This window comes from Dactylosporangium sp. NPDC049525 (assembly GCF_040676755.1).
Classification (GTDB): domain Bacteria; phylum Actinomycetota; class Actinomycetes; order Mycobacteriales; family Micromonosporaceae; genus Dactylosporangium.
In genome coordinates, this window is the sequence record NZ_JBFAPO010000024.1 from 1 (window position 1) to 55,027 (window position 55,027).

General features: G+C 73.2%; 60 protein-coding genes and 1 pseudogene (1 of these 61 cut by a window edge). 30 read left to right on the forward strand and 31 right to left on the reverse strand.

Going from position 1 to position 55,027, the window contains the following annotated elements:
- The 5 genes from AB0K00_RS29820 to AB0K00_RS29840 form a co-directional block, all read right to left on the reverse strand.
- A partial coding sequence (locus tag AB0K00_RS29820) for a hypothetical protein (RefSeq protein ID WP_363526684.1) occupies positions 1–417 on the reverse strand: 417 nt, incomplete at its 3' end.
- A gap of 27 nt (positions 418–444) precedes the next feature.
- Positions 445–831 (reverse strand): hypothetical protein, encoded by a 387-nt coding sequence (locus tag AB0K00_RS29825; RefSeq protein WP_363526687.1) that lies wholly within the window; start codon positions 829–831, stop codon positions 445–447.
- 220 nt (positions 832–1,051) lie between these two features.
- Positions 1,052–1,792, reverse strand: coding sequence for a hypothetical protein (locus tag AB0K00_RS29830; protein ID WP_363526690.1), 741 nt, complete (start codon positions 1,790–1,792; stop codon positions 1,052–1,054).
- Positions 1,789–2,295 (reverse strand): sigma-70 family RNA polymerase sigma factor, encoded by a 507-nt coding sequence (locus tag AB0K00_RS29835; protein ID WP_363526693.1) that lies wholly within the window; start codon positions 2,293–2,295, stop codon positions 1,789–1,791. The genes AB0K00_RS29830 and AB0K00_RS29835 overlap by 4 nt, the downstream gene beginning before the upstream one ends.
- A 108-nt stretch (positions 2,296–2,403) precedes the next feature.
- A complete protein-coding gene (locus AB0K00_RS29840; RefSeq protein WP_363526696.1) occupies positions 2,404–3,324 on the reverse strand; it encodes a M56 family metallopeptidase in 921 nt (306 codons plus the stop codon).
- Positions 3,325–3,401: 77 nt separating this feature from the next.
- On the opposite strand from AB0K00_RS29840, the gene AB0K00_RS29845 reads away from it, so the two are divergent.
- From AB0K00_RS29845 to AB0K00_RS29860, 4 genes are all read left to right on the forward strand, one after another.
- Entirely contained in the window at positions 3,402–3,791 is a 390-nt protein-coding gene (locus AB0K00_RS29845) for a BlaI/MecI/CopY family transcriptional regulator (RefSeq protein ID WP_363526699.1), read from the forward strand.
- Between the two features lie 52 nt (positions 3,792–3,843).
- Positions 3,844–4,368: a hypothetical protein gene (locus tag AB0K00_RS29850; RefSeq protein ID WP_363526702.1), complete on the forward strand. Its 525-nt coding sequence runs from the start codon at positions 3,844–3,846 to the stop codon at positions 4,366–4,368.
- A 63-nt stretch (positions 4,369–4,431) separates the two neighbouring features.
- A complete protein-coding gene (locus tag AB0K00_RS29855) occupies positions 4,432–5,670 on the forward strand; it encodes a glycoside hydrolase family 3 N-terminal domain-containing protein (RefSeq protein ID WP_363526705.1) in 1,239 nt (412 codons plus the stop codon).
- 35 nt (positions 5,671–5,705) lie between these two features.
- Positions 5,706–6,509: a DUF4184 family protein gene (locus AB0K00_RS29860; RefSeq protein WP_363526708.1), complete on the forward strand. Its 804-nt coding sequence runs from the start codon at positions 5,706–5,708 to the stop codon at positions 6,507–6,509.
- Here AB0K00_RS29860 and AB0K00_RS29865 read toward each other — a convergent pair.
- Positions 6,472–7,221, reverse strand: a complete 750-nt coding sequence (locus tag AB0K00_RS29865) for a methyltransferase domain-containing protein (RefSeq protein ID WP_363526711.1) — start codon at positions 7,219–7,221, stop codon at positions 6,472–6,474. The genes AB0K00_RS29860 and AB0K00_RS29865 overlap by 38 nt on opposite strands.
- A gap of 135 nt (positions 7,222–7,356) precedes the next feature.
- Between AB0K00_RS29865 and AB0K00_RS29870 the strand changes: the two genes are divergently transcribed.
- The 3 genes from AB0K00_RS29870 (at position 7,357) to AB0K00_RS29880 (ending at position 9,964) form a co-directional block, all read left to right on the forward strand.
- Entirely contained in the window at positions 7,357–7,866 is a 510-nt protein-coding gene (locus tag AB0K00_RS29870) for a hypothetical protein (protein ID WP_363526714.1), read from the forward strand.
- 141 nt (positions 7,867–8,007) lie between these two features.
- Positions 8,008–9,213, forward strand: coding sequence for an alpha-L-rhamnosidase C-terminal domain-containing protein (locus AB0K00_RS29875; protein WP_363527103.1), 1,206 nt, complete (start codon positions 8,008–8,010; stop codon positions 9,211–9,213).
- A gap of 241 nt (positions 9,214–9,454) precedes the next feature.
- Complete coding sequence (locus AB0K00_RS29880; protein WP_363526717.1) at positions 9,455–9,964, forward strand: hypothetical protein; 510 nt, start codon at positions 9,455–9,457, stop codon at positions 9,962–9,964.
- A 436-nt stretch (positions 9,965–10,400) separates the two neighbouring features.
- On the opposite strand, the gene AB0K00_RS29885 is transcribed toward AB0K00_RS29880, so the two are convergent.
- From AB0K00_RS29885 to AB0K00_RS29910, 6 genes and pseudogenes are all read right to left on the reverse strand, one after another.
- On the reverse strand, positions 10,401–11,426 hold the full coding sequence (locus tag AB0K00_RS29885; protein ID WP_363526720.1) for a hypothetical protein: 1,026 nt from the start codon (positions 11,424–11,426) through the stop codon (positions 10,401–10,403).
- On the reverse strand, positions 11,426–11,911 hold the full coding sequence (locus AB0K00_RS29890) for a SigE family RNA polymerase sigma factor (RefSeq protein ID WP_363526723.1): 486 nt from the start codon (positions 11,909–11,911) through the stop codon (positions 11,426–11,428). Before AB0K00_RS29890 ends, AB0K00_RS29885 begins: the two co-directional genes overlap by 1 nt.
- A gap of 67 nt (positions 11,912–11,978) precedes the next feature.
- Positions 11,979–12,260, reverse strand: coding sequence for a hypothetical protein (locus tag AB0K00_RS29895; protein WP_363526726.1), 282 nt, complete (start codon positions 12,258–12,260; stop codon positions 11,979–11,981).
- 599 nt (positions 12,261–12,859) lie between these two features.
- Positions 12,860–13,003, reverse strand: a complete 144-nt coding sequence (locus tag AB0K00_RS29900) for a hypothetical protein (protein ID WP_363527115.1) — start codon at positions 13,001–13,003, stop codon at positions 12,860–12,862.
- A gap of 54 nt (positions 13,004–13,057) precedes the next feature.
- Positions 13,058–13,390, reverse strand: a complete 333-nt coding sequence (locus AB0K00_RS29905; RefSeq protein ID WP_363527118.1) for a hypothetical protein — start codon at positions 13,388–13,390, stop codon at positions 13,058–13,060.
- Between the two features lie 46 nt (positions 13,391–13,436).
- A pseudogene (locus AB0K00_RS29910) lies at positions 13,437–13,598 on the reverse strand (toll/interleukin-1 receptor domain-containing protein); the annotation flags it as partial.
- Positions 13,599–13,696: 98 nt separating this feature from the next.
- Here AB0K00_RS29910 and AB0K00_RS29915 point away from each other — a divergent pair.
- The 3 genes from AB0K00_RS29915 to AB0K00_RS29925 are packed head-to-tail and all read left to right on the forward strand — an operon-like array spanning position 13,697 to position 17,054.
- Positions 13,697–14,221: a PadR family transcriptional regulator gene (locus AB0K00_RS29915; protein WP_363526729.1), complete on the forward strand. Its 525-nt coding sequence runs from the start codon at positions 13,697–13,699 to the stop codon at positions 14,219–14,221.
- On the forward strand, positions 14,218–14,904 hold the full coding sequence (locus AB0K00_RS29920; protein ID WP_363526732.1) for an ABC transporter ATP-binding protein: 687 nt from the start codon (positions 14,218–14,220) through the stop codon (positions 14,902–14,904). Before AB0K00_RS29915 ends, AB0K00_RS29920 begins: the two co-directional genes overlap by 4 nt.
- Entirely contained in the window at positions 14,901–17,054 is a 2,154-nt protein-coding gene (locus AB0K00_RS29925; protein ID WP_363526735.1) for an FtsX-like permease family protein, read from the forward strand. Before AB0K00_RS29920 ends, AB0K00_RS29925 begins: the two co-directional genes overlap by 4 nt.
- Before the next feature lie 48 nt (positions 17,055–17,102).
- On the opposite strand, the gene AB0K00_RS29930 is transcribed toward AB0K00_RS29925, so the two are convergent.
- Positions 17,103–17,648, reverse strand: coding sequence for an NUDIX domain-containing protein (locus AB0K00_RS29930; RefSeq protein WP_363526738.1), 546 nt, complete (start codon positions 17,646–17,648; stop codon positions 17,103–17,105).
- A gap of 40 nt (positions 17,649–17,688) precedes the next feature.
- Between AB0K00_RS29930 and AB0K00_RS29935 the strand changes: the two genes are divergently transcribed.
- Together AB0K00_RS29935 and lexA are read left to right on the forward strand one after the other, a co-directional pair.
- The gene (locus AB0K00_RS29935; RefSeq protein WP_363526741.1) at positions 17,689–18,447 is read left to right on the forward strand and encodes a thioesterase family protein; all 759 of its coding nucleotides are present in this window, start codon (positions 17,689–17,691) and stop codon (positions 18,445–18,447) included.
- Between the two features lie 124 nt (positions 18,448–18,571).
- Positions 18,572–19,207 carry a transcriptional repressor LexA gene (lexA, locus tag AB0K00_RS29940; protein ID WP_363526744.1) on the forward strand — a complete coding sequence of 212 codons (636 nt, stop codon included), beginning with the start codon at positions 18,572–18,574 and terminating at the stop codon, positions 19,205–19,207.
- A gap of 67 nt (positions 19,208–19,274) precedes the next feature.
- On the opposite strand, the gene AB0K00_RS29945 is transcribed toward lexA, so the two are convergent.
- The gene (locus tag AB0K00_RS29945; protein ID WP_363526747.1) at positions 19,275–19,958 is read right to left on the reverse strand and encodes a Crp/Fnr family transcriptional regulator; all 684 of its coding nucleotides are present in this window, start codon (positions 19,956–19,958) and stop codon (positions 19,275–19,277) included.
- A gap of 181 nt (positions 19,959–20,139) precedes the next feature.
- On the opposite strand from AB0K00_RS29945, the gene AB0K00_RS29950 reads away from it, so the two are divergent.
- Genes AB0K00_RS29950 through AB0K00_RS29965 form a run of 4 tightly spaced genes read left to right on the forward strand, consistent with a single transcriptional unit; the run spans position 20,140 to position 24,257 of the window.
- Positions 20,140–20,640 carry a SigE family RNA polymerase sigma factor gene (locus AB0K00_RS29950; protein WP_363526750.1) on the forward strand — a complete coding sequence of 167 codons (501 nt, stop codon included), beginning with the start codon at positions 20,140–20,142 and terminating at the stop codon, positions 20,638–20,640.
- Positions 20,637–21,746: a hypothetical protein gene (locus tag AB0K00_RS29955; RefSeq protein ID WP_363526753.1), complete on the forward strand. Its 1,110-nt coding sequence runs from the start codon at positions 20,637–20,639 to the stop codon at positions 21,744–21,746. Before AB0K00_RS29950 ends, AB0K00_RS29955 begins: the two co-directional genes overlap by 4 nt.
- 52 nt (positions 21,747–21,798) lie before the next feature.
- Positions 21,799–22,737, forward strand: coding sequence for a GIY-YIG nuclease family protein (locus AB0K00_RS29960; protein ID WP_363526756.1), 939 nt, complete (start codon positions 21,799–21,801; stop codon positions 22,735–22,737).
- 14 nt (positions 22,738–22,751) lie between these two features.
- The gene (locus AB0K00_RS29965) at positions 22,752–24,257 is read left to right on the forward strand and encodes a phenylacetate--CoA ligase family protein (protein ID WP_363526759.1); all 1,506 of its coding nucleotides are present in this window, start codon (positions 22,752–22,754) and stop codon (positions 24,255–24,257) included.
- Between the two features lies 1 nt (position 24,258).
- Here AB0K00_RS29965 and AB0K00_RS29970 read toward each other — a convergent pair whose 3' ends face one another.
- From AB0K00_RS29970 to AB0K00_RS30005, 8 genes are all read right to left on the reverse strand, one after another.
- Positions 24,259–24,771 (reverse strand): hypothetical protein, encoded by a 513-nt coding sequence (locus AB0K00_RS29970; RefSeq protein ID WP_363526762.1) that lies wholly within the window; start codon positions 24,769–24,771, stop codon positions 24,259–24,261.
- Positions 24,772–24,828: 57 nt separating this feature from the next.
- Positions 24,829–25,086 (reverse strand): PspC domain-containing protein, encoded by a 258-nt coding sequence (locus tag AB0K00_RS29975; RefSeq protein WP_363526765.1) that lies wholly within the window; start codon positions 25,084–25,086, stop codon positions 24,829–24,831.
- 64 nt (positions 25,087–25,150) lie between these two features.
- On the reverse strand, positions 25,151–26,287 hold the full coding sequence (locus tag AB0K00_RS29980; RefSeq protein ID WP_363526768.1) for a HAMP domain-containing sensor histidine kinase: 1,137 nt from the start codon (positions 26,285–26,287) through the stop codon (positions 25,151–25,153).
- A 10-nt stretch (positions 26,288–26,297) separates the two neighbouring features.
- A complete protein-coding gene (locus tag AB0K00_RS29985; RefSeq protein WP_363526771.1) occupies positions 26,298–26,978 on the reverse strand; it encodes a response regulator transcription factor in 681 nt (226 codons plus the stop codon).
- Positions 26,979–26,987: 9 nt separating this feature from the next.
- Positions 26,988–27,650 (reverse strand): VanZ family protein, encoded by a 663-nt coding sequence (locus AB0K00_RS29990; RefSeq protein WP_363526774.1) that lies wholly within the window; start codon positions 27,648–27,650, stop codon positions 26,988–26,990.
- 75 nt (positions 27,651–27,725) lie between these two features.
- Positions 27,726–29,342, reverse strand: coding sequence for a methyl-accepting chemotaxis protein (locus AB0K00_RS29995; protein WP_363526777.1), 1,617 nt, complete (start codon positions 29,340–29,342; stop codon positions 27,726–27,728).
- A 22-nt stretch (positions 29,343–29,364) separates the two neighbouring features.
- Complete coding sequence (locus AB0K00_RS30000; RefSeq protein ID WP_363526780.1) at positions 29,365–29,844, reverse strand: NUDIX hydrolase; 480 nt, start codon at positions 29,842–29,844, stop codon at positions 29,365–29,367.
- A 61-nt stretch (positions 29,845–29,905) separates the two neighbouring features.
- The gene (locus AB0K00_RS30005) at positions 29,906–30,730 is read right to left on the reverse strand and encodes an aldo/keto reductase (RefSeq protein WP_363526783.1); all 825 of its coding nucleotides are present in this window, start codon (positions 30,728–30,730) and stop codon (positions 29,906–29,908) included.
- Between the two features lie 74 nt (positions 30,731–30,804).
- Between AB0K00_RS30005 and AB0K00_RS30010 the strand changes: the two genes are divergently transcribed.
- Entirely contained in the window at positions 30,805–31,719 is a 915-nt protein-coding gene (locus tag AB0K00_RS30010) for a LysR family transcriptional regulator (RefSeq protein WP_363526786.1), read from the forward strand.
- 93 nt (positions 31,720–31,812) lie between these two features.
- Here the strand turns inward: AB0K00_RS30010 and AB0K00_RS30015 are convergent, their stop codons facing one another.
- The gene (locus tag AB0K00_RS30015; RefSeq protein WP_363526789.1) at positions 31,813–32,466 is read right to left on the reverse strand and encodes a hypothetical protein; all 654 of its coding nucleotides are present in this window, start codon (positions 32,464–32,466) and stop codon (positions 31,813–31,815) included.
- A 79-nt stretch (positions 32,467–32,545) separates the two neighbouring features.
- On the opposite strand from AB0K00_RS30015, the gene AB0K00_RS30020 reads away from it, so the two are divergent.
- The 3 genes from AB0K00_RS30020 to AB0K00_RS30030 are packed head-to-tail and all read left to right on the forward strand — an operon-like array spanning position 32,546 to position 35,544.
- A complete protein-coding gene (locus tag AB0K00_RS30020) occupies positions 32,546–33,751 on the forward strand; it encodes a D-alanyl-D-alanine carboxypeptidase family protein (protein ID WP_363526792.1) in 1,206 nt (401 codons plus the stop codon).
- A gap of 15 nt (positions 33,752–33,766) precedes the next feature.
- The gene (locus AB0K00_RS30025; RefSeq protein WP_363526795.1) at positions 33,767–34,627 is read left to right on the forward strand and encodes a DUF4262 domain-containing protein; all 861 of its coding nucleotides are present in this window, start codon (positions 33,767–33,769) and stop codon (positions 34,625–34,627) included.
- 23 nt (positions 34,628–34,650) lie between these two features.
- Positions 34,651–35,544 (forward strand): aldo/keto reductase, encoded by an 894-nt coding sequence (locus AB0K00_RS30030; protein ID WP_363526797.1) that lies wholly within the window; start codon positions 34,651–34,653, stop codon positions 35,542–35,544.
- On the opposite strand, the gene AB0K00_RS30035 is transcribed toward AB0K00_RS30030, so the two are convergent.
- Positions 35,539–36,213: a GNAT family N-acetyltransferase gene (locus AB0K00_RS30035; protein ID WP_363526800.1), complete on the reverse strand. Its 675-nt coding sequence runs from the start codon at positions 36,211–36,213 to the stop codon at positions 35,539–35,541. The two genes, AB0K00_RS30030 and AB0K00_RS30035, sit on opposite strands and share 6 nt — an antisense overlap.
- Before the next feature lie 26 nt (positions 36,214–36,239).
- On the opposite strand from AB0K00_RS30035, the gene AB0K00_RS30040 reads away from it, so the two are divergent.
- Positions 36,240–37,346, forward strand: coding sequence for an AAA family ATPase (locus AB0K00_RS30040; RefSeq protein WP_363526803.1), 1,107 nt, complete (start codon positions 36,240–36,242; stop codon positions 37,344–37,346).
- Positions 37,343–38,506 (forward strand): cytochrome P450, encoded by a 1,164-nt coding sequence (locus AB0K00_RS30045; RefSeq protein WP_363526806.1) that lies wholly within the window; start codon positions 37,343–37,345, stop codon positions 38,504–38,506. The genes AB0K00_RS30040 and AB0K00_RS30045 overlap by 4 nt, the downstream gene beginning before the upstream one ends.
- Positions 38,507–38,536: 30 nt before the next feature.
- Here the strand turns inward: AB0K00_RS30045 and AB0K00_RS30050 are convergent, their stop codons facing one another.
- Together AB0K00_RS30050 and AB0K00_RS30055 are read right to left on the reverse strand one after the other, a co-directional pair.
- On the reverse strand, positions 38,537–39,430 hold the full coding sequence (locus AB0K00_RS30050) for a pentapeptide repeat-containing protein (protein WP_363526809.1): 894 nt from the start codon (positions 39,428–39,430) through the stop codon (positions 38,537–38,539).
- A gap of 174 nt (positions 39,431–39,604) precedes the next feature.
- Positions 39,605–40,189, reverse strand: coding sequence for a TetR/AcrR family transcriptional regulator (locus AB0K00_RS30055; RefSeq protein WP_363526812.1), 585 nt, complete (start codon positions 40,187–40,189; stop codon positions 39,605–39,607).
- Between the two features lie 128 nt (positions 40,190–40,317).
- Here AB0K00_RS30055 and mddA point away from each other — a divergent pair, with 128 nt between their 5' ends.
- Both mddA and AB0K00_RS30065 read left to right on the forward strand, forming a co-directional pair.
- The gene (gene mddA, locus AB0K00_RS30060; protein ID WP_363526815.1) at positions 40,318–41,049 is read left to right on the forward strand and encodes a methanethiol S-methyltransferase; all 732 of its coding nucleotides are present in this window, start codon (positions 40,318–40,320) and stop codon (positions 41,047–41,049) included.
- A gap of 50 nt (positions 41,050–41,099) precedes the next feature.
- Positions 41,100–43,424 (forward strand): alpha/beta fold hydrolase, encoded by a 2,325-nt coding sequence (locus AB0K00_RS30065; RefSeq protein ID WP_363526817.1) that lies wholly within the window; start codon positions 41,100–41,102, stop codon positions 43,422–43,424.
- A 30-nt stretch (positions 43,425–43,454) separates the two neighbouring features.
- Here AB0K00_RS30065 and AB0K00_RS30070 read toward each other — a convergent pair whose 3' ends face one another.
- Complete coding sequence (locus tag AB0K00_RS30070; RefSeq protein WP_363526820.1) at positions 43,455–44,384, reverse strand: hypothetical protein; 930 nt, start codon at positions 44,382–44,384, stop codon at positions 43,455–43,457.
- A 77-nt stretch (positions 44,385–44,461) separates the two neighbouring features.
- Between AB0K00_RS30070 and AB0K00_RS30075 the strand changes: the two genes are divergently transcribed.
- Complete coding sequence (locus AB0K00_RS30075) at positions 44,462–44,800, forward strand: Imm51 family immunity protein (protein ID WP_363526823.1); 339 nt, start codon at positions 44,462–44,464, stop codon at positions 44,798–44,800.
- Positions 44,801–45,358: 558 nt separating this feature from the next.
- Positions 45,359–47,743 (forward strand): penicillin acylase family protein, encoded by a 2,385-nt coding sequence (locus AB0K00_RS30080; RefSeq protein WP_363526826.1) that lies wholly within the window; start codon positions 45,359–45,361, stop codon positions 47,741–47,743.
- Here AB0K00_RS30080 and AB0K00_RS30085 read toward each other — a convergent pair.
- The gene (locus AB0K00_RS30085) at positions 47,683–49,167 is read right to left on the reverse strand and encodes a hypothetical protein (protein WP_363526829.1); all 1,485 of its coding nucleotides are present in this window, start codon (positions 49,165–49,167) and stop codon (positions 47,683–47,685) included. The genes AB0K00_RS30080 and AB0K00_RS30085 overlap by 61 nt on opposite strands.
- On the opposite strand from AB0K00_RS30085, the gene AB0K00_RS30090 reads away from it, so the two are divergent.
- Both AB0K00_RS30090 and AB0K00_RS30095 read left to right on the forward strand, forming a co-directional pair.
- Positions 49,166–49,795: a hypothetical protein gene (locus tag AB0K00_RS30090; RefSeq protein WP_363526831.1), complete on the forward strand. Its 630-nt coding sequence runs from the start codon at positions 49,166–49,168 to the stop codon at positions 49,793–49,795. The two genes, AB0K00_RS30085 and AB0K00_RS30090, sit on opposite strands and share 2 nt — an antisense overlap.
- A gap of 72 nt (positions 49,796–49,867) precedes the next feature.
- Complete coding sequence (locus AB0K00_RS30095) at positions 49,868–51,397, forward strand: hypothetical protein (RefSeq protein WP_363526833.1); 1,530 nt, start codon at positions 49,868–49,870, stop codon at positions 51,395–51,397.
- Here the strand turns inward: AB0K00_RS30095 and AB0K00_RS30100 are convergent.
- On the reverse strand, positions 51,387–52,271 hold the full coding sequence (locus AB0K00_RS30100) for a TIGR03620 family F420-dependent LLM class oxidoreductase (protein ID WP_363526836.1): 885 nt from the start codon (positions 52,269–52,271) through the stop codon (positions 51,387–51,389). The genes AB0K00_RS30095 and AB0K00_RS30100 overlap by 11 nt on opposite strands.
- 130 nt (positions 52,272–52,401) lie before the next feature.
- Between AB0K00_RS30100 and AB0K00_RS30105 the strand changes: the two genes are divergently transcribed.
- Positions 52,402–52,914: a universal stress protein gene (locus AB0K00_RS30105; RefSeq protein ID WP_363526839.1), complete on the forward strand. Its 513-nt coding sequence runs from the start codon at positions 52,402–52,404 to the stop codon at positions 52,912–52,914.
- 38 nt (positions 52,915–52,952) lie between these two features.
- Positions 52,953–53,315 (forward strand): DUF2203 domain-containing protein, encoded by a 363-nt coding sequence (locus AB0K00_RS30110; RefSeq protein WP_363526842.1) that lies wholly within the window; start codon positions 52,953–52,955, stop codon positions 53,313–53,315.
- A 17-nt stretch (positions 53,316–53,332) separates the two neighbouring features.
- Here AB0K00_RS30110 and AB0K00_RS30115 read toward each other — a convergent pair whose 3' ends face one another.
- Positions 53,333–53,977 (reverse strand): nitroreductase family protein, encoded by a 645-nt coding sequence (locus AB0K00_RS30115; RefSeq protein WP_363526845.1) that lies wholly within the window; start codon positions 53,975–53,977, stop codon positions 53,333–53,335.
- A gap of 46 nt (positions 53,978–54,023) precedes the next feature.
- Positions 54,024–55,027, reverse strand: partial view of an NADH:flavin oxidoreductase/NADH oxidase gene (locus AB0K00_RS30120; protein ID WP_363526848.1) — the 3' portion only. The gene runs 73 nt beyond the window's last position; 1,004 of the gene's 1,077 nt are visible here — the last part of the coding sequence; its start codon lies beyond the right edge, outside the window; it ends in the stop codon at positions 54,024–54,026.

Sequence of the window (55,027 nt, forward strand, 5' to 3'; positions counted from 1 at the left end):
GGTCGCGTCGGCCTCGGCCACGCGGCCGCCGCCAGGGACGGTCGCGGTGGCGGTGGCGGTGGCGGGTGCCAGGCCGGGCCAGGCGCCGTTGCCCGCCGCGGACTGCGCCCACCACGACGACAGCAGGTCCGCGGGGTCGTGGTCGGCCGGATCGGACATGTCGTCGGGGATGAGCTCGCCCTCGACCCAGGGCCGGGCGGCGTCACCGTCGAGCGGCGTCAGCAGCAGCGGCCACAGCCCGGAGGTGGGGTGCGCGGCCCGTAACTGCCCCCACAGACCCGGTGGCGGTGCCGTCTTGCTCAGCCAGAGCACCACGGGCTCGTCGTCGTCGAGGTCGGGGCGGATGTGCTTCCCGGCGGGCAGGGGCACCGTGAGGGCCTTCACCCGGGCGGGCAGCGTCAGACGCTTGGCGGACACCATCACGACCGTAGTCGATCGGCCCGGTCAAAGACACTTCCCGCCGGCGATGCCCTGGGCGAGCTCCTTGCTCGACTGGCCGAGGACCCGGATGCCCTTGACGTCACCGGTGTAGGCCACCTCGGCGGCCAGGTCGCACAGCTGGCGGGCGGTGCCGGCGTCGCCGTCGGACAGGGTGGTGGTGATGACGACGGTCGTGCACTGGCCCTCGGCCTTCACGCCCTGCACGCCGGGCCGCGCGAGGCGTTCCTGGACCTTGGTGACGGCGCCGCCGCAGTCGTCGCGGGCCGCCGCGGCCCCAGTGGAGGCCCCGCCGGGCGTGGGCGTCGCGGTCGACGTCGTGGGGGAGTCGCTGCACGCCGCGAGCGCCAGCAGCGTCGCGACGGCGATCAGGCCGAATGGTCGTGTGCTCATGGATCGACGGTAGTCGTACACCGGCTGCCGTCGCGCGGGAGATCCCGGAGCTGCTGCGGTTCGACGCGACGGTCGGCAGCTGCCCGACGAGCTGGTCACGCTGCCACTGGAGCGGCTCGGCCTGCGGTACGACCTCCTTGGCGCGACCGACCGCGCCGGCGTCAAGGAGGTGTTCCCGCAGGCCGAGCTGTGAACTGTCAGGGACGAACCGGCGCCGGCGTTACTTGTTCCTGGGCGCCTTCTCACTCGGGTCCGTCGTCGCGCCCGGACGTTCCACGCCGGGCGACTTGACGTTCGGGTCTCCCTTGACACCGGCGACGCCGTGGCCGGGCGGCAGCTCGGTGGTGCAGACGAGCGGCACGCCGACCGACACCAGCCGCTCGACCGATCCGGGGGCGCCGTCCGTGATCTCCAGCTGCGCCGGGTTCAGGTAGCCGATGAACAGCTGCTTCCCGGCGGGCATCGCCGACGGGACGAAGATGAACGTGGCCTCGCCGTCCGTGTTGACCTCCCGCTGCACGACGCTCTCGACGCCGGGGCCGGTGCCGCGCACCAGCGTCGGGTCGTCCTGCGGGCCCACGCAGAACTCCCCGACCTTGATGAGCACCGGGAAGCCCGCCTGGCGCAGCGCCGCCTCGAGTCCCGCGGGGTCGTCGATGTACTGGCGCTTGGTCCAGGTCACCTGGACCGTGCCGTCGGCGAGCTTGTCGACGCTGTATGCGACCGTGCGGACGTGCACGTCCCCCCCGTTGCTGGGCGGCGCGGCCGACGGGTTGGCCAGCGTCGCCACCCCCAGCGCGAGGCCGGCGACCGCTACCGTGCCGGCCGCCACGGCCGCCACGCGGCGGTGGTGCCGGCGCGTGCGACCCGTGCTCAGGATCTGCTCGACCGGGGTGGACATGGTCACCCCGTCCATCGCGTCCCGTAGCGTGTCCAGTACCCCTGTGTCGTGGTCGTTCATGATCCACCCTCCTGGTTGTGGTTGACGACGAGATGCCCGCGCAGCGTCGCGATCGCCCGCGACAGGTGGGCGGTGACGGTGCCCGGGGCCATGCCGAGGGCCTTGGCGGTGGCCGCCGTGTCCAGGTCGAGGAAGACCCGGAAGGCGATCACCTCCCGCTGCCGCTGCGGCAGCCGGTGCAGCAGCCGCAGCAGCGCGGGGTCCAGCCCGGCGGTGGACAGGCCGGGATCACCGGCGGCGTCCGCGGTGTCGTGCCCGTCGTTCAGGTCGACCTCGCGCCGCCGCCGGCGCCACCACGACACCCGCAGGTTCAGCGCGGTGCGGACGATCCACGCCCGGGGTGCCGGATGCCGGCGCACCTTGTGCCACGACATCCAGGCCCGGGTGAACGCCTCGGCGACCAGGTCCTCGGCCAGCTGCCGATCGCCGACGCCGGCGAGCACCGCGCGCAGGCACCTGTCCCGATCGGACCGGTAGAACTCGGTGAACTCCAATTGCCCCACGCCCTGGATACGTCTGGGGACCCCGATCCGCTTACCGGACTTTCGACGGTCGTGTGCAGGCCGCCCGGCGGTGCGTCACCCTGGTTGCGCGAAGCGCGGCCGCGGGCGTCAGTGCACGCCGCGGGCCGCCTCGATGAGCTCGACCAGGTCCAGGGCCGCCTCGACGGACCAGACGCAGGAGAACGCGGCGAGGGCCGCCGGCAGCAGGCGCAGCAGACCCGCGCCGCGCCACGTGCGGGGGGTCAGCAGCAGCGACACCCGCCGCGGCACGATCCCGCGCGGGGTCGCGACGTGCAGCACCGACAGCGCCGACCCGGCCGCCGACGCGCCGGTGCCGGCGGTGGCCAGGGCCGCGACACCGATGGCGTGGGCAACCGTGCGGCGGCTGCCGACCTCGGTCGCGGCCTGCTCGTCGGCGGCCCGCTCGAGCAGGTAGTCGACGTGCCGGGCGACCCACCACAACGCGGGATGGGCGGCGGCGGCCAGCCCGGCGATCCGGGCGAGCCGGTGGTGCCGGCCGGCGAGGTGCGCGTGCTCGTGCGCGAGCAGCGCGTCGAACTGCCGGTCGGTGAGCAGCGACCGCATGCCGGTGGTGACCACGACGTAGCCGGGCGTGCCGGGGACCGCGAACGCCCGCGCCGTCGGGTCCTCGAGCACGACCAGCGGACCGGCCGGGGTCGAACGGGCCAGCGCCAGGACGTCACGGTGCCGGCGCCACCGCTGGGTGACGGACACGACGACGGCGGCCAGGAGCGTGACACTGAGCCACGGCACCCACGGCTCGGCCGCGGTGTCGGCCGTGACGACCCTGGCGGACCAGCCGAACTCGCGGCCGACGGCCGGCACCTGAGCGACTGCCTTCATCGCGAACAGCAGCAGGTTGGCCGTGCTGGCGGCGGCGACCACGGCCGCGGACCAGGCGACGGCACGCGCGGCGCTGGCCGGCGGCAGCCGGTCGGCGAGGAGCCGCACCACGAGCACGACCAGCGGCGGCACCACGACCACCGACCACACGAAATGATCGAACATGTGACTCCGTCCAGACCGGTCGAGTCTGCCACGCCCAGGGCAGCGGCGGCGGCCCGACGGTCGATAGAGTCGTGCTGGTGAGCGCATCCCAGCCGACGGGCGATCGACGGCGCCGGCCCGGACAGCTCGAGGCGCAGGTGGTCACCGTCCTCGGCGCCGCACCGGCCCCGCTGACCCCCGGCGAGGTCCGCGACCTGCTGGACCCCACCGGCGCGCTGTCCTACAGCACCGTGGTGACGACCCTGACCCGGCTGCACGAGAAGGGCTCCGTCACCAGACACCGCGACGGCAGGGCGTTTCGCTACGGGGCGCTCAGCGACGCCGCCGGCCTGGTCGCCGAGCGGATGAGCCGGCTGCTCGCCGACGAGCCCGACCGGGCCACGGTGCTGCGCCGGTTCGTCGGCACGCTCGACGACCGCGACGGCGAGACCCTCCGCGCGCTGCTGCGGGAGCACCCGGAGGACTAAGCTCGGTAAACTTCTACGTCGTGTAGAAGTTTGCGGGGGGAGGTGTCTGGCGGTGGTGCTGGACGACGTCCTTCTCGCCCTGCTGGGCGGCCGCGACAGCAGCGCCTGGGAGCTCATGCAGCGCCACGGTGAGATCTTCGGCAGTGCCCGCCGGATGGACATCGTCCGGGTGATGGCCGCCGTCACGCGGCTGGAACGCTCCGGCTTCCTGCGGGTCGACGCCGCCGTCCCGGCCCGCATGTCCAGCGGCAACCGGCGCACCTGCTCGCTCACCGCCGCCGGGCGGCAGCGCCAGCGGGCCTGGCTGTGCGACCTGACCCCGGACGTCAGCATCGAGGACGTCTACGTGCGGGGGATGCTGGCCGTCGAGTCCGCCGACGAGGCCACGTTCGAGGCGTTCATCCGCAGCGGGCTCGCCGTCACCCGCGCGCGCATGCACGCCCTCGCCGACGACGCGGCCGGCGCGGCGGCCGTGACCCGCGCCAAGGACGCCTTCGAGCGCGAGACCGTCCGGGCGCTCGCCCTGTGGCTGCACCAGCTGCCCGACCACCGCTACCCGCGATCCGCCGCAGGTTGACGAGCGTTGCCCGGGTAACGTCCACCGGGTCGGCATCACGTGAACCGTCGGACGGAGCGGCCAGTGGCAAGCCATCGTGGCCGGATCGGCCCGTTACCCAGGTGGAGCGTCGCCGTCGCGGCCGTGGCCCTGCTCGCCGCCGGCGCAGCGCTGTGGTTCGTCGCCGCCGGCCGTGGTACTCCCGGCTCCGGCACCCGCACGCCCGGGACCGGAGCGGCCGCCGGGTCCTCGGCCGCCGGCTCCCCGTCGCCCAGCGTCGACTGCGCCTCGGCGATCGTCGCGAAACTCACCCTGCAGCAGCAGGTCGGGCAGCTGCTCATGATCGGCACCCCGATCGGCACGCCACTCAACGCGGTCCAGCCGATCCAGCGGTACCAACTGGGCGGGATCTTCCTCGCGGGGCGCAGCACGGCATCGGCGGCCTCGCTCAAGCAGGCGATCGGTCAGCTGCAGGCGGCCGGTGCGAAGTCCGCGGGCCTGGGCCTGCAGATCGGCGTCGACCAGGAGGGCGGCCAGGTCCAGACGCTGAAGGGCACCGACTTCCCGGCCATCCCGTCGGCGGTGAACCAGGGCAAACTCGACGACGCGACCCTTGCCTCCCGCACCGCGGAATGGGCCGGCCGGCTCAAGGCCATCGGCGTGACGATCGACCTGGCACCCGTCGCCGACGTGGTCCCGGCCGACGTCGGCAAGGCCAACCCGCCGATCGGCGGCTTCGACCGGCAATACGGCTCCACCCCCGAACCGGTCGCCGCCGACGTCGCGACGGTCGTCACCGCGATGCAGGGCGCCGGCGTGCTCACCACCCTGAAACACTTCCCGGGACTGGGCCGGGTCCGGGTCAACACCGACACGTCCACCGGCGCCCGCGACGACGTGACCACCGCCGACGACCCCGCCCTGCAACCGTTCGTCAAGGGCATCGAGGCCGGCTCGGCGGCGGTCATGATCTCCTCGGCGACCTACCCGAAGCTGGACCCCGCCAACGTCGCCGCGTTCTCCACCCCGATCGTCACCGGGCTGCTGCGCCAGAAGCTCGGCTTCGACGGGCTCGTCCTCTCCGACGACCTCGGCGCCGCCGTCGCGGTCAACTCCGTGCCGCTGGGGCAGCGCGCGGTCCGGTTCATCAAGGCCGGCGGCGACGTCGCCCTGTCGGTGAAGCTGTCCGACGCCGGCCCGTGGACGGATGCGCTCCTCGCGGCGGCCAAGGCCGACCCCGCGTTCGCCGCCCGGGTGACCGAGTCGGCGACCCGGGTCGTGCGCGCCAAGGTCCGCGCCGGCCTGGCCCGCTGCGGAGGGTGACACACGTCGCGACATGACCGACTAGGGTCTCGATCATGCCGGCCACGTTCCCCTCGCACGCCGCGGCGGTGCTGCCGCTGAAGCTGTGGCAGCCGACCTGGTTCGACGGCGTCGCCCTGGTCATCGGATCCGCGGCGCCCGACCTGCCGTATGCCCTGGGCCGCAGCAGCTCGGCGCCGTACACCTACGGCCACACCTGGTGGGGCGTGCTCGCCTCGGTGCCCGCCACGATGGCGGCGACGCGGCTGGTGCGCCGGGCCGCCCCGGAGGTCGCCGCGCACCTGCCGGACCTCGGCCCGTTCGCCGCCCGGGACTACGGCGCGCTCGGCGCCGTGCGGCACCCGTGGTGGGTCACCGCCGGTTCGGCGCTCATCGGCGCCGCCAGCCACGTCGCGTGGGACCACGTCACGCACGCGTCGGTGAGCGGCACCGGGCTCGGCCTGCGCTCGTTGGACCGCGAGGTGCTGCCGGGGGTACCGGCGTGGATGCCGCTGCACCTGGCGTCCAGCGCGGCCGGGGCGCTCGGGTGGCTCGCGCTGTCCGCCCGGGTCGGCCGGGGCCGGCAGATCGCGGCCTGGCACGGGCCCTCGCCGCGGGTGCCCAGCCGGCCCGCGGTGTTCTGGGGCGCGGCCGCGGCGACCGGGGCGGCGGGCGTCGCGGCCGCCGTGCTCGCCCCGAGCCCGCGGGAGCGGATCGTGCGGTTCCTGCCCCCGCTGCCCCGGCCGTCGGTGCTGTCCGCGCGGCTGCTGGGCATCACCGCGGCGTCGCTGATCGCCGCTGCGGCGGTGCACCGGTCTGCCGTCAGGCTTGCAGACGGCGCGCCACGTAGACGACGTTGACGGCGTACCGGTCGGCGCCGGGCAGCACACTCGCCGCCGAGTCGACACCACGCGCGATGCGGTCCAGCCCGCGCCGCTCGTACCAACCCTGCGTCAGCATCGAAAACCCGCGCCGTTCGACGATCTCGAACCCGTGCCGCTCCAGCAGCCGGCCGATGTCGTCGTGCGACAACTCGGCGAACCAGCGCTGACCCCGCAGCCGGCGCGCCCGCAGGTGCCGCAACGACCGGGCGTTACCGTGATTCTCGATGACGAGCAGGCCGGCATCCGGGTCGGGCAACGCCTGTGCGGCAAACGCAAGGGCCCGGTCACGGACGGTGTCGTCGACGTTGAGCAGCAGCCGGAACATGGTGACCAGGGCAGGCCCCTGCTCCGCCGCCGCCGGGCGCGGCACGGGACCGTCCGCCGCGACCGCGTGCAGCCGGGCCCGGGTGCCGACCTCGGCCGCCTTGGCCAGCATGTCGGTGGAGGTGTCATACCCGTGCGCCTCCCGCACGAGACCGTGCAGGCTGCGGATCGCCCGGCCGGTGCCACAGGCGAAGTCGTGCTGGACGGGCCGGACCCCCGGGAACGCCCGCCGGACCAGCGCCCGCAGGTACGCCCGCTGCCGCTCGTTGATCCGCGACGCGTAGCTACCGGGCGCGTAGGTGACATGCTCGTACTTGTCGACCGCACCGGTGTCCTGGAACACCCGCGCGTAGTTCGTGTCCAAAGCTGATCCCCGTTCGTTCGGTGCCGCTACATCTGCAACTTCTCCGTGACGGCCCGGATACGGCCAGTAATCAGCCGGTGCGCGACCATGCTGCGAGGGGCAGCGGATCGCGGCCGGCACTTCTAGCCTGGTTCTGTGAAGAAGAGGGCCGTCCTGTTGGCGGCGGTGGTGGTCGCGGTCATCGGGCTGGCCGCCTGCTCCCGCTCGGCCACCCCGGATCCCGCGCAGGCGCCGTTCGTGCTGGGAACCATGGACGGGGAGGTGAGGTCCTACGACCGGCTGGTCGGCGCATGGCATGGGACGGAGTTCGGCGAGTCGTTCGTCGAGGTCTCGATCCGCGAAGGTTGGAGCATTCATCTCCGCGGCCGGTGTACCGGCTCGGGTGTGCTCAAGATGCGCATGACCGCCATCAGCATGAGCTTCACGGACGGCTGGACGTGCGACGGTCAGTGGCGGTTCCTGATGATGTTCTTCCCGGCCAACGAACTGGCTGTCGGTCGCATTGACCTCGGCCCCTTCACCGTGGCGCTCGACCGCGCCGACACCATCACCTCCTGGGACGTCGAAGCCTATTCGACGGAGCCGACCCCCTCGCTCGGCCCAAGCCTCTCGCCATGGCCGTCCCCATCGCTGCCGCGCGCCTGATACGCCACGGTGATCGCGCAACCAGCACCCGGGCCGCGGGGCCACGATCCGTTATGTCAACGTTGGACAAAACCGGATCGTAAGAAGCAGCGTAATCCGCGCATTACGGGCGGGACATGAGATAGATGCTGGTCACCCGCACTGTCGTACCGCCAGGCGCTCAATGTCGCCAAGGCGGCCACGGCCCTGGGTCAGACCGCCGACGCGACCCACTACGACCAGCTCGCCGAAGGCATCAAGCAGGCGTTCAATGCGCGGTTCCTCAACGCCGACGGCGCGAGCTACGGCAGCGGCCGCCAGACCACGAGCGTGCTGCCCCTGGCATTCGGCCTCGTGCCCGACGCGAACGTCACCGCGGTCGGCGCGCGGCTCGTCGACACGATCCTCAACCGCAACGGCGGCCACCTCGACACCGGGATCTTCGGTACCCGGTACCTCATGGACGCCCTCGCCCGCATCGGCCGGATCGACGTCGCGATGACCATCCTGGACTCCACGTCGTACCCCGGCTTCGGCTACGAGATCTCCCGGGGCGCGACGACGGCGTGGGAGGAGTGGACGTACGCCTCCTCGATGGAGACCCACGACCATGCCATGTTCGCCGGCATCAATGCGTCGCTGTACACCCAGCTTGCCGGCATCCAGCCGGCGAACGCCGGCTACGCGACCCTGACCGTCGACCCGCGCGTGCCGCCCGGCCTGTCGCACGTCGCCGCGACCATCGACACCGTCCGCGGTCCGGTCACGTCGTCCTGGACGGTCACCGGCCAGCAGATCACCCTCGACGTCACCGTCCCGGTCGGCGCCACAGCGACGGTGCACGTGCCGAACTTCGGCCGCGGCACCGCCACCGCGAGCTCGGCGGGCGCGATCCAGCAGTCGGCCACCGGCACCGAGACCGTGTACTCGATCGGCTCCGGCGCCTGGCACTTCACCGGCTCCGTCCTCCCGGCGGGATCGTCGGTCCCGCCCGGCGCCTGGCCGAAATGCGCGGGGGAGACCGGCACCTGCGCGTTCTCGGGCACACAGACGGTGGCGTACGGTGCCGCGGGGCGCTACGCCTACGCGACCCTCACGGGCGGCACCACCTGCGGCAACGGCGTGTTCGGCGACCCGATCCCCAATGTCTCCAAGTCCTGCTACCTCCTTGCGCCGCCACCCGCCAATACGACCTGGACGCAGTGCGCGACCGAGACCGCCACGTGCGCCTTCGCCGGAGCCGCAACGGCCGCGTATGGGGCCAACGGGCAGTTCAAGTACGCGACACTCAGCGGCGGCACCGCCTGCGGCAACGGGGTGTTCGGCGACCCGGTCCCCGGCACCGGGAAGGCCTGTTACGTGCAGTGACCGGTGCAGCCCGGATACCTTGCCGATGAAGTCGCGCTGATGATGATCGTGCCGGCGACCGGTGGCGGGGGTGATCACGGAGACCCATGAGGGTTCTTCCGTTGCCTGCGCCGCACCGCCGCTGCCGATCGATGCCGCGCCCGCGTGATCGCCCGCGTAGCATGCGATCTCGCGGCGCACGCCGCTGCCGTCGGCCGCTTTCCGGCCGGCATGCCTTATCGACGAGACGGGGGAGCGCTGCGTGCAGTTGCGACGGGCACTTGTGACGCTGGCGATTTCCGCGGCCCTGGGACTGGTCGCGGGCTGCGGCCAGGAGCCCGGGAGCACCACCCAGCCCGCCGCACCCGTCACCACTGCGGCTTCCTCCAAAGCGGCCGCGGCGTCCGGTCCGGTAGCGGCCGGCACTGGCGGCGCCGAAGCGGTGTGCAAGGCGATCATCGAAGTCTACGAGGCCGAGAAGCGACCGCTCGTCAGCGCCTACGGTGAGTACGTCACCGCGACGGTCCTCAACGACCAGGCCAAGATCCCGGAGCGGCGGGCCAAGGTCGAAGAGATCATCAAGCGCCTTTCGCAGGCGGCCCACGCTGAGCTCGCGAAGGCCACCGACCCGCATTTCAAGGCGGCGCTGGCGGACTACATCGCCGTGGCGCAGGAGGTGTACCTCACCCCGAATGAGGATGCCGCACTGGACGCCAAACTGAAGAAGGTCGTCACCGCCGCGCAACAGTACTGTCCGGCGCTGGGGAAGTAACCGTTCGCGCTTTGCAGGGGGATGCGACCGTACGGGCGGCGCTCACCCGTTCAGGACACTGGGTACCGGCGCTGGGCGATGCCAGTGCCGGCGATGTGACTGGTGTGTGAGCCTGGTCTTGAGGCGCCCCGTCTTTGTTGGTGGCGCAAGAGAATCCGGTCATGGAATACGAAAAGGCTCTTGGAGCCGGATGTACCTGCCATTGGAGTCGCTGCACCGCGCGCGTCGACTTGCTTGATGGCAGCTGCGTCGAAGACACCTGGCACGAACTCGACCAACCCGACCCGAAGTGCCCGATACACCGGAGAGCAGAGGGCTGATCTCTGCATCGTCCGATCGAGCCACCCGCCGACGCCCCGCCGTACAACCGTGACGGCGGGGCGTCGCGCAATCAGGTGGGCCGGGTTCGCATCGCGACGCCTGCCGGTACTGGAGCTCAGCGGCCACCGATCCAGCTCAGGTCCGGCCAGGGTCCGAAGTCGAAGTCCTCGATGATCCGGGTCAGTGTGGGCATTGCCGGCTCGCCGTCGGGGTCGTCGTCGAGTTGGGCGTACACCTCGATGCCGTCGGGCAGGGTCAGGAAGAGCTGCCGCATTTCGGGCACCTGCCAGCCGCTCCAGTCGCGGATGCGGATCGGTGTGGTGGCGAACGTGTTCCCCAGCCGCATCGCGGCGCTGGTGCCCATGGTCATGAGCAGCCGCCGCCCGCCGGTGCCGCTCATCGTCACCTCCTGGGTCCAGTTCGTGTCCTCGAACCCGTGTTGCAGCCGCCAGGGCGCGGTGGCGAGGTCCGGCGGCAGCCAGCCGAAGCGGGGGCCGACCGCGGTGGTTCCCGGGTCGGGCCGCACGGAACGCGCGACCCGGACGGCCAGGTCCTGTTGGGCGTCCGCGACGTCATCGGTGTGTACGCTCACCAGCAGCTGTGGCTGGCCAGGCGGCTGCCAGGTGAGGTACGTGCCGGGGGTCTGATCGCCGGTCTGGACGAGCCGGCCCGGTACGCCGTTGACGTCGACGGTTGTCTCCCGGCCGCTTGGCCGATCGGGATCGAGCGACGGGTGCCAGCCGATCAGCAGTGCGATCATCCGGTCCGCGGTGCCTGGCTGCCAGTCCCGTGAAAGGACGGGGGCCTGGGTACCGTCCACGACGACGGTCCGTTTGCCCTCGCCGTAACCGCGGGGCAGCCAGGCCGGACGGAAGCGCAGGGGGACCTCCAGCCAGCCGCCGCCGGGACCGGCATGCAACACCGGAAACCTCGACGCGGGGGGTTGGGTGAGGCGCCACACGCCGGCCGCCGCGACACCGGTGGCCGCCACGACCGTACCGGCGCCGGCCAGCTGCAGGACCAGTCGGCGCTGGCGGTGCCGCCGCGCGCGGACGACCAGCGAGGCGCGGATCCGGTCCGCTGGCGGCGCCTCGTCGGCGAGGGCGGCGAACGCGCTACGGATGGCTTCTGTGTCGATCATCAGTCCTCCTGTACCGGCTGCAACGCCGCGATCTCGCGCAGCTTGGCCAGCGCCCGCGACGCTTGGCTGCGGACGGTCCCCTCGGTGCAGCCCAGCAGCGCGGCGATGTCGCCGTCGGTCATGTCCTCGTAGAAGCGCAGAGCGATCACGATGCGCTGGCGGACCGGGAGGGTACGGATCACCTGCAGGATCGCCTCGCGCCGCACGAGCGCGTCGACGCCGTCCTGGGCCGGCGCGGGCGACTGGACCCGTTCCCGGCGGAGGGCGGCCGCGACCCGGCGGCGGGCGGACAGCAGCTCGTTCACGATCATCTTGCGCAGGTACGCGTCCGGCACGTCCAGTTCGCTGATCCGTGCCCACCTCGGCTGCGCTTTGATCAGCACGTCCTGGACGACGTCCTCAGCCACGTGCGGATCGCCGGCCAGCACCGTCGCCTGCCGCAGCAGCGCCGGCAGCCGCGCCGCCACGTACTCCTCGAATACCAACCCGGCCCTCCCTGTTCACCCCCTAACACGAAGCTGTGGACCGGTCGTGTTGCACGGCGGGACGGACTCATTCGGCCGCGCGGGCGTCGCGCCACTGCCGCTGCAGGCGGGTGATCCGCTGGAGCGCCGTCTTGAAGCCGGTGTAGTCCTCGGTGCCGAGCGACTGTTCGTGGCGGTGCTCAATCGCCGCGAGGATGGCGCGGGCCCGCGGGCCCGATCGCTGGGACAACTCGGTCGCTCGAGTGCCCTCGGGGTCCAGGAAGGCCAGCACCATGCCATGGCGTGGCCGTACGTCCGGATGCCCTTGCTCGGCCAGGGTCTCGAACAGCTCGTCCTGGACGGCACGCAATGGCCGGCTCACCGATGGTCTGGCCGAGCAAGGGCTCGAGGAGCGGCTCCAGTACGGCAAGCCGCACTACCTGAAGAACGGGGAATTCGCGGCCGTCATCGAGGGCAGGCGTCGTGTCTGCGACGTCTGCCCTCGCAGCTCAATCTCTAGAGCGGCTCAATCTCTGGAAAGGAACAGGGTTGTGAGAATGACCAGCACGTTGCCAGGTGTGGCGACTGCGATAGCCGTCTCCCAGGAGATGACGTCGAGTGTGACGAGTACGTATCCGAGTAACCAGACGGCAGCACATAGGACGACCGTTACCAACCGCAACCGTCTCGCGACTGGTCCTGGACGTCGCTTCCAAGGCTCGCCGGTTCGCATCATCGGAACGCGCATCTCCGATCCACCATCAGGACATGCAGGCAAACGGCAGATCGACTCTCCGCCGGCGCCGGTGTACGTGGCCGCCTACGACTACCAGCCGGTGTCGGTGACAGCCCTGGCCGACGTGCGACTGGCCGCACCGCCGCCCGGGGCCGGCTTCCGGTCACGATCCGCGCCCCGCACGGCTCTACGGTGCTGTTCCCATTCGGCTCCGGCGTGCTACGCCGATATCGTCAGCTCCGCTTGCCGCCGGCGGCGCGCCAGACGGCATCGGTGATGAACCCTATCCCGAGCGCAGCCGCCATGGCGAGCAGTGCCTTCTCCCACATCGGGTGGCCCCGCAGCCAATGGTACTGGGTCAGGCTTGCCGTAATCATCACGAGCATTACGGCGACAAAGCCGGGCGTCCGGAGTGATGGTGAGGAGCGCATCTAGTTCCAATACCTCGCAACGACCGCCGTAATACAGGTGACTGTGAGAGCTGAAATCGACTCGAACTCGCCGGCGAAGGCGCCAAGGGTAGCAGCACCGACTCCCCAGTTGGAGTTGTTCACGGTGGCGACGATGTCGCCGTGCAGGTTGGCCAGTTGCCATTCCGTGTTGGTGACGCCGAAGGTGCTGGTGACCGCCGCCGTGCCGCCGGCGCCGGCCACGACCCGGGTCCACGTGCTGCCCGCCTCGTCCGTCCACGCCGGTCGGTCGCCATCGGAGGTGTAGTAGTTCGTCTTCGTGGTGGTGGTCGTGCGCGCCGGAAGGTTCGACACCCGCGGCCCAGAACCCGGAAACCGCCCCACCCCGCTCATGTACAAAGTCCGCGCCCGGCCGGAAGTCGAACGACTGCACCACCGTGGAATAACCGGCCCGCTCCAACTCCACCGCGATCCACTCAGCCCACGACCGGTTCACCCCCGCATACGAGATGAAGAAATCCCGCCCCGAACCGTCAACAGCCACAACCCCACAGCCAACCACCAACCACCCGAGCCGACAAGGCGCGGCAGCACGCCGGATCCAGGTACCTACGCTGAGGGTATATACGCGGCGTATACTCTCAGCGTATGGTGGTGGGCATGAGCGTTCCCCTCACGTTGCTCGGGCTCCTCGAACGGGAGCCGAGCCATGGCTATGACCTCAAGCGCGACTACGACACGTTCTTCGGGCGCGGCAAGCCGCTGTCGTTCGGGCAGGTCTACGCGACGCTCGGGCGCCTCGCCCGGGACGGCAAGGTGGTGATCAGCGACGTCGAGCCCGGGGAAGGGCCCGACCGGAAGCGGTACGTCATCACCGACGTCGGCGCCACGGAGGTCGACGCGTGGCTCGCCGAGCCGGTCGAGCCGGAGCCGCACCTGCAGACGGTCCTGTTCGCCAAGGTCGTGCTGTCGCTGATGCTGGGCCGCTCCGCCGAGGACTACCTCGACCTGCAGCGCAGCGCGCACCTGCGGCGCATGCAGCAGCTCACCGAGGTCAAGCGGGCCGGCAACCTCGTCGACGCGATGCTCGCCGACCATGGCCTGTTCCACCTCGAGGCCGACCTGCACTGGATCGAGACGACGGTGGCGCGGCTCGACGCACTGACGAAAGAGGTACAGCGGTGACCACGATCATCGAAGCACGCGACGTCCAACTGTCGTTCGGGCAGACGCCCGCGCTGCGCGGTGCCACCCTCGCCGTCGCCGAGGGCGAGATCGTCGCCGTGATGGGGCCCAGTGGCTCCGGCAAGTCGACGCTCCTGCACTGCCTCGCCGGGATCCTGGTGCCCGACGAGGGCGAGATCCTGTTCGACGGCGCCCGCGTCGACCGGCTCGACGAGACCCGCCGCAGCACCCTGCGCCGGGACCGGTTCGGGTTCGTGTTCCAGTTCGGCCAGCTGGTGCCGGAGCTGACCGCCGAGGACAACGTGGCCCTGCCGCTGCTGCTCGGCGGGGCCCGGCGCGCCGCCGCCGTCGCGGAGGCCCGGCCGTGGTTCGCCAGGCTCGGCCTCGAGGGGCTGGAGTTGCGCCGCTCCGGGGAGCTGTCCGGCGGCGAGGCGCAGCGCGTCGCGCTCGCCCGCGCGCTCGTCGCCAAGCCCCGCGTCCTGTTCGCCGACGAGCCCACTGGTTCTCTGGACTCGCTCACCGGTGAGCAGGTCATGGACCTCATGGTCGACTCCGCGAAAGCGCAGGGCACCACCGTCGTCCTGGTCACGCACGAGGCCAGGGTCGCCGCGTACGCCGACCGCCAGGTCATCGTCCGCGACGGCCGGGTGCACGCCCTCGCCGCCGCCCGGGGTGCGTCGTGATCCGGTTCGGGGTGCGGCTCACCGTCGCCGGCGGGCGGGAGGCCGTGGTCCGGCTCGCCGTCATGGCCGGTGCCGTCGCGCTCGGCGTGTGGCTGCTGGTGAGCACCCTCGCCGGTGTCAACGCCGTCAACGCCCAGTTTGCCAGGTTCGCCGCGCTCAGCCCGCAGACCAGCTCGGCCGACGGTCCACTGTGGTGGGCCGAGCGCAACGACTACTTCAACGGCCAGTCCATGCAGCGCATCGACGTCGCCACGACCGGCACCGGGGCGCCCGTCCCGCAGGGCCTGCAGCGCCTGCCCGGACCGGGGGAGTATTACGTGTCCCCGGCCCTCGCTGACCTGATCGCGGCGACCCCCGCGGACCAGCTCGCCGACCGGTTCCCGGGCCGGCAGGCGGGGCTCGTCGGCGACGCCGCCCTGCCCTCGCCCGACACGCTCACCGTGATCGTCGGCAGCACTCCGGATCTCGTTTCGCAGCTGTACGGGGCCCGCCGCATCACGGCCTTCCCGACGGTGGCGCCCGGTATTCCTGTCGCCGCGCTCGACCTGATCCTGTCCGTCGTCGCCGGCGGGCTGCTCTTCCCGGTGCTCATCTTCATCGGCACCGCGACCCGGCTGGCCGCCGCCCGCCGCGAGCAGCGCTTCGCCGCGATGCGACTCATCGGCGGCACGCCCCGGCAGATCTCGGTCGTCGCCGCGGTCGAGTCGACCGTCGCCGCGCTGCTCGGCACCGTCGTCGGGTTCGGGCTGTACTTCGCGTTCCGCGTCCAGCTCGCCGGGATCCCGTTCACCGGCATGCCGTTCCACCCGGAGGACGTGACCCTCGGCCCGCTGATGGCCGCCGCGGTCATCGTCGGCGTCCCGGTCGGCGCGGCGATCGCCGCCCGCGTGGCGCTGCGCCGGGTCCGCATCTCCCCGCTCGGGGTCGTGCGCCGGGTCACGCCGAAACCGCCGCGCTGGTATCGGCTGATCCCGCTCCTGCTCGGCATCGCCGAGCTCACCTTCTTCATCGGCCGGGTGCCGGAGCACTCCACCGCCCAGGTCGCGGTGTTCATGCCCGGGCTGCTGCTCATCATGACGGGCCTGGTCATCGCCGGGCCGTGGCTGACGATGGTCGGCGCCCGCCTGCTCGCCCGCCGGGCGCAGCGCCCCGCGACCCTCATCGCCGCCCGCCGCCTCGCCGACAACCCCGCCGCCGCGTTCCGCGCGATCAGCGGCGTCGTCATCGGCCTGTTCGTCACCACCGTCTCCATCGGCATCATCCAGAGCATCGCCGCGGAACGCGGCTCCTACGCCGACGCCCTCGCCGCCTCGACGATGGTCGCGCAGTTCGAACACAACCCCGACAACATCCCCGCCCCGGTCATCGCGTCACTGGCGGCCGGTGACAAGGTCCGCTCGGTGACGGTCATGCGGGACAACCCGTTCCATGACGGCGCGTACGCCGGCACCGTGTCCTGCGCCGACCTCGCGCGGACCCCCGAGTTCGGGCGCTGCGCCGACGGCGCCGTGGTCGCCTGGGTGTCCGAGGGCTTCATGCAGTACCGCGCCGCGCACGGCTCCGGTGTCGTCTGGCCGGCCGCGCCGCTGACCGAGGCGCAACTCGCCGCGCAGCCGGTCATCGAGGTCGTCGTCGGCACCGACGGGTCCACCGCCGCGCTCGAACGCACCCGCACGGCGCTGCAGATCGCGTTCCCGGACCTGCGGATCATGCCGGCGACGGAGTGGGACCACGTCCACGACCAGAACTCGCAGCTGGCCGGCTTCGAACAGCTCGCCGCCGTGGTCATCTTCGCCAGCCTGCCGATCGCCGGCTGCAGCCTCGCGGTCAGCGTCATCGCCGGCCTGACCGACCGCAAACGCCCCTTCAGCCTGCTGCGGCTCACCGGGGTACCGCTGGGCGTCCTGCACCGGGTGGTGGCCCTGGAAAGCGCGGTGCCGCTGCTGGCCGCCGCCGTCCTCGCGATCGGCGCCGGGCTGCTCGGCGCGCAGCTGTTCCTGACCGCGCAGATGCAGTACAACCTGCACCCGCCAGGGCTCACGTACGGCCTGATCGTGGCCGGCGGGCTGCTGCTGTCCCTGGCCATCATCGCCGCGACGTTCCCGCTGCTGCGCCGCATCACCGGCCCGGAGACCGCCCGCAGCGAATGACGCCGTCGCACGGTCCGGGGGCGGGCGCGGCCCCGGACCGCGGCGGGCTCAGGCCGGCGCCGGCCGCACCTGCGCAAGGCCGGCCTCGGCGAGGACCCGGGCCATGATGCGGACCGAGCCATCGGCGTAGTCCCACACCTCGTCGAGGGCGGCGGCCGCCGGCACGACCCGGCGGTGCGGAATCTCGAACCTCGGCTCCCACGGGTCCACCACGACCTCGGCGCGCCAGAACGAACGGATCAGGACCAGGCCGAGCTCCGGGCCTGCGATGCACTCGGAGCGGGCGACGCCGAGCAGGCGGGCCTCGGTGACGCGGACGCATGCCTCCTCCCGCATCTCGCGGCACAGGGTCTCCAGGTCGGTCTCGTCAGCTTCGGGGCGGCCGCCCGGCAGTCCGAAGTGGACACCCTGGTCGCTGATCAGGACCAGGTCCGCACCGGCGAGGCAGACACCGTTGGCGCCGTGCTGGCGGCCCGCCGGCCGCTCGCCAGGCGGGTGCCAGGACACCAACCAGTCCTGGTGGTTGCTGCGGGAGGACATCGGCTCGCAGTCGGACGCGGGCACGGCCCGGCCGACGGGAATCAGGTCCGGCATCACCGCAGGCTATCGGGCAGCGCCGACCTACGATGTCCCGATGGCGTTCTACCTCCCGCTCGGCGACGGCCGGTTCGAGTCCACCGAACACACCCGCGGACCGTGGGACGCGGGCTCGCAGCACGCCGGACCGCCCGCGGCGCTGCTGGGCCGGGCCGTGGAGTCGGTGGCGCCGCCGGGGATGCGGGTGGCGCGCCTGACGTACGAGATCGCGCGGCCGGTGCCGATCGCGGCGCTCGAGGTCACCGCGCGGGTGGTGCGGCAGGGCCGCAGCGTCACGCTCGTGGAGGCCGCGATCGACCCGTTCATGCGCTGCTCGGCGCTGCTCATCCGGGTCGGCGAGGACCTGGTGCCGGCCGCCACCCCGCCCGTCACCGTCCACCTCGACGGGGCCACCGTCAAACCGATGTACCCGACCACGCACGACGTCGGCTACCACACCGCGATGGACGTCCGCTTCTCCGAGGGCTCGTTCCTGGAGCGGGGACCCGCGACCGCCTGGATGCGCATGCGGGAGTCCCTTGTGGACGGTGAGGAGCCGAGCCCGCTCAGCCGGGTGCTGGTCGCCGCCGACTCGGGCAACGGCATCAGCAACGAGCTGGAGCTCAAGCACTTCCTGTTTGTGAACGCGGACCTGACCGTGCACCTGCTGCGCCATCCGGTCGGCGAATGGGTGTGCCTGCGCTCCGCGACAGCCATCGACGCCGCCGGGATCGGGCTGGCCGACACCGCCCTGCACGACCAGCACGGCCCGATCGGCCGCTCGGCGCAGAGCCTGTTCGTCGCACCCCGCCGGTAGCGGAGCCGCCGGGGCGCGGAGACCGCCGGCGCTGAGGCGTCCATTGTGGAGGGGCGGCGCAGCGTCCCGGAACCGATCGAGGGAAGTTCGTACAGATGATCGAATCATGGCGTATGGTGATCGCATGGCGGACAGCGTTCTCAGCGATCGGCAGCAGCACGTCCTGTCCGTGATCCGCGGCTGGGTCGAGGAGCACGGCTATCCGCCCACGGTGCGCGAGATCGGCGCCGCGGTCGGCCTCGTGTCGACCTCGTCGGTGTCGCACCACCTCAAGTCGTTGGAGCGGCTCGGGTTCCTGCGCCGCGACGGGCGGTGGCCCAGGGCGATGGACGCCCGCACGACCGACGTCGACATCACCGGCGCGCCCCCGGCCGCCTACCGCGACGCGGGCGTCAGCGTGCCGGTGCTCGGTGCGATCGCCGCCGGCCAGCCGATCCTCGCCGAGGAGCAGGCGGAGGACGAGCTGACCCTGCCGTCCTCGCTCGTCGGCCACGGCAGCCTGTTCGCCCTGCGCGTCAAGGGCGACTCGATGATCGAGGCGGCCATCTGCGACGGCGACTTCGTCGTGGTGCGCCGCCAGCCGGTCGCCGAGAACGGCGACATCGTCGCCGCGATGATCGACGGCGAGGCGACCGTGAAGGTCTACCGCCGCCGCGACGGCCACGTCGACCTGGTGCCCCGCAACGCGGCGTATGACGTCATCCCCGGCGACGAGGCCGTCATCCTCGGCCGCGTCGTCAGCGTGCTGCGCCGCCTCTGACCGTCCCACCGCCGGCGAGGCGCGCCCCGGACGATCGCCGAGCGGCAGTAGCGGCGGGGCAGCGGTCTCACGCGGCGCGTGGGACCGGGTCGGGAGTGCCGGCGCGGCGGCGCAGCGCCTCGAGATCCAGGACCGTCTCCGAACGGCGGCCGGTCCGGATCCAGCCCTGCCGGCGCCACCCGGCGAAGGTCTTGGCGACCGCCTCGCGGGAGACGCCGACCCAGTGCGCGAGGTCGTCCTGGGACAGCATCGGTCCGATGCGGACGGTGCCCGCGTGCGGCCGGCCGAAGCGGTCGGCGAGCTCGACCACGCGCGCGGCGAGCCGGTCCGCGGCGCTGTGCACGCTCAGCTCGACGCGGGTGCGGTCGGCGTCGCGCAGCCGCCGGGTGACCTCCCGCGTCAGGACCGTGCCGACCCGCGGGTGCGCGTCGAGGTACCCGTCGAGCGCGGCCATCGGCATCAGCGCCGCGGTGACGTCGCCGAGCGCCTCGACGGTGCCGGACCGCGGGCGCCGGTCGATGGCCGCCAGGTCCCCGATCAGCGTGCCGGGTCCGCAGATGGCGAGCAGCACCGTGTCACCGGCTGCGGTGTCGTAGGAGACCTTCACCTGCCCGGCGAGCAGCAGCGCCACCCACTGCGCCGGGTCACCCTGGTGGAACAGCACCTCGCCGCCCTGCCAGCGCCGCCGGAAGCTGCGGCCGGCGAACGCCTCCCGCTCCGCAGCGGTCAGCTGCCCCCAGAACCCTGTCATGGCCGCGCCCCCTCCAGCGAAAGCGAACGAGCGAACCACCGTGTTCGCTGGAATCAGATTCCAACGGCCGGCCGGCCAGCCCCAACCTCACTGGAACGATCTGTGGCATCGTTCCAAATTTCCCGTGGTCGGCGTGCAAGGTTCTGGACCCGGCGCGCGTACTGATGGTGGGAGGCAACGCATGGACGGCGGGGCGGCACAGGAGTTCACCGAGTTCGTCTCGGCGCGGGGGCAGGCGTTGCTGCGGACCGCGTATGCGCTCACCGGCAGCCAGCACGCGGCCGAGGACCTGGTGCAGACGGCCCTGGCCAAGGCGATGCTGCGCTGGTCCCGACTGCACGGCGACGCCGAGCCGTACGTGCGCCGGATCATGTACAACGAGTACGTCTCCTGGTGGCGCTGGCGGCGGCGCCGCGCCGAGGTGCTCACCGCGGATCCACCCGAACGCGGCGTCTCGACCGGCGAGGACACCGTCCTTCGGGTGGCCGTCCGGGCCGCGCTCGGCACGCTCCCGCCGCGCCAGCGGGCCGTGCTGGTGCTGCGCTACCTCGAGGATCTCACCGAACGCGAGGTCGCCGACCTGCTGGGCGTGTCGCCCGGGACGGTCGCCAGCCAGGCGTCGCGCGCGCTGGCGACGCTGCGCGGCAGGATGCCGGAGCTCGACGGAGTGGAGGCACGGTGACGAACCAGCATCTCGACCGCATCGTCCGCGACGTGCTGGCGGACCTGGCCGATGAGTCCCGGCCGGCGGAGCTGCTCGACGGCACCGCCGGGCACGTCCGGCGCATCCTCCGGCGGCGCGCCGCCGCCACCGCCGGCGCGGCCGTGCTGGTCGTGCTGGCCGTGCTCGTGGCGCCGCTCCTCGCCGGAGTGCGGGCCGACCGGAACGGGCCCGCGCGGCCCTCGCCGACCGCGGGCCGGGTGTCGCCGTCCGGCGCTGCCCTGCCCGTGCCGGCGCTGACGATCACGCCGGTCCCGCCCCGGGTCGACCTCCCGGACGGGTTCACCGTCACCGCCATGGGCACGGCGTCCGGCGGGGCGTCACTGTGGATCTACAACCGGGATGCCGGCGCCCTCGTCGCCACCCCCTACGCGTTCGCGTCGCTGGCGCCCACCGGCACCCGCGCGATCGTGCAGGCCCGCGCGAGCGGCCCCGAGCCGCTGCTGGTCGACCTGCACGACCTGACCGCACAGCCACGGCCGAAGCTCGACAACGTCTCCGCCCAGATGTGGAGCCAGGACGGACGGACCCTCCTGGACGGCAGCGCGGCCCCGGGCTGGCTGCACATGATCGACGCCGACACGGGGGAGCGGCGCGACGTGCTGTTCAAGGCGCCCCAGGTCGGCTGCGACCGCACCGTCGGGTGCGCCCCGGTGTGGTACCCCGGCGACGCCGCCGCCAGCGTCGCGGTCTTCGACCCGTCCACCGGCGAGCAGACCGGCATCCAGGTGATCTCCGCCGAGAACGGCGCGACGATCAAGTCGCTGCCCGTGAAGGGGTACCTCGCCGGCGCCTGCAGCTGGTCGACCGACGGGCGCTACGTGGCGACCGAGATGCGTCCCGAGACCGGCGACCCGTGGCTCGAGATCACCGAAGCCGCCACCGGCCGGCGCGCGGCCCGGCTCCCCGCGATGGCGCACGCCAACCCGGACACCCTGTGCTGGTCGTCCCCGACCCGGCTGCTCGTCCCGGACGGCGACCACGTCAAGGTCTTCACCCCGGACGGCACGCAGGAGCAGGCCATCGCCGTCCCGGACGCCGCCTGGGTCACCGTCGGTCCCCGGTGACCGGGGCGGCGCCGGGGACGGGCGGGTGCGTGCCGGACCGTAGAATGCCGGGGTGACGACGGCGCCTCGAACGGCGGCAGCGAGCCTGCCGAACACGCCCGGCGTATACCGGTTTCGCGACGAGCGCGGCAAGGTGCTCTACATCGGCCGCGCCACCGAGCTGCGGCACCGGGTCGGCTCCTACTGGACGAACCTGCGCGGCCGGCGCCATCTCGCCAGGATGGTGGCACAGATCGCTCAGGTCGAGGCGGTCACGTGCGACTCCGTGCACGAGGCGGCCTGGCTGGAGCGCAACCTGCTGGAGCGCTCGAAGCCCCGCTGGAACCGGATCCGCGGCGGCCTGGAGGTCCCGATCTACCTCCGCATCGACCGCAAGGGCGGCGTGCCGCGGCTCGTCGTCGACTACGGACCGTTCGGCCCCGACCGGCCAGCCGACGTGTTCGGGCCCTACCTCGGCGGGACGCAGGCGCGGCTGGCCATGTCCGGGCTGGGCCGGGTGCTGCCGCTCGGGTACACCGACGAGCGGCTCACCGGCGCTGCCCGGGACATGGCCCGCATCCGCGGCGTCGACGTGACCGACCGCGACGCGTTCCTGGCCGCGACGATCGCGGTGCTGCAGCGCCGGCCGGACGCCGTCGACAGCGTGCGGGAGCAGCTCATGCGGCAGCGGGACCGGGCCTCGGAAGGGCTCGCGTTCGAGTTCGCCGAGCGGATCCAGCAGGAGATCGAGGCCGTCGGCTGGCTGGTCGCGGAGCAGAAGGTGACCGTCCTGACCGAACCCGACAGCGACGTGTACGGCTGGGCCGACGACCTCCTGGTCCGCTTCGAGGTCCGGGGCGGGCGGCTGTCCACCTGGACGCAACGCACCTGCCGGCGCGCGAACGCCGAGCGGTACCTGGAGCGGACCCCGGACAGCTGGCGGCCGTTCGCGGCCCGCAGCGCCGAGCTGGCCAGCCGGCTGTCCGCCGCGCACCACGCCGCGAACGCATGAACGGAGTGTCCACAGTGGATGACAGGGCCCAGCAGGTGCTCGCCGGACTGCACGAGTTCTACGCGGCGGCGCCGGGCGGCGAGGATCCGGGCGACGGCGCCGACGGCGCGTTGCGGCTCTTCCATGAGGTCGCCGCGACCGTGCCCGCCTACCAGGCGTTCCTGCGGGACCGCGGCGTCGACCCGGCGGCCGTGGTGTCGGCGGCCGGCTTCGCCCGGGTACCGCTGCTGACCAAGGCGGACTACCACCGCCGGTATCCGCTGCCGGAGCTGTGCCGCGGCGGGCGCCTGGACGGCGCCGAGACGGTCGCGGTGTCGTCCGGGTCGTCCGGGGAGCCGACCGTGTGGCCGCGCTCGGTGCTGGACGAGCTGGTCGTCGCCCGCCGGTTCGAGCAGGCGATGGTCGGCAGCTTCCGCGCGGACCGCCGGCGGACCCTGGTCGTGGTCTGCTTCGCGCTGGGCTCCTGGGTCGGCGGCATGTACACCGCCGCCGCCTGCCGGCACCTGGCCGCGAAGGGGTACCCGATCACGGTGGCCACGCCCGGCAACAACGTCGAGGAGATCCTGCGGGTGGTCCAGGAGCTCGGGCCGCTCTTCGAGCAGGTCGTCCTGGCCGGCTACCCGCCGTTCGTGAAGAACGTCGTCGACGCCGGCAGGCAGCGCGGCGTGGACTGGCCCGGGTATTCGATCCGGCTCCTGCTCGCCGGCGAGGTCTTCAGCGAGGAGTGGCGCACGCTCGTCGGCGCCCGCGCCGGGATGGCCGATCCGCTGTCGGACTCCGTCTCGCTCTACGGCACCGCCGACGCCGGCGTCCTGGGCACCGAGACGCCACTGAGCGTCACGATCCGGCGGTTCCTCGCCGGGCGCCCCGACGCCGCGCGTGCGCTGTTCGGCGACCCGCGGCTGCCGACGCTCGTGCAGTACGACCCGGCCACCCGGTATTTCGAGACGCACGACGGGACGCTGCTGTTCACCGGCGACGGCGGGATCCCTCTCGTGCGCTACCACATCGCCGACGAGGGCGGCCTGATCTCGCACGGCGCGATGCTGGCGTTCTGCCGCACCCACGGCTTCGACCCGACGACCGGCCTCGAGGGCGCCGCCGCCCCGCACCTGCCGTTCGTCTGGGTCTTCGGCCGGTCGCTGTTCACCGTCTCCTACTTCGGCGCCAACATCTACCCGGAGAACGTGACGGTGGCGCTGGAACGCGCCGGCATCAGTGACTGGGTGACGGGCAAGTTCGTCCTGCAGGTCGTCTCCGACCAGGACGAGGAACGCCGGCTGTCCATTGTGGCCGAACTCGCCCCCGGCGTCGCCGCGCAGGACGGGCAGGACAGGCCGGCCGCGCGGACCGCGCTGCTGGCCGAGGCCATCCGGGAGGAGCTGCTGCGGCTCAACAGCGAGTTCGCCAACTACGTACCGGCCGCATATCAGACACCGCAGGTCGAGCTGCGTGCCGCCGGTGACCCGGACTACTTCCCGCCGCAGGTCAAGCACCGCTACACCCGCCCGGACAGCTGAGCTAGCGGCGTGCGGTGTGCTGCTGGATGCTCCACAGCAGCAGGTTGGCGTCACCGGCGAGGGAGTTGAAGCGGATGTTGCGGGCGCCGCGGACGACGATGACGGCCCGGAGCGCGATGCCGAGCCAGACGGCCAGGTCGCCGCTGCGGGTCACGCCGAGCTCCCGGACCTCGGCGATCTGGGTCCACGGCACGACCCGGTCGCCGCGCGCGGTGTGGTGCACGAGACCGTGCTCGCCGATGTCGAAGCGCTCCTGCGGCCGCAGCGCGCTCTGCGCCAGCCGCACCACGCCGAACATCAGCAGCACCAGCCCGATGCCGAGCACCAGCCCGGGCAGCGGGCTGAACCCGCCCTGCCCGGCGGCGATGTACGCCGCGCTGATCACCAGCCCGATCCAGGTGACCACGGCACCGGCGAGGGTGAACCCGATGCCCTGCCGGAGCCGCCGGCCGGTGGCCACGTCGAAGGTGCGCTCGATGGCCCCGACCGTTTCGGACTGCGGCACGTGCTCCATGACACCTCCACCGAGGTCGATGTGTCCGAAGCTATCACCCGGCCGCCAGGGCACAGGCTAGTCAGTGGTCGACGCCCACACCGTCGACGGCGGGGTGACGGTCACCGGCTCGGCCGGCATGATGATCCACAGGATCGGGTACACCAGGATCTGGCTGCCCGGGATCAGCAGCAGGATCAGGATGAACAGCAGCCGCGCCGGCCAGGGGTCGATGCCGAAGCGCCGCCCGAGCCCGGCGCACACACCGCCGAGCACCCGGCCCTGCGCCGGCCGGACCAGGCCCTGTTGTCGCATCGACTGGTACACGGTCTCCATTGTCTTGCTCCTTCACGCTTGTCTGTTGTGCCTCAAGCGTGCGGCACCGGGACCCTTGACGGCATCAGGGAACGGCCCCGGTCGACCCCTGAGGAAAACGCACCGCGGTCCCTGAGCCCGGAAGCCGGACCGTGACGAGAAGACCGCCGGCGGGACCGGGGACGAGGTCGAGGGTCCCGTCGTGGGCGCCGACGATGCTGTGCACGATGGCGAGGCCGAGGCCGAGGCCGGCGTGCCCGTCGGTGCGGACGCGTTCCGTGCCGCGCTGGAAGGGTTCGGTGAGGGTCGGCACCAGGCCTGGTGGGAGCCGGTGACCCGTGTTCTCGACCCGCAGCACGCTGGTGCCGCCGTGCGCCTCGGTGCGGACCGTGACGGTGCCGCCGGCGGGGAGGTTGTGCACGATGGCGTTCTGGACGAGGTTCGTCACCATCCGCAGCAGAAGCTCGGCGGAGCCGCTGGTGCGGGCCGCCCCGCCGGTGACGTCCAGCGTGATCCGGCGCTGTTCGGCGAGGGGAAGCAGCGTTTCGGCGGCTTCCTCCGCGAGGAGGGAGAGGTCGACGCTCTCGCGGGTGAAGTTCCCGCGGCCGCCGCGGCTGAGCAGCAGGAGAGCCTCGGTGAGCTCGATCGCCCGCTCGTTGACGGCGTGCAGGCGTTCGACGAGTTCACCGGGGTCGTGGGCCGGGTCGTTGCGGGCGACGTCGAGCAGCGTCCGCGAGATCGCCAACGGGGTGCGCAGCTCATGCGACGCGTTGGCGGCGAACCGCTGCTGCTCGGCGACGTTGGCCTGCAGCCGCGCGAGCATCGAGTCGAACGCGTCGGAGAGCTCACGGAACTCGTCCCTGCGGCCCTCCATGCGAATCCGGTGGGACAGCGATCCGTCCGCGGCCACGCGGGTGGCGCTGGTGATGCGCGTCAACGGCGCGAGCATCCGGCCGGCGAGGACCCATCCGCCCAGCAGGCCGAACAGCAGCAGGAACGCCAGCACCACGGCGGCTCGCGGGGCGAACGCGCGCAGCAGGTCGGAGCGGTTCGGCACGAAGGTCACGGGGGCCCGGAACCGGCCGGGTTCGGCCAGGTGGCGGTTGTCGGTCACCTCGGGCACGTAGCGCAGCAGGAACACCCACACCGTGACCATGAGCAGGCCACCGGCCAGCATGACGAACCCGGCATAGCTGAGGGTCAGCTTGAGGCGGACGCTCACCCCGGGCTCCCTAGCCACGGCCGGCGCCGGGTGCCGTGTCGATGCGGTAGCCGACGCCGGGCACGGTCGCGATGATCCATGGTTCGCCGAGCCGTTTGCGCAGTGCGGAGACGGTGATGCGCACCGCGTTGGTGAAGGGGTCGGCGTGCTCGTCCCACGCCCGCTGCAGGAGCGCTTCGGCGCTGACGACCCCACCCTCCGCGGCGACGAGGACCTCCAGCACGGCGAACTGCTTGCGGGTGAGCGCGACATACCGGCCGTCGCGGAAGACCTCCCGGCGGAACGGGTCGAGCCGCAGGCCCGCGAGCTCACGGACCGGCGGCCGGGCGTGCCCGCGCCGGCGGTCGAGCGCCCGCAGCCGCAGGACCAACTCCCGCAGCTCGAACGGTTTGGTGAGGTAGTCGTCGGCGCCGAGCTCGAAACCGGACGCCTTGTCGTCGATCCGGTCGGCCGCGGTGAGCATGAGGATCGGGATGCCGCTGCCGGAGGCGACGATGCGCCGGGCGACCTCGTCGCCGGACGGGCCGGGGATGTCGCGGTCGAGGACCGCGAGGTCGTAGGCGTTGACGCTGAGCAGTTCCAGGGCGGCGTCGCCGTCGCCGGCGATGTCGGCGGCAATCGCCTCCAGCCGCAGCCCGTCCCGGACGGCTTCGGCCAGGTAGGGTTCGTCCTCGACGATCAGTACGCGCATGCCTGAAGCCTATGAGCCTGGAGTGCGCCACCAGCGGCGCGACGCCAGCGCGGCCAGCACGCCACCGGCCGCGTTGACCAGCACGTCGTCCACCGACGACACCCGGTCCAGCTGGAAGACGTACTGCGCGGTTTCGACCAGGACCGAGCAACCCGCGCAGAGCGCCAGGATCCGCGGCACGGACGCCAGCGAGGCGAACCGCATCGGCGCGAAGAACCCCAGCGCCGCGAGGATCAGCAGGTTGCCGGCAATGCCGAGCGTGCCCATCGTGACGAGGTCCCGCAGCGGGACCAGGCTGACCCGCCCCGGGACGATGCCGGCGCCCGGGCCCGGCATCATCGTCATCCACACGAACGGCACCGTCCCGTAGACCATGCCGACCTCGGCCAGCGACATCCGCCACGCCGAGGTGACGCCGGCGGCCTGCCGGCGGCGCGCCAGGGCCCACCCCACCGCGGCGGCCAGCGGCAACCCGGCCAGCGTCACGAGCAGCACCCCGTTCTCCGTGTCGAGGCAGCCGTGCCACCGCCCGGCCAGGCACGTCGGAGCGGACATCATGAGCGGCCGCCGCACGGCGAACACCGCGCCCGCCAGGCCGATGGCCACCAGGCCGACGAGCACGGTCAGGTGCGCACGGCGGGGCGGCGCTGACGGGGATGGGCTGTGGGTCATGCCCTCATTGCAGCCGGGCGGCCGTTGCAGGGGCGTATGCGATTTCGGATACGCCCGCGATACACGCGATCCGGTTCACACCCGGAACTGGCCCACCAGCTCGTGCAGGTCCTGGCTCATCGCGGACAGTTCGTGGGCGGCGGTGCGGGTGTCCTGGACGCCGCCGGTGGTGCTCTGCGCCGCGGCGGAGATCCCGGCGATGTTCGCGGCGATGTCGGCGGAGCTCGCCGCCGCCTGCGTGATGTTGCGGCTGATCTCGTCGGTCGTCGCGGTCTGTTCCTCCACGGCGGTGGCGATGGTGTTCTGGTAGTCGCCGAGCCGGCCGGTGATCTCGACGATCTGGTTGATCGCGTCGGTGGCGGCCGCGGTGTCCTGCTGGATGCTCAGCACCTTCGCGGTGATGTCCTCGGTGGCCCGGCCGGTCTCCTGCGCCAGCTGCTTGACCTCGCCGGCGACGACGGCGAAGCCCTTGCCCGCCTCCCCGGCACGGGCGGCCTCGATGGTCGCGTTGAGGGCGAGGAGGTTCGTCTGCGCGGCGATGGCGGTGATCGCCTTGACCACGTTGCCGATCTCGCCGCTGGACGAGGCGAGCCGGCCGATCATCTCGAAGGTCGCCTGCGTCAGCTCGGTGGTCTGGCTGCCGATCCTGGCCGCCTCGGCGGCGGTGCCGGCGATCTGCTGGATGGAGACGCTCATCTGCGCGGCGCCGTGCGCCACGGTGCGGACCGTGTCCGACACCTCGTCCGCGGAGGCGACGATGAGCCCCGAACGGTCCGACGTCTGCTGCGCGCCGGCCATGATGCTGGTCGACGTGTCGGTGAGCCTGGCGCTGGCCTCGGCGACGGTCGCGGCCGATCCGCCGATGGCGCGGACGGTGTCGCCGATCTTCGCGACGAACGTGTTGAACGACCGGCTGACTGAGGTGAACTCGTCGTCGCCGGCGACGTCCAGGCGCCGGGTCAGGTCCCCGTCGCCGTCGGCGATGTCGGCGAGCCGGTCGCCGATCGCGCGCAGCGGCCTGATGATGGACAGCGACAGCGCGACGGCGAGCACGATCGACAGCAGCAGGGCCGCGCTGCCGGCGATGGTCGCGGTCCGGTTCGTGGTGCTCGCCGAATGCTGCGCGGCGCGTTGCGCGGCCGCGGACTTCTGCCGCGCGACGGCGAGCAGGTCGTCCACGCCGTCGCTGATCGTCTGGTAGACGTCCAGCGCCTGCCCGGCGACGATGTCGTTCGCCTCGGACGTCTGCGCCGGTGTGCCCGCCCGGTAGGCGGCGATGACCCGGTTGTCGAGGTCGAGGAAGTCGGTGAAGGCGGCCCGGATCGCGCGGACGTCCGCCTGCTGGCCGTCGGTCAGTGGCAGCGCCGCCATCGCGTCGACCTCGTCGCTGAAGCTGTCCATCGCCGCGAGGAACGCCGACCGGGACGGTGCGGTGTCCGCGGCCGCGTCGTCGGCGCCGCGGACGATGTCGAACGCGTAGCCGGCCTGCCAGCCCAGGACATCGGTGCTGCGGAACTTCAGCTGCTGCGCCGCGTCGAGCTCCGCCTGCGCGTCGGACAAGCTGGACGCGGTCGTGCGGGTGCCGTCGGCCGACGACAACGCCGTCAACCAGATGGCCACCACGCACAGGGAGACGATCAGGAACCCGACCGCCAGCCGCGTCGCGACCCGGGTCCGTCGGAGCATGTTCATGTCGCCGAGCCTCCTGAACGGGCTACGCCATCGGGCACTCCTGAGGCTCATCGGCGTGCGGCGGCGGCTCGGCAGGAAAACCGGCGGACTTCCGGACGGCGTCGAACAGCGGGGAGCGCAGCAGCTGCCGCCAGGGCAGGAAGAGGGGCTCGGGGAGGGTGTCGAAGTCATACCAGCCGAGGCTGACGCACTTGTCGGGCTCGAGGATCGCCGGCTCGCCGGACACGTGGTCGCTGAGCATCCAGACGGTGACGTAGTGCCGGTCCTCGTCGGTGAAGATGTCGTTGGTGACGGCGCCGAACCGGACGTTGGTGATGTGGACGCCGGTCTCCTCCGCGACCTCACGGATCGCGGTGTCCTCGAACGACTCGCCGAACTCGAGGTGGCCGCCGGGGACCGACCAGGTGCCGGCGCCGTGCGCGCCGCGGCGCTGCCCCATCAGGAATCTGCCGTCGCGGAACACGAACACACCGATCCCGACCCGAACCTCGGCGCCTGCCACGGCGGCCATGCTACCGGCGCGGCGGTGTGCGCCGCCGCTGGCATGACCGTGCCGGTGAGCGTCACGCGGCCAGCTCGGCGAGGTCCGCGGCGTCGAGCGCGACGGCGGCCGCGGCGACGTTCTCCTCCAGGTGGGCGAGCCGGGACGTGCCGGGGATCGGCAGGACGGCGGGGGAGTGGTGCAGCAGCCAGGCCAGCGCGACCTGGGTCGTGGTGACGCCGTGCCGGGCCGCGACCCGGGTGACTGCGTCGGTGGTGCCGGCGCCGGTGAGCGGCGCGACCGGCAGCCACGGCAGGAACGCGATCCCGTGCCGCTCGCAGTGCGCCAGGACGGCCTCTGATCTGCGGTCGGTGAGGTTGTACCGGTTCTGCACGCTCGCGATCGGGGCGATCCGGGACGCCTCGACGAGCTGCTCCACGGTGACCTCCGACAACCCGATGTGCCGGACCTTCCCCTCGTCCCGCAGCCGCCGCAGCGCACCGATCTGGTCGGCGAGCGGCACCGTCGGGTCGACGCGATGCAGCTGGTACAGGTCGATCCGCTCGACCCTGAGCCGGCGCAGGCTGAGCTCCGCCTGCTGGCGCAGGTATTCCGGCCGGCCGAGCGGGATCCAGTCCCGGCCGAGGTTGATCTGGCCGCCTTTCGTGGCGATGACGACGTCGTCGCGGAGCGGGTGCAGCGCCTCCGCGAGCAGTTCCTCGTTGGCGCCGAAGTCGTAGGAGTCGGCGGTGTCGATGAGGGTGACGCCGAGCTCGACGGCCCGGCGGGCGATCGCCGTCGCCGCGGCGCGTTCCAGGGACGCGGGGCGGCCGGTGAGCCGCATGGCGCCGAACCCGAGCCGGTGCACCGGCATGTCGCCGCCGATCGTGAAGGTCGTGGTCTCCATGGACTCCACCCTGCGGCCCGCGATGCATTAGAACAAGTGACAGGTTGTGGGCCGGATCGCGTAGCATCGCTACGGTGTTGAACCTGGAGCGGCTGCGTGTCCTGCACACCGTGTGGACCACCGGGTCCGTCGGCGGCGCCGCGGCCGCGTTGCACGTCACCACGTCGGCCGTCTCGCAGCAGCTCGCCCGGCTCGAGCGGGAGGTCGGCCAGCACCTCGTCGAGCGGCAGGGCCGCGGCGTCCGCGTCACCGAGGCCGGCGCCGTCCTGGCCCGCAGCGCCGCGGAGGTGCTGACGCTCGTCGAGCGGGTCGAGGCGGGCCTGGCCGGGCACCGCGGTGTCGTCGCCGGGCCGCTCGCGGTGGCCGCGTTCGCGACCGCGGCCCGGGGGCTGTTGCCCGGCGCCCTGGCGGAGCTGCGGACCCGCTGCCCCGACCTGGACGCGTCGCTGTCGGAGCTGGAGCCCGACGCCGCCGTCGCCGCGCTGCGCCGCGGCCACCTCGACGTCGCCGTCGTGCAGGACTGGTCCGACGACGTGCTCGCCGTCCCCGACGGGCTGTCCCGGCGGCACCTGCTCGACGACCCGTTCGACGTCGCGCTGCCCGCCGCGCACCCCCTCGCGGGTCGGGCCGCCGTCGCCGTCACCGACCTCGCCGGCGACGACTGGATCGGCTGGAGCACCGGCCAGATCTGCCACGACTGGCTCGCCGCCACCCTGCGCCGGCACGGCGCCCAGGCCCGGATCCGGCACACCGCCTCGGAGCACTCGACCCAGCTGGCGCTGGTCGCCGCCGGCCTCGGCGCCGCGGTGATCCCGCGGCTCGGCCGGGACCCGGTGCCGGCGTCGGTGCGCATCGTGCCGATCGACCCGCAACCCACCCGCCGGGTCTTCGCGCTGTGGCGGGACAGCGCCGCGGCCCGCCCCGCGGTCGCCACCGCGGTCGACGTCCTCGCTGCGCACGCCGCCCGGCTGGCCCCGACCGGCCCCTGACCCGCCTCGCTGCTCCCGCAAGGGTGGCGGCGACGCCGTAGACGCCAGCAGCGCGGCCCGCGGCTTCATCGACCGACCATGCCCGGCCGCCGCTCACTGGCTCCAACGGGTTTCCGGCATCGTCGCGCAGATCGCCTCGAGGCCCGCGGCCGTCTGGGCGCGGACCCACAGCCACACCCAGCCGTCGCCGTGGGTGCGCAGCAGCCCACCGGGGGTGGAGTACCAGCGCACCGGCGACTCCTCCAGCTCCGCCCACATCGGCAGGTCCGGCAGCGGCACCCGGTCCAGGCCCGCCACCGCCGCCGGCACCTGCTCCGGCGCCAGCTCGCACGCGTTCGCCGGCGCGTCCGGGTGGTCGAGGGCGGCGGTGAGCGCGAAGTCGACGCAGGCGAGGGAGAGCCGGTCGACGTACGGCCGCCAGCCCGACCCGGTGTCGATGACGACCGGCGGGTCGGGCAGGTCCGCGCCATGCGGCGGGATGCCCCATGCCGTCTCGGTCACCAGCGGGTCCGCCCAGTGGAACACCAGGATCCCGTCCTCGACGGACACGCCGCGCGGGTCGAGCGGCGTGCCGCACGCGTAGGCCTCCCGCAGCGCCTCCGGCACCCGCAGCCCGGGCCGCTCGGGTGCCGCCGCCGGCGAGACCGGCAGGTCCCAGGCGGCGGCGAACAGGCGCAGGAACTCCCACACCGCGGCCCGCTCGTCCAGCCGTCCCCGCAGCGCGGCCGCCGTGTCGAACCCTGTCATACCGATCCTCCCCCGTGTCGCCGACCCCTTGTGTACCAGGGTGCGACCGCAGCGGCCCGCAACGGCTACTCTCGCCGCCATGGGAGCGACAGGACTGGTGGCCGCGGTGGTGAGCGCGGGCCTGATGGCGTGGCCGGCGCCGGTGGTGAGCCCTTCGAGCAGCCCGGCGCCGGTGGTGCCGTGCCCCTACGCCAGCATCGCCACCATCCCGCCGACGCCCGCGTCGCCGGTGCTCGACCCCACCGTCAAGGCCGTCGGGGGCGGGCAGCTCGGCACCACCGGCCTCGCCGTGGCGGCCGGGACCGCGGCGCCGCCGACGCTGTCGGCGATGTCCTGGGTCGTCGCCGACCTCGACACCGGCGAGGTCCTCGGCGCCTGCGCACCGCACCTGCGCCGCCGCCCGGCCAGCGTGCAGAAGCTGCTGCTCGCCGCGACCGCGCTGCCGAAGCTCGACCCGGCGCTGGTCGTGGAGTGCACCGCCGAGGACCTCGCCCTGCCCAAGGACAGTTCCGCCGTCGGCATGATCCTCGGCGGGAAGTACCCCGTCTCGACGCTGTGGCTCGGGCTGCTGCTCCAGTCGGGCAACGACACCGCCAACGCCCTGGCCCGCGTGGCCGGCGGTGACGGCGGGGTCGCCGCGACCGTCGCGGCGATGAACGCCGAGGCGCACCGGCTCGGCGCCGACGACACCCACGCGGTCACCCCGTCCGGCCTGGACGCCCCGGACCAGCTCACCAGCGCCTACGACCTGGCGCTCATCGCCCGCGCCGACTTCGCCCGGCCCGACTTCCTCAAGTACGACACCACCCCGGTCTTCCAGTGGCCGGCGCAGCCGCCGAAGGACCCGAAGGGCTTCCAGATCCAGAACGAGAACAAACTGCTCACCATGTACGACGGTGCCATCGGCGGCAAGACCGGCTTCACCGACGAGGCCCGCCACACCTACGTCGGCGGCGCGCAGCGCGGCGGCCGGCGGCTCGTCGTCACCGTCATGGGCGCCGAGATCGTGCCGGCCCGCGCCTGGAAGCAGGGCGCGATGCTGCTCGACTGGGGGTTCGCGCTGCCCGCCGCGACGTCCGTCGGTCACCTCGTCACGCCGGAGGAGGCGGCCGAGCTGCACGCCACACCCCCGCCCACGGCGCCGGGCCAGTCCGCGATCCCCGTCGCCCAGCCGACCGGCACGTACTCGATCTGGCCGACCGTGCTCGCGATCGGCGCGGTTGCCCTCGTCGCCGTCGCCGCCGGCGTGGTCACGCTGCTGCGGCGCCGCCGCCGGCAGGCCTGACGCTATCCTCGCGAGGTGGACGACCAACCCTGCGGCTGCCTGATCTGCACGGGTATGCCGCCCGGCACCGATGCGGACATCCTGTCCACCGTCGCGCGGCACGGCTGGTCCGCGGTCTGGGTCCCCGCCGGCGTCGACTTCGCATACACGGTCGGCCTCTGGCATACGTTCCGCCTGCCGGAGCTGGCGATGTTCGGCCTCAACGGCGACAACATGCAGGACTGGCTGAACGGCTGCGTCGCGCACATCCGCGCCGCCGGCCTGCCGGCCGCCGAGGTGCCGTTCACCGGCGTCATCGACGGGTTCCCCACCCAGCTGCGCCCCGTCGACGAGTCGTGGCGCGACGCGTTCTTCGGCACCGCGCACCGGTTCTACCGGGGCCAGCCGGTGCCGTTCCAGCAACTCGTCTGGCCCGACGCCGCCGGCCGCTGGCCCTGGGACGAGCAGGCCACGGCGAGCAGCCGCACCCGCCAGGCGTTCACGTGGCTCCCCGTCGACCGGCACCCGGCCGGCGGCTGGCGGCTGCTCGGCGAGTTCGGCGACGACTTCCCGCTGCCGACCGAGGCGGACAGCTGGGCGCTCACCGCCCGGTCGGTCCTCGACGGCACCCGCGACCCGGCGCTGGTGCTGTTCGACGAAGGCGCCTTCGACGTCCTCGACGACCGCGGCCACGACGCCGACGACCTGTGCGTCACCCACCTCGGCGCGCTGGTGCAACGGCACCCGTCCCTGCGCAGGCTCGGCGACCTCCGCGAAGGGTCCGCGGCCACCCGTACCCCCGGCGGCGGCTGGGACCGCGCCGAGCTGACCGCGCGGCAACGGGACGCGAGCGTCAGCGGGTGGGACCGCGGCCAGGAGATCCGGGTCATCGGCTGACCGGCACGCCTTAGGATCGGGCGATGGCATTCGATCGGCTGGACCTCGGTGTGCCGGTGCACCGCATCGGGCTCGGGCTCGCCGCCGTCGGCCGGCCCGGGTACATCAACCTGGGGCGCGGGCGGGACCTGCCGGAGGACCGGTCGGTGGAGGCGCTGCGGGCCCGCAGCCACGAGCTGCTCGACGCCGCCTACGCCGCAGGGGTGCGCTACGTCGACGTGGCCCGCTCCTACGGGCTGGCCGAGGAGTTCCTGGCCGGCTGGCTCGGCGACCGGCGCGACGTCGTCGTCGGCTCCAAGTGGGGATACACCTACACCGCCGGGTGGCGGATCGACGCGCCGGTGCACGAGGCCAAGGACCACAGCGTGGCCACGTTCGACCGGCAGCTCGCCGAGACCTGGGAACTGCTCGGTGACCGGCTCGACCTGTACCAGATCCACTCCGTCACACCGGACAGCACCGCGCTGACCGACCGGGCCCTGCACCGCCGGCTCGCGGACCTCGCCGCCCGTGGCGTCACCGTCGGGCTGTCGACCAGCGGGCCGCGGCAGGCCGACGCCATCCGCGCCGCGCTGCGCGTCGAGGTCGGCGGCGAGCCGCTGTTCCGCACCGTGCAGGCGACCTGGAATCCCTTGGAGCCGTCGGCCGGGCCCGCCCTCGCCGAGGCGCACGCCGACGGCCGCACCGTCATCGTCAAGGAGTCCCTGGCCAACGGGCGGCTCGCCGGCACCGACGCGGCCGTCATCGCGGCCGCGCTGGGCCAGCCGTGGGCGGGTGTCGTGCTGTCCGGCGCCGCGACCACGGCGCAACTGGCTGCCAACCTGCGGGCCCTGGACGTGCGCGACCCCGGGCCGCTGCCGGAGGCCGAGACGCCGGAGGTGTACTGGCGGCACCGCGCCGGGCTCGCCTGGTCATGACCGTGGCAGCCACTCCTGCCAGGCGCCGACCGGGACGAAACCCTCGGCCGCGTACAGCGGCTCCGCCATCGGCGTCGACTGCAGACTCGCCGTGGCGAACCCGCCTTCGGCCGCCTCGCGCAGCGCCCGGCGCAGCACCGACCGGGCCAGCCCCCGCCGCCGGGCACCGGGCACCGTTGCCACGAACGACACGTTCACGTCCGTGCCGACGGGGATCAGCACCGCACACGACTCGCGCCCGGCCGAGGCGAACGCCCGCAACCCCGGCACGCCGCGCACCAGCGCCTCGTCGACCCCGGTGATGCCGGCGACCACGCCGGGGTCGGCGTCCACCGTCACGTCGCCGGCACCGGGATCCGGTCGCAGGCCGCGCAGGTCGCACCGCATCGGCACGGTCGTCTCGTCGCGCCGCCACCCGGCGCCGGCAAGCGCCGCGGCCGTCGCGTCGTCCGCGGACCAGACCGCGTAGGACGCACCGGCGCCGTACCCGCCCGCGATCGACGGCAGGGCGGCCGGATCCAGCAGGATCGCGTTGCACAGCACGGGATGGCTCGGGAACCGGGCCGCGACGAACCCCTCGCCGCGCACCACCGACGCGTCGGCGTGCGGCGCCGCGAGGGCCTCCCACGAACCCACCAGCGACGCGAGATACCCGGCGAAGGCGTCCACGGGACCTCCCTCAGTATTCTTCGGCGGTGACCATCATCGTGCCTCCGCCGCCGATCGCGTGGTACGGGTCGAGCTTCGCGTACTACGACGACGAGCCGCGGACCGACGAGGAGCGCGACGCCGCCGCGGCCTGGGCCCGCGCCGGCCGGCTCGCCGGGTTCTCGCCGAAGCAGTTCGAGCCGCGACCCGGCGGCGACGGCGGCGACCACGGCGGCGTGGTCCTCGGCCGGTTCCTGCCCGTCCACGATGGACACCGCTACCTGATCGAGTACGCCCGCGCGTTCGCGGCTCGGGTGCACGTCTTCGTCCGCGTCGGCGCGGCCGACCCGGTGCCGTTCCCGGTCCGCCGCGACTGGCTCACCGAGCTGTTCCCGGACGTGACCGTGGTGCCGGTCGAGGACCTGCCCGGCGCCCCGACCCGCGACGAGAGCGTGCGGCACTGGACGGAGCAGATCCGCGCCCACGCCGACCCCGGCTACCTGTTCGCCGGCGAGGACTACGGCGGGCCGCTCGCCCATCTGCTGGGCGCAGTGTTCATGCCCGTCGACCGGTACGCCGTCCGCGTCTCCGGCACGAAGATCCGCGCCGACCCGTGGGCGTGGGAACGGTTCCTGCCGCCGCCGGTGCGCGCCTGGTACGTGCGGCGGGTGTGCGTGATCGGGCCGGAGTCCACCGGCAAGACGCTGCTGTCGAGCCGCCTCGCCGAGCACTACGGCACGGTCCGCGTGCCCGAGCAGGCCGCCACGCTGCCGGTGCTGCACGCCGCCGACGTGTCCAGGGTCGCGCACGCGCAGCAGACCGCCGAGGACCTCCTGGCCCGGCGCGCCAGCCGGGTCCTGATCTGCGACACCGACCTGCTGGCGGTCCGGCTGTGGAGCGAGCGGCTGTACGAGGCCGCGCCCGACTGGCTCCGCGCCGCGAGCGAGACACCGACCGCCGAGCTGTACCTGCTGACCGAGCCGGACCAGCCGTTCGGCGGCGCCACGGCCGAGCGGGCCGCGTTCCACGCCTGCTGCGTGGCGGAGCTGACCCGGCTCGGCCGCCCGTACGTGCCGATCCGCGGCGACTACCACCAGCGGCTGGCGACCGCCGTCGAAGCGGTCGACGCGCTGCTGGCGCAGCCGGGACGATGACCGGCGGCGACCCGTTCGGGCCCGAATACGCGGCCGACCCGTACCCGGCGTTCGCCCGGCTCCGCGCGACCACGCCCGTGTTCTGGAGCGGGCGGCTGCGGCGCTTCGTTGTGACGCGGTACGAGGACGTCGTGGCCGTGCTGCACGACACCGGCACGTTCTCCTCCGCCGTCGTGCCGCAGGTGCTGCCCCGCGACCGGGACGCCCTCGCCGGCTTCACCGACTGGTCCGCCCGGTGGCTGTTCTTCCTCGACCCGCCGGAGCACACCGCCCGGCGGGCGCCGCTGACCCGGGCGCTGTCCGCGCGCGCCGTCGCCGGCCTGGCGGCCCGCGTCGACGCCGTGGCCCGCGCGCTGGTCGCCGCCCTGCCCGCGGCCGGGTTCGACGTCGTGGCGGACGTCGCGCATCCGCTTGCGGCGCAGGTGATCGCGGACCTGCTGTGCGCGCCGGGACCGGAGACCGACGGGTTCCTGGCCCGCGCCCGCATCCTCGAGCACGCGGCGGCGAACGCCCGCGACCCGGCCGCCCGCCGCGCCGGCCTCGCCGCCATGGTCGCGGCGACCTCGGCTTTGCGGGTCGCCAGTGCGCCGTCTGCGCCGGTACCGGCGGCGCTGCACGCGGCCTGGGGTGCCGACCGCGACCTGATCGGGGCGCACAGCCTGATGCTGCTGTTCGCGGGGGTGGAGACCACCCAGAACCTGATCGCCAACGCGGTCCGCGCGCTGCTGCGGCAGCCCGGTCTGTGGGCCGCGCTGCGCCGGGACCGCACGCTGCTGGCAGGCGCGGTGCAGGAGGTCGCCCGCTACGACCCGCCGGTGCTCGGGGTGCTGCGCCGGGCCGGCCACGACGTCACCGTGGCCGGCACCCGGATCCCGGCGGGCGCCGAGGTCGTCGCGATGGTCGGCGCCGCGAACCGTGACCCGGCCCGCTTCCGCGACCCCGACACCCTCGACGTCCGCCGCGCGCCGAACCCGCACCTGTCCTTCGGGCTGGGCCCGCACTACTGCCCGGGCGCGGCGCTGACCCGGCTCACCACGTACGCGGCCCTGGACGCGCTGCTGTCGGCGTTCCCGGCGCTGACCCTGCGGGACACCGTCCTGTCGTGGCGTGACCACGACCCGACCGTGCACGGGCCGACGTCGCTGCCGGTGTACGCCTGACCCGCGCTTGGCCCGCCCAGTTTCCGTGCTTCAGTGGATGGTGATGCCTACCCGGGACGGGTTCGGGCCGGTCGGGCCGAACCGCGCCGGCCGGTATCCGCGCACGACACCGGACAGGTAGACCAACAGCGCGCCGATGAGCAGCGGGTAGAGGACCGTGATGTACATCAGCGGCAGCAGCTGGATGCCGACGACGAGCCAGGCCAGCAGGTTGACGGCGGCGTAGACGCCGAGCCGGGACAGGCCGCGGTGCAGGCCCCTCGTGCCGGGGGTGCGGCCGCGGGCGACGTCGATGAGGGACTTCACGAGCAGGGCCACGCCGATCAGGACGGCGAGCAGCGGCAGCTGGAACGTGCCCAGGTTCAAGGTGTCCACCTTGGCGTCGGACGCGTCGGCCTGGATGGCCACGGCGAAGACGGTGCGCGCGCCGCGCAGGTCCGCCTTCACGAACTCGGTCTGGATCAGGGACGCGCCGGTGAAGTCGGCGCCCCGCAGGTCGGACCGGGACAGGTCGGCCTGGCCGAGGTCGGCGTCGGCGAACGACGCGTCGCGGGCGTCGACGGTGTCGACTTCGGCCTGGGTGAGGTCGGCGCCGTCGAAGTGGGCGCCGCGCAGGTTGGCGCCGGTGAGGGTGGCCTGGACGAGGTCGGCGTTGCGGAACGAGGCGCCGTGCGCGTCGACGCCGGCCAGGTCGGCCTGACCCAGGTCGAGGCCGTCCAGGATGGCGTCGTGCAGGTCGGCGCAGGTGAGGTCGGGCAGGCCCTTGAGCGTGGTGATGTGCTGGCCGGCCAGCTGCGCCCGGGTCTCGGGGCAGTCCGGCCCGCGGGTCGGTGGTTCGGCGCCGGCGGGGGCGGCGCCGGGCAGGGTCAGTGCGGCGATGGTCAGGAGGACACCAATGGCGCGGGTGAGGCGGGAGGTTGGCACGGCCACAGCATCGACGCTCGGGCGCCGGATCGCGGTGCTGGGTCTGGATCGCGACACGGTCGTGCGGATCACGTGACGGCTGGCGGACACGGGCGGCGGGCGCATTCAGCGCTGCACTGGGTCGGTGCTGGTCTGACTCAGTGCTGGTCTGGGTCGGTGCTGCTCTGGGTCCGGTCAGTGCTCCTCGAAATGGCGGATCAGGTCGCCGACGCTGCGCAGCCAGGCGCGGACCCGGGGACTCCAGTCGTCGTCGGTGTCACCGCCGAGGAGGATGACGGCCTCACCGCCGAGGAACGCCAGCCCGATGAGGCCGGCGACGTCGGCGGGGCGCATCGGGCCGAGCGAGCCGAAGCGCTCCTCCGCCTCGGTGGCGACCTGGATGAGGACGAAGAACCACGCCTGCAGCATCGAGGTCACCCGGGCGGCGACCTGCGGGTCGGACCAGCCCGCCGCGATCATCTCCTGCAGCACCCGCACGTAGCCGGAGGCGAGGTCGTCGTCGAGGAAGTCGCACGCCTGCTCATAGCGCTTCCACAGCGGCGTCTCGGCGCCATACATGCGGACCTGGCGCTCGACGAGCTGCTGGTTCTCATGGTCGAGCAGCGCGAGGATGACGCCCTGCTTCCCGCCGAAGTGGTAGTGGATCTGGCTCAGCGGCACGCCGGCCTGCTCGGCGACGCGGCGGGTGGACAGCGCGGCGTAGCCGTCGGCGAGCAGGCACGTCCTGGCGGCCTCGATGATGCGGCCGGCGGTGTTCACCGTCGCCTCCCTTCTGCCGGTTGCCCGACCCTTCTGCCGGTTGCCCGACACGCGCTTGTCGGTCGATCGACCGAATGTTACCGTGCTTCCAATCGGTCGGTCGACCGAACAAGGGAGGTGTCTCGCACATGATCCGCAAGGCGCTGGTCCTCGTCTACGGCGCGACGGCCTATCTGGCCTTCCTCGCGGCTCTGCTTTACACGATCGGGTTCCTGGCCGGCGTCGCCGTGCCCAAGGGGGTCGACGACGGCGCGACCGGCCCGGCGTGGCGGGCGCTGCTCGTCGACGCCGCGCTGCTGACCCTGTTCGCGGCGCAGCACAGCGTCATGGCGCGCCCCTGGTTCAAGCGGTGGTGGACCCGGCTCGTGCCGCCCGCGATCGAGCGCAGCACCTATGTCCTGGCATCCACGGCCGTGCTCGTCCTGCTGCTGTGGCAGTGGCAGCCGCTGCCCGCCACCGTGTGGTCGGTCGGCCCGGACTGGGCGCGTGGCGTGCTGTGGGTCGTCTATGCGCTGGGTTGGGTCGTCCTGGTGTTCAGCACCTTCGCCGTCGGGCACTTCGACCTCTTCGGTCTGCGGCAGGTTCTCGACCGGGCCCGCGACCGGCAGTACGCGGAGCCCGGTTTCCGGGAGCCATGGGTCTACCGGTTGGTGCGGCACCCGCTGATGGTCGGCTTCCTGATCGCGTTCTGGGCGGCGCCGGACCTCAGCGTCGGCCGGTTGGTGTTCGTCGTCGCCGGGACCGGCTACATCATGGTGGGAGTCCGGCTCGAGGAGCACGACCTGCGGGCACAGCTCGGCGAGCCCTACGAGGACTACCTGCGGCGGGTCCCGCGCTTCGTGCCGCGCCCGGTGCGCTGAAGCAACGCGTGCACGGGCACTGACCGGAGGATCGAGGGAGGGCGGGGGAGATGCGGGCGCGGCTGGCGGACACCGAGGGCTTCATCGAGCACGACGGCGTCAAGATTCACTTCGAGGTGCACGGGAGCGACGGCCCCACCATCCTGCTGCTGCCGACGTGGACGCTCGTCCACAAGCGGATCTGGAAGATGCAGCTGCCGTATCTCGCCCGGCACTTCCGCGTCGTCAGCTACGACGGCCCGGGCAACGGGCGCTCCGACCGGCCGTCGACACCGCAGGCATATGGGCAGGCGGCCCAGGTCGCCTATGCCCTCGCGGTGCTCGACGCGACCGGCACCGACAAGGCCGTCGTCGTGGGGTTGTCCCGCGCCGTCAACTGGGCGCTCGAGCTCGCCGCCGAGCATCCCGGGCGGGTCCACGGCACGGTCGCGATCGGCGCCTCGATCGCGCTCACCCCGCCCGGGCAGGCCCGCGCCGCCTCCGGCGGCCTGGACGACCCGCCCGCACCGGACCTGCCGCCGTCGTCGGTGCCGCGGCTCGGCAGCGACCCGGTGAGCCATTGGCGCAAGTACAACCGCCGCTATTGGCAGACGCACCACGACGACTTCGCCTGGTTCTTCATGGGCCAGTGCTTCAGCGAGCCGCACTCGACGAAGGCGGTCGAGGACGGCGTCGGCTGGGCCATGGAGACCACCGGCGCCGTCCTGGACGTCGAGAGCCAGGCGGACCGGCCCGACCGCGACACGCTCGAGTCCTGGTGCGCCCGGCTGACCAGCCCGCTGCTGATCCTGCACGGCAGCGCCGACCGGGTCGTCCCGCTCGCCCGCAGCGAGGCGCTCGCCGAGCTCACCGGCGGCGACCTGGTCGTCCTCGAGGGCGGCGGGCACATCCCGATCGCCCGCGACCCCGTCCAGGTCAACCTGCTCGTGCGCGGCTTCGCCGACCGGTTCCGGCCGCCGGCGCCGGCGCGCACGGTGTGGAGCCGCTGGCAGTCCCGGCCGCAGCGGGTGCTCTACCTGTCCTCGCCGATCGGCCTCGGCCACGCCCGGCGCGACCTCGCCATCGCCGCGAAGCTGCGCGAGCTGCGGCCCGGCGTCCAGATCGACTGGCTCACCCAGGATCCCGTCACCCGCATGCTCGCCGACGCCGGTGAGCGGGTCCACCCCGCGAGCCGGTTCCTGGCCAACGAGTCCGCGCACGTGGAGAGCGAGTCCGGCGAGCACGACCTGCACTGCTTCGAGGCGCTGCGGCGGATGGACGAGATCCTCGTCGCCAACTTCATGGTCTTCCACGACCTGCTCGCCCAGGAGCGCTATGACCTGGTCGTCGGCGACGAGGCCTGGGACGTCGACCACTTCCTGCACGAGAACCCTGAGTTGAAGCGGTCCGCGTACGCATGGCTCACCGACTTCGTCGGGTTCCTGCCGATGCCGTCCGGCGGCGAACGGGAGGCCCTCGTCGCCGCCGACTACAACGCGGAGATGATCGGCCACATCGCCCGCTATCCACGGCTGCGCGACCGGTCCATCTTCGTCGGCGACCCCGACGACGTGGTGGACGAGCGGTTCGGCCCCGACCTGCCCCGCATCCGCGACTGGACCTCGGAGCACTACGACTTCGCCGGCTACGTCACCGGCACCGATCCACTCGGCCTGTCCGGCCCCTCCGGCGCGTCCGGCCCCTCCGGCGCGTCCGGCCCCTCCGGCGCGGGCGGCACGTCCGGCGCGGGCGGCGCGTTCGGCCCGTCCGGCGCGTCCAGTGCGTCCGGCGCGGGCGGCGGGTTCGGCGCGTTCGGCACGTCCAGCGCGGTCGGCGCGGTCGGCACGGCGGCCGGGGCGCGGGCTGCGGTACGCGCCGCGCTCGGGTATCGCGACGACGAGCGGGTCTGCGTGGTCACCGTCGGTGGGTCGGGCGTCGGCGGTCACCTGCTCCGGCTCGTCGCCGCCGCGTTCCCCGAGGCGGCCAGGCGGGTCCCCGGGCTGCGGATGATCCTGGTCACCGGCCCGCGCATCGACCCGGCGTCGGTGCCGGCCCCGGCGGGGCTGGAGGTCCTGCCGTATGTGCCGTCGCTGGACCGGCACCTCGCGGCGTGCGACCTCGCGGTGGTGCAGGGCGGCCTGACGACCTGCATGGAGCTGACCGCGGCGGGCCGGCCGTTCATCTACGTGCCGCTGCGCAACCATTTCGAGCAGCAGTTCCACGTCACCCACCGGCTCCGCCGCCACGGCGCGGGCCGGCGGATGGACTACGACACCCTGACCCCCGACGCCCTCGCGGCGGCGATCGCGGAGGAGATCGACCGCCCGGTCACCTACCGGCCGGTGCCCGACGACGGTGCCGCCCGCGCCGCTGCCATGCTCGCCGAGCTCTTCTGACCTGCCTCGGCAGGATCCCTCCCTGAATGCTTATTCGTCTGCTCGTAGGCCGGCTCGGCGCAGGCGTTGCGCGGCCTGTGCGCGCAGTGCGTCGCCGCAGACCGTGGGCTGGCCGTGCAGGACTTCCCAGCGGGCGTTGTGCGCTGCCGGCCACAAGCTGGCCGCCCACGCGACCTCCTGCTCCACCGCCGTGAACGCCCGCCCGCGAGCGCCCTGATAGGCGACCAGGAACGCCTCGGAACTCTCGATCGGCGCGAGCGTGGGCTGCCCGGTGCCTCTGGCGAACACCCCGCTCGCCGCGCCCACCAGCGCCGCCTCCGGTTGCCACGCCAGGCTGTCCCAGTCGTGCACCGTCCACACGTCCCGGCCGTGCCACCGGAGGTTCTGCGCCTCGAAGTCGGCGTGGCCCAGGACGCACGGCAGGGCGGCGGCCAGGAGCCGCCGGCGGGCGCGCTCGGCCGTGTCGACGACGTACGCGGGCACGGCGCTCTGATCCAGGTCGTCGAGGACGTCGATCGCCGGCCAGAGCCCAGGGTCACTGTGGTCCCAGCGCACCCAGCGCGGATTCGGCAGCGGCGGCGGGACGGTCACGCCGGCCAGTTCGGCCATCAGCCGGGCGAACACCTTCGCATAGCGCACCGCCACGTCCGGCGAGTCCCCGTGGACCACGTCGCCGCCGGGCCGGAGCTGCTCGGCGTGCACGGCCAGCGAACCGGCACCGACCACCGGCGTGAGCGGCCGGGCACACGGAAACCCGCGCTCGGCCAACCGGGCCTGCGCCGCGACGCACGACACGGCCCGGCCGTCATCCGCGCGTGCCTTGACCACGGCCTCCGTCGCGTTCGTCAACCGGAGACCGAACACCATCGAGATCTGTTCCGACCGGAACAGCACCTCGGTGGGTTCGCCGCCCAGCTGGTCCAGGCACCAGGCCGGCAACCAGGCCGGAAGCTCGTCCAACGGCACAGTGAGGACTATTGCACGCACAACTGCACGGCGGTTTGCTGTTCGTGGCCGGGGGGTGTCAAGATCCGTCCATGACCGCGCTGAAGCTGATCGAGACGTCGCCGGGCAAGTACTCGCTGCTGCTCAACGCCGGGACCACCGGCGTCGACGACGTCATCGAAGGCCTCGGGCACGAGCCCAACGGGTACTTCTGGGCGGGGGTCGCGCGGCTGCTCGTCAGCACCGAGGCGCCGGCGCTGGACGGGCGGTTCTCCTACGACCCCGAGGCCGGGATGTTCTGCGCGTACGGGACGGACCGGGCCGCGCTCGAGGCGCTGTCGAAGCTGCTCGCTCCCGTCACCACTGACGCCGACCAGGCCCGCAAGGTGGTCGAGCTCGCCAACGCCAAGGGCGTCGAGCTCGACGACTGACAGCAGCGAACGAGACGACTGACAGCAGCGAACGAGACGACTGACAGCAGCGAACGAGACGACTGACAGCAGCGAACGGCCGGTGCGCGGCGACCGCGACCGGCTGCGGGCCGCGGCGCCGGCGGCGCGCTGAGCACGAGCGGCGCGGCCGCCGGCTTCGCGTGCCCGCCACCGGCGACCCGGAGCGCGAAGCGGCCTGGATCCGCCCCTCAACCCCACGGCGCGGGCCGGGCGGTCCGTCCGGTGGATCGGTGTGACCCCGGGCGGGAATTCGTAGCGCCCGGCGCGCGGCAAATACCAATCCGACGGTATTTGATCACCATTCAAGATCGAATATGATTAATGGTCAATTGCCTGTAGTACAAAGGTCACCGAGTGCAATATGGTGACTCCACGGGTTGCGCCCGCCACAGCTGCGCACCTGGCGGGCACTGCTGCGCCCGTCGATGCGTAATAGCCGAATTGGTCACCGAAACGCCTTTCTTGCACATGGTGAATGCGACCAGGGTTCAACGGATTTGAACCGCCATCAGTCCGCTGCGTCACTTCGGAGGAGCCGTGCCTCGCGCCCGTCGGATCGTCACACTGTTATCGGCAGCAGTCCTGCTGGCCCCCGGGGTCGTCGGCGTAGCCGCCGGCGCGGCCCACGGCGAGACCGTCGCCTCCGGCACCTACGCCGCCGTGATCAGGCGCACCAGCTACGGGGTCCCGCACGTGCTGGCCACCAGCGTCGGCAACGCCGCCTTCGGGCAGGCGTGGGCCTACGCCGAGGACCGGTTCTGCGACCTCGCCGACCAGATCGTCAAGGTCCGCAGCGAGCGGTCGCGGTGGTTCGGCCCCGGACCCGACGGCGTCAACCTGGCGACCGACTTCGCGTACCAGTCGCTCGGCCTGGTCGACCGTGCCCGCGACCAGCTGACCCGGCTGCAGCCCGAGGAGCGCGACGTCCTCAACGGCTACGTGCGCGGCTACAACGCGTTCCTCGCCGCCACCGGCGCGGCCAGGGTGCCCGGCTGGTGCGCCGGGCAGCCATGGATCGCGCCGATCAGCGCCGTCGACGTGCTGGCGTACCAGCGCAACATCGCGATCCTGGCCAGCGGTGACGCCCTGCTCGGCCCGATCGCCAGCGCCGCACCGCCGGCGAGCCTGGACGGCGCACTGCCGATCGGGGCGGCCGTGACCACCGACGGGATCAAGGGCCTGCAGGAGCAGCGGGCGCTGTCCAGCAACGGGTGGGCGCTCGGCGCGGACAAGACCCAGACCGGCAAGGGCATGCTCGTCGGCAACCCGCACTTCCCGTGGGAGGGTGAGCTGCGCTTCTGGGAGTCGCAGCTGACCGTGCCCGGCAACCTCAACATCTACGGCGCCAGCCTCGGCGGGCTGCCCGGCGTGCAGATCGGGTTCAGTGACAAGGTCGCGTGGACGCACACCATCGCGGAGGGCTCGCGGTTCACGTTCTACTCCGTCGACCTGGTCCCCGGCTCGCCGACCACGTATTACGTCGACGGCCGCCCCGAGGCGATGACGTCCAAGCAGGTGACGGTCCGGGTCGGCCAGCAGAACGTCACCCGCACCATGTGGTTCACCCGCTACGGCCCGGTCCTGGACCTGTCCGCCATCGACCCGGCGTTCGGGTGGAGCACCACGACGGCGTACACGTACCGCGACGCCAACATCGACAACGACCGGCTGATGCGGGTCTGGCTGAACATGGCCCGCGCCACCGACGTCGCCGGCCTGCGCGCCTCGATCGGCCGTGACCAGGGCATCCCATGGGTCAACACGATCGCCACCGACTCCGCCGGCAACGCCTGGTACACCGACTCGTCGCCGACGCCGAACCTGTCCGCCGCCTCGATCGCGGAGTGGGCGGCGCATCCGCTCGGCGCGCTGGACGGCAGCAACAGCGCCAACGCCTGGGTCGTGCAGCCGGGTGCGCGCTCGCCGGGCCTGATCCCCTTCGCCCAGCAGCCGCAACTGCAGCGCCGTGACTACGTGTTCAACGCCAACGACAGCCATTGGGTGCCCAACCAGAACCAGTTCCTGACCGGGTTCTCGCCGTTGCAGGGTGGCGAGGGTACGCCGCTGTCGGCGCGCTCGCGGCAGAACCTGCGACTGATCAACGGCACCAGCCGGTTCGACCTGACTGGCCTGGGCACCGCGATCCTGTCCGGCGACTCGCTGACCGCCGCCGAGCTCGCCGGCTACGTGGTCACGGCCTGCCGCGCGCAGGGCACCCGCCCCGTGTACGTCAACGGGACCGCGGTCGACGTCAGCGCCGGCTGTTCCGCCCTCGCCGGCTGGGACCGGCTGTTCGAGCTGCAGAGCCGCGGCGCGGTCCTGTGGCGGGAGACGATCGGCGCGGTCCTCGCGGCGTACCCCGACGCGCTCACCGCCGCCGGTCCGCTGTTCGGCGTGCCGTTCGACCCCGCCAACCCGGGCCGCACCCCGCGGGGCGCACCCGCCAACCCCGCGCCGCTGCTCACTGGCCTCGCCAGCGCGATGCTGCGGATGCGGGCCGTGGGCCTGCCGCTGAACGTGCAGCTGCAGGCGGTGCAGTACACGGTGAAGGCGGGCCAGCGCATCCCGGTGCCCGGCTCGACGGAGAACGTCGGCATCGCCAACATGGCGCAGTACGAACCGTTCCCGGGCTCGTCCCGCGAGCCGTTCATGAACCCCGGCACGTTCGTGGAAGGCAGCGACCTGACCGACCGCGGCTACGTCGTGAACTACGGCACCAGCTTCCTGCTGACGCTCGCGTACACGTCGTCGGGGCCGTCGGCGCGGTGCATCCTGACGTTCAGCGAGTCGGGCGACCCCGCCTCGCCGAACTACACCGACCAGACGCTGCTGTACAAGAACAAGCAGCTGCGCGACTGCCGCTACTCGGAGTCGTCGATCGCGTCGGACCCGAAGCTGTCGGTCAAGACGGTGCGGGGGTGAGCCAGCAGCTCGTGGACGGTCCGCGAGGACAGGGCCGGGTTGCGGGCGAGTTCCGTGCGCACCTGCGGGTCGGGATGGGAGACGAGGCCGGCGAGGATGGCCGGCGGCGTCGACGGGTTGCCGGCCAGGCAGACCGCCGCTGACGGGACCCGCAGGCAGGCCTCGAGCGTGGCGGGAGACGCGGTCTCCTGCCACGCGACGCCCTCGACCGCGCCGGCCGGACTGTCCGGGTGGGTGGCGATGGTGTGCAGCAGGTCCGGCGGCGCCGACGGGTGGGCGGCCAGCGCGGTGAATATCGGCGGCCCCCACCGGGCCGCGGCGCGGCGGACGTCCTCGGCCGGCACGTCACTGCCGCTGACGGCGCGGCGGGTCACGTCCAGGTCCGGGTCGTCGATCAACGCCGCCCGCAGGTCCTCGGGCAGGCGGTGGCTGGCGGCGGCGACGAACCGGACCTTCGGGTCGGGGTCGGCGGCGAGGACCCGCAGCCCGTCGATGTCGGGGTGGTAGTCGGTGGCGACCCAGCCGTCACCGGCGCGGCTGTGCCGCACCAGCACGTCCAGCGGGGTGCGCCAGTTGTTCAGGACGTTGTCCCGCCAGCCGGTGTCGTACAGCCGGCGGAGCAGGTGGTCGGGGGCCGCCGAGTTGCCCGCGACGCGCCCGGTCACCAACGGATCCCCCATCTCCACGAGCCGCTCGTAGCTGCCGGGCGGCAGGTCGCGCCGGCCGGCGAGCGCGCGGGCCATGGCGACGTCGGGGTCGGCGGCGAACGGCGCGACCGCCTCCGTGGGCGTCGCCCGGTTACCGGCGGCGGCCAGCCGGACCTCTCGCAGCGCCGCCGCCGGGTCCGGCAGGTGCGGGCAGCCGCGCAGCGCCGGGCTGCCGCCGCCGGTGATGAGGTCGGCCAGCAGGTGCGCCGGCGCGTCGTGCCGCGCCGCGAGCGCGACCCGGAGGCAGGCCTCGGTCCTTGCGAAGAGCGCCGGCAGGACGTCGTCCTGCACCGCATCCAGCGGGGCGACGGTCGCGGCGACCGAACAGTCCACGTCGCCCGCCACGATCCGGGCGATGTCCGGGCGCTGCGATGCGTGCTCGGCCAGCGCCTTGCGTACCAGCGGATCCGGCCAGGACGCGAGCAGCTCCAGCCAATCCGTGGGGGCGTCGGCGCGCTCGATCCCGGCCAGCAGCGCCTGCGGGTCGTCGCGCGGCACCCGGGCCGCCGGCAGGTTCCCGGACTCGACGAGGGCCAGGAACACCGCGCGGTCCCCAACCGCGGCGAGCGCCGCGACCTGTTCGGCGGTCAGGTCCGGCCGCCGGGCTAGCACTGGCAGGACCTGAGGGTCCGCCGCGTCGATGAGGGCGTCGACGTCGCCGGCGGGCAGCGCGGGGTGCTCGGCCAGCAAAAGCAGCGTCTCGTACCCTTCGCGCATGGGTCTTGAGATTACCGTCGGAGTGCTCGCAGGCGAGACCGACGAGGAGGAGACGGCGGACCTGCGCGAGGAGCTCGACGGGCTGAGCGCCGCGCTCGCCGGCACTGGCGTGCAGTGGCGGGAGCCTGACGCGCCGCCGGTGCACACGAGCCGGGCGCCGCTGCTGGGTTTCCCGTACTCGTGGCTGCACGAGCTGCGCCGGGTCTACGCGCTGGACCGGCAGGACCTGCCGATCACCCCGCGCGGCGAACGCGGGATGACGTCCCGGGACCGCGACGCCATCGACGACGAGGCGTCGATGCTGGACTCGCACCTGCTGTGCCACTCCGACTGCGAGGGCTACTACGTGCCGGTCGCGTTCGACGAGCCGCTGTTCCTGCCGTCGGACGCGGGCGTCGCCGGCGGCGGGATGGTCGGCTCCAGCCAGGGACTCCTCGACGAGCTGCGCGGCTGCGCGCCGGCGCTCGGCATCACGCTCGACGGCGGCGAGCTCTCCGACGACGAGGCGCGGCGGGTCGGCGACCTGCCGGAGACCGACCCGTTCATGGTCGAGGCGTCGGTGTGGCTGACCCTGCACGAGGCGTGCCGGGCCAGCATCGCCGGCGGCCACGCCATCGTCTTCCAGTAGCGCGCCGGCGGCAGGCCCGCCGGCTCCGGAAACTCCCGGCTGAACCGGCCGCCGGTGGGGCAGCATGACGGCGTGAGACGCAGATGGTGGCAGCGAACCCGGCCGGAACCGCCCGTGGCGCAGGCGGTCGCCGACCTGCCCCGCGGCGGCGGGGCGGCCTGCGACCGGCTGCTCACCATGCTCGCCGAGATCGACGCCGGACGCGACCAGGCCCGGAGCCGGGCCGCCCTCGACATCCTGGCCAGGGCACCCGACGCCCTCGCGGCGGTCGACCACCACGCGAGACGCTCCGACGACTCCGTGGCGGTGCTGCGGGTGATGGCGGCGGGCCTCGACAGCGCCGCCGCCGGGCCGATCACCGTTGCGCTCGCGTCGGTCCACGGCAACGGGCGGGTCCGGGAGCGTGCCGTGCGGGCGATCCTGCATCACCCCGATCCCGTGCTGGCGCCGTTCCTGGTGCTGCGCGCCGGCGATTGGGTCCGGCAGGTCCGGGACCGGGCGGGTCTCGGCGTGGCGGTGCTGCTCGCGGAGGACCCCGGGACATACCTGCCGGTGACGCTGCCCGTCGCGCTGCGGATCCAGGCCCGCGCCCGCAGCCGCTTCGTCATGAACCAGCTCGTCGCGGCCGTCCTCGCGGCGCCGCCGGCAACACGGGAAGCGCTCGCGGCCGCCGGGAACACCGCGCAGCGGCGCCTGGTCTTCGACCTCGACCGGGCGCAGGGACGGCTGACCCTTGCCGGGCTGGTGGCGCTGGCCGAGACGGACTCCGACCCGCGCATCCGCGCGCAGGCCGCCGAGGCCGCGTGCCGGGAGGCGGTGTGGACCGATCAGACCGCGATCCTGCGCCGCCTCGCCGGTGGGCGCCGCACCGAGGTCCGGGTGACCGCCCTCGCCGGGCTGCTCCGGCTCGGCCGGCCCGCCGACGTCGCCGCCTATCTCGACGACCCGGCGTCGCTGGTGCGGGCGGTCGCGCGGGAAGGCGCCCGCCGCGCGGGCACGGACGTGGTCGCGCACTACCGGGCCACGGTCACCGGCGCCACGCCCACGTCAGGGGCCGTCGCCGGCTACGCGGAGACGGTGCCGTCGGACTCGGCGCCGCTGCTGCCGCTGCTGGCGCACCCCGACCGGACCGTCCGCGCCCAGGCCGTGCGGGCCGTCGCCCGGCTCGGCGGTGTCACCCCCGACCGGATCGCCCCACTGCTGCGGGATCCGGCGCCGGCGGTGGTACGGGAAGCCGCCACCGCCCTGCGCCCGCTGACGGGCCGGCTGCCGGACCGCCTGCCATGGGAGCTGCTCACCGACGGGCGGCCCGAGGTGCGGCGGGCCGGGTACCGCCTGCTGAACGGCGGCCCGCCACTGGTGCGGCTGCGGGCCGCGCTGACGCTGACCCTCGACCCCGCCCCGGACCTCGCCCGGCGGGGCCGCGCCGACGTCACCTGTCTCGCCCGCGCCGCCACCGACGCGCGGGTGCGGCGCCGGTTCGCCGGCGACCTGATTCCGGCCGCCGGCGAACGCGCCGAGCTTGACCTGCTGGCCCGCCGCGCCGCCGACCGGTTGGGCGAGCGGACCAGCGACCGGCTCCGCGAATGGCTCAGCCGCTGACCAGCGGCGCGAGGGTCTCCAACTGGCGCACCGCGCCGTCGATGTCGGCGGCAAGGGGCTGGATGAGGACGTGGTCGGCGCCCGCGTCATGGTGCGCGCGGACCCGGGCCGCGACCGCGGTCTCGTCACCCCAGGCGACGATCGAGTCGACGAGCCGGTCGCTGCCGGTGCCGGCGAGGTCGTCGTCGGTGAAGCCGAGCCGCGCGAGGTTGTTGACGTAGTTCGGCAGGCCCAGGTAGAACGCGGTGTGCCGGCGGGCGGTCGCCCGGGCCGACACCGGGTCGGGGTCCACGACCACCGCCTGCTCGGGGACGAGCAGCCGGTCGGGGCCGAGGGCCTCGCGGGCCAGCGCCGTGTGCTCCGGCGGCACGAAGTACGTGTGGGCGCCGTCGGTGCGGTCCCGCGCCAGCCGCAGCATCCGCGGCCGCAACGCGGCGAGCACCACCGGCACGTCGGGCGTGGTGACCGGCGTCTTGTCCATGTCGTCGAGGTAGTCGCGCATGCGCTCCAGCGGCCGGTCGTAGGTCATGCCGGTCCGGTCGATGGCCGCGGCGTGGCTGACCCCGAGCCCGAGCACGAACCGGCCGGGCCAGGCGTCGCCGAGGGCGCCGGCGGCGGCCTTCGCGGTGCTCGGGTGGCGGGCCCAGATGTTGGCGATGCCTGAGCCGGTCACCAGCCGGGACGTGGCGCCCAGCCACGCCGCCTCCTGCGCGAAGACGTCGTTGCGGCCGACGACCTCGCCTTCCCACAGCGAGCCGTACCCGAGTTCCTCGACGCGGCGCGCCACGGCACGCTGGGTCTGCGCCCGCTCGCGTTGCAGCGCCCCCAGCCACACGCCGACCGGCCCCATGGCAACGCTGTCCGCAACGGTCATGGCAACCTCCCGAACACCGATGAGCGAAGCGATGTCGCCGCAGCACTACCACCAGCCGGGCGGCGTAAACCGTGGCCCACCACCCGGGGGTCATCCTGTCCGCGGCGGATCCGTCGGTACGGTGGGGAAGATGACGACTGCCGCACCGGTCATCTTCGGGTTCGACGGTTCAGGCGCCTCGCAACGGGCGGTCCGCGACGCGGCGCCGCTGCTCGGGCACCGGCCGGCGCTCGTCGTCACGGTCTGGGAGCCCGGGCGGCTGTTCGAGGCCGCGCCCCAGCCGGCCATGGGCCTGGAGATGGGCATGGAGCTGCCGCCGACGATGCTGGACCTGCGCACCACGATCGAGGCCGACGAGGAGGTGTACGAGGCCGCCACCCGCACCGCGCGGCACGGTGCGCACCTCGCCAGGGAGTCCGGTTTCGCCGACGCCACCGGACTCGCCGTCGCCGATGACCTGACCGTCGCCGAGACGCTGATCCGCGTGGCCCGGGAGCGGCACAGCCCCGGCATCGTGGTCGGCGCGCACGGCCACCGCAAGATCAGTGAGCTGCTGCTGGGCAGCACCTCCGACACGCTCGTCCACAAGGCCGACCGCCCGGTGGTCGTGGTCCGCGCGCACAGCAAGGATCAGGCACCCTAAGTCATGGCCCGGCAGGGCGGGGTGCCACGCTGACGCACATGGGCCTGTACACATTGACTGAGGCGCGCGCCGAACTCGCCCGGCTGCGTCCGCTGCTCGACGAGCTGATCGCGGTCCGGGCGGACACGTCCGAACTGGCCGCCGCGCTCGCTCCCGGCGGCGACCCCACCACGCTCGGGGGGCTGCCCGAGTACAAGGCCAGCTCCGCCCGGCTCGACGAACTCGTGACCGAGGTGCAGCAGACCGGGATCCACCTCAAGGGCCTGGCGCCGCTGCTGCTCGATTTCCCCGCCGAGCTCGACGGCGTCCCGGTCCTGCTGTGCTGGCTGGAGGGCGACCAGGAGCTCGCCTGGTTCCACCGCGCCGACCTCGGCTTCGCCGGCCGCCGGCCGCTGCCCTGACGCCGCTGCCGCGGTGGTTACCAGCGGTCCAGGTGCAGCACCGAGTCCAGGGGCTCGCGAGGTGCCGGCTTGAACGTCTCGCCGGTGTAGAACGCGGTGGGGATCAGCACGCCCTGGCGCACGTCGTCGGGGATGCCGAGCAGCTCGGCGACCTCCGCCTCGTGGTCGAGGTGCAGCGTGGTCCAGGCGGTGCCGAGGCCGCGGGCGCGGGCGGCGAGCATGTAGCTCCACGCGGCCGGCAGCAGCGAACCCCACACGTCGGCCTGGTTGTCGGCGGACAGCTTCGCCACCCGGCGGCAGGCGATGACGAGGACCGGCACGTCACCCATGCGTTCGCCGAGCCAGGCGGCGCTCTCGCCGACCCGCAGCTGCGTGGCCTGCCGGGCAGGATCGCCGGCATACCGGTCCGGGTTCGGGCCGCCCGCGTCCGCGTAGGCGCGGAACGCGCGCCGGTACACCTCGCCGATCGCCTTGCGCTGCGCCGGGTCCGTCACCACGATCCAGTGCCAGCTCTGCGCGTTGGACCCCGACGGCGCCTGCAGCGCGATCTCCAGGCACTCCCGGATCAGCTCCATAGGCACCGGCCGGGACAGGTCCAGCCGCTTGCGGACGGACCGGGTCGTGGTCAGCAGCTCGTCGGGCGACAGCGGAAGCGTCGACATGCACACCCATTCAGGTAAGGAGCGAAACGGCCAACCGATCCTAACATCACGCGGCTGTGGCCACCCGGCGACCTGCCCGGTACTGCGGTGGCCAAACCAGGTCGTGGCCGAGCTCGAACGCGGCGCGCTGCGGCCACGACGGCTCGCGCAGCAGCGCCCGGCCGAGCAGGATCACGTCGGCCGACTCCTCCTGGAGGATCTTCTCGGCCTGCTCGGGCTCGGTGATGAGGCCGACGGCGGCGACGGGCAGGCCGCTGCGCTCGCGGACCGCGCGGGCGAACGGCACCTGGTATCCGGGGACGGCGGTGATCTGCTGGGCGGCGCTGTTGCCGCCACTCGACACGTCGACCAGGTCGACGCCGTGCGTGGCGAGGGCGGCGGCCACGTCGGCGACCTCGTCGACGGTGAGGCCGCCGTCGACCCAGTCGGTGGCGCTGACCCGCACGGTGAGCACGACCCGGTCGGGGACGGCGGCGCGGACGGTGTCGACGACGTCCAGCAGCAGCCGGGAGCGGCCCTGCAGGTCCCCGCCGTAGGCGTCGGTGCGCAGGTTCGACAGCGGCGACAGGAACTCGTGGATGAGGTACCCGTGCGCGGCGTGGATCTCGACGACGTCGTAGCCGGCGGTGACGGCCCGGCGGGCGGCCGCGCCCCAGTCCTGGACGAGCGCCCAGATCTCGTCCGCGGACAGGGCCGCGGGCGTCGCGTACCCGTCGAACGGCACGGCCGACGGGGCGACGGTCGGCCAGCCGCCCTCGGCCACCGGCACGCTGCCTTTGCCGCGCCACGGCGCGAACGTCGACGCCTTGCGCCCGGCGTGCGCCAGCTGGATGGCGGGCACCGCGCCCTGGCCGCGGACGAACGCGGTGATCCGGGCGTAGTCGGCGGCCTGCTCGTCGGACCAGAGGCCGGCGTCCTGCGGGGAGATCCGGCCGTCGGGCCGCACCGCCGTCGCCTCCGCGATGACCGCGCCCGCGCCGCCGCGGGCGATGCCGCCGAGGTGCACCAGGTGCCAGTCCGTGGGGTGCCCGTCCACGGACGAGTACTGGC

Bases quoted from the DNA above. Each gene is read 5' to 3' on its own strand.
- AB0K00_RS29825 (WP_363526687.1), bottom strand. From the start codon at position 831: ATGAGCACACGACCATTCGGCCTGATCGCCGTCGCGACGCTGCTGGCG.
- AB0K00_RS29830 (WP_363526690.1), bottom strand. From the start codon at position 1,792: ATGAACGACCACGACACAGGGGTACTGGACACGCTACGGGACGCGATG.
- AB0K00_RS29840 (WP_363526696.1), bottom strand. From the start codon at position 3,324: ATGTTCGATCATTTCGTGTGGTCGGTGGTCGTGGTGCCGCCGCTGGTC.
- AB0K00_RS29860 (WP_363526708.1), top strand. From the start codon at position 5,706: ATGCCGGCCACGTTCCCCTCGCACGCCGCGGCGGTGCTGCCGCTGAAG.
- AB0K00_RS29885 (WP_363526720.1), bottom strand. From the start codon at position 11,426: ATGATCGACACAGAAGCCATCCGTAGCGCGTTCGCCGCCCTCGCCGAC.
- AB0K00_RS29900 (WP_363527115.1), bottom strand. From the start codon at position 13,003: ATGATTACGGCAAGCCTGACCCAGTACCATTGGCTGCGGGGCCACCCG.
- AB0K00_RS29915 (WP_363526729.1), top strand. From the start codon at position 13,697: ATGAGCGTTCCCCTCACGTTGCTCGGGCTCCTCGAACGGGAGCCGAGC.
- AB0K00_RS29930 (WP_363526738.1), bottom strand. From the start codon at position 17,648: ATGCCGGACCTGATTCCCGTCGGCCGGGCCGTGCCCGCGTCCGACTGC.
- AB0K00_RS29935 (WP_363526741.1), top strand. From the start codon at position 17,689: ATGGCGTTCTACCTCCCGCTCGGCGACGGCCGGTTCGAGTCCACCGAA.
- lexA (WP_363526744.1), top strand. From the start codon at position 18,572: ATGGCGGACAGCGTTCTCAGCGATCGGCAGCAGCACGTCCTGTCCGTG.
- AB0K00_RS29945 (WP_363526747.1), bottom strand. From the start codon at position 19,958: ATGACAGGGTTCTGGGGGCAGCTGACCGCTGCGGAGCGGGAGGCGTTC.
- AB0K00_RS29950 (WP_363526750.1), top strand. From the start codon at position 20,140: ATGGACGGCGGGGCGGCACAGGAGTTCACCGAGTTCGTCTCGGCGCGG.
- AB0K00_RS29970 (WP_363526762.1), bottom strand. From the start codon at position 24,771: ATGGAGCACGTGCCGCAGTCCGAAACGGTCGGGGCCATCGAGCGCACC.
- AB0K00_RS29975 (WP_363526765.1), bottom strand. From the start codon at position 25,086: ATGGAGACCGTGTACCAGTCGATGCGACAACAGGGCCTGGTCCGGCCG.
- AB0K00_RS29985 (WP_363526771.1), bottom strand. From the start codon at position 26,978: ATGCGCGTACTGATCGTCGAGGACGAACCCTACCTGGCCGAAGCCGTC.
- AB0K00_RS29990 (WP_363526774.1), bottom strand. From the start codon at position 27,650: ATGACCCACAGCCCATCCCCGTCAGCGCCGCCCCGCCGTGCGCACCTG.
- AB0K00_RS29995 (WP_363526777.1), bottom strand. From the start codon at position 29,342: ATGAACATGCTCCGACGGACCCGGGTCGCGACGCGGCTGGCGGTCGGG.
- AB0K00_RS30005 (WP_363526783.1), bottom strand. From the start codon at position 30,730: ATGGAGACCACGACCTTCACGATCGGCGGCGACATGCCGGTGCACCGG.
- AB0K00_RS30015 (WP_363526789.1), bottom strand. From the start codon at position 32,466: ATGACAGGGTTCGACACGGCGGCCGCGCTGCGGGGACGGCTGGACGAG.
- AB0K00_RS30020 (WP_363526792.1), top strand. From the start codon at position 32,546: ATGGGAGCGACAGGACTGGTGGCCGCGGTGGTGAGCGCGGGCCTGATG.
- AB0K00_RS30030 (WP_363526797.1), top strand. From the start codon at position 34,651: ATGGCATTCGATCGGCTGGACCTCGGTGTGCCGGTGCACCGCATCGGG.
- AB0K00_RS30045 (WP_363526806.1), top strand. From the start codon at position 37,343: ATGACCGGCGGCGACCCGTTCGGGCCCGAATACGCGGCCGACCCGTAC.
- mddA (WP_363526815.1), top strand. From the start codon at position 40,318: ATGATCCGCAAGGCGCTGGTCCTCGTCTACGGCGCGACGGCCTATCTG.
- AB0K00_RS30065 (WP_363526817.1), top strand. From the start codon at position 41,100: ATGCGGGCGCGGCTGGCGGACACCGAGGGCTTCATCGAGCACGACGGC.
- AB0K00_RS30075 (WP_363526823.1), top strand. From the start codon at position 44,462: ATGACCGCGCTGAAGCTGATCGAGACGTCGCCGGGCAAGTACTCGCTG.
- AB0K00_RS30090 (WP_363526831.1), top strand. From the start codon at position 49,166: ATGGGTCTTGAGATTACCGTCGGAGTGCTCGCAGGCGAGACCGACGAG.
- AB0K00_RS30085 (WP_363526829.1), bottom strand. From the start codon at position 49,167: ATGCGCGAAGGGTACGAGACGCTGCTTTTGCTGGCCGAGCACCCCGCG.
- AB0K00_RS30100 (WP_363526836.1), bottom strand. From the start codon at position 52,271: ATGACCGTTGCGGACAGCGTTGCCATGGGGCCGGTCGGCGTGTGGCTG.
- AB0K00_RS30105 (WP_363526839.1), top strand. From the start codon at position 52,402: ATGACGACTGCCGCACCGGTCATCTTCGGGTTCGACGGTTCAGGCGCC.
- AB0K00_RS30110 (WP_363526842.1), top strand. From the start codon at position 52,953: ATGGGCCTGTACACATTGACTGAGGCGCGCGCCGAACTCGCCCGGCTG.
- AB0K00_RS30115 (WP_363526845.1), bottom strand. From the start codon at position 53,977: ATGTCGACGCTTCCGCTGTCGCCCGACGAGCTGCTGACCACGACCCGG.